The organism is Pseudomonas sp. GW456-12-1-14-TSB6 (genome assembly GCF_059424205.1).
In genome coordinates, this window is the sequence record NZ_JBWKZE010000018.1 from 16703 (window position 1) to 71383 (window position 54681).

General features: G+C 60.8%; 64 protein-coding genes and 2 tRNA genes (2 of these 66 only partly in view). 15 read left to right on the plus strand and 51 right to left on the minus strand.

Annotated features, from left to right (window positions below; genetic code table 11):
- The 4 genes from AC07Y2_RS17625 to AC07Y2_RS17640 all read left to right on the plus strand — a co-directional run.
- A tRNA-Met gene (locus AC07Y2_RS17625) sits at positions 1-63 on the plus strand; it begins 114 nt to the left of the window's first position.
- A gap of 204 nt (positions 64-267) precedes the next feature.
- Positions 268-344, plus strand: a tRNA-Met gene (locus AC07Y2_RS17630).
- 279 nt (positions 345-623) lie between these two features.
- Positions 624-3263 (plus strand): bifunctional lysylphosphatidylglycerol flippase/synthetase MprF, encoded by a 2640-nt coding sequence (gene mprF, locus AC07Y2_RS17635; protein ID WP_074691373.1) that lies wholly within the window; start codon positions 624-626, stop codon positions 3261-3263.
- Entirely contained in the window at positions 3263-4558 is a 1296-nt protein-coding gene (locus AC07Y2_RS17640; RefSeq protein WP_074691372.1) for a virulence factor family protein, read from the plus strand. Before mprF ends, AC07Y2_RS17640 begins: the two co-directional genes overlap by 1 nt.
- Before the next feature lie 106 nt (positions 4559-4664).
- On the opposite strand, the gene AC07Y2_RS17645 is transcribed toward AC07Y2_RS17640, so the two are convergent.
- From AC07Y2_RS17645 to AC07Y2_RS17655, 3 genes are read right to left on the minus strand one after another with little or no spacing between them, the layout of a single operon-like run.
- A complete protein-coding gene (locus AC07Y2_RS17645; protein WP_103386523.1) occupies positions 4665-5336 on the minus strand; it encodes a PP2C family protein-serine/threonine phosphatase in 672 nt (223 codons plus the stop codon).
- On the minus strand, positions 5333-6031 hold the full coding sequence (locus AC07Y2_RS17650; RefSeq protein WP_103386524.1) for a hypothetical protein: 699 nt from the start codon (positions 6029-6031) through the stop codon (positions 5333-5335). The genes AC07Y2_RS17645 and AC07Y2_RS17650 overlap by 4 nt, the downstream gene beginning before the upstream one ends.
- A 1-nt stretch (position 6032) precedes the next feature.
- Positions 6033-6800, minus strand: a complete 768-nt coding sequence (locus AC07Y2_RS17655) for a MarR family transcriptional regulator (RefSeq protein ID WP_103386565.1) — start codon at positions 6798-6800, stop codon at positions 6033-6035.
- Positions 6801-7301: 501 nt separating this feature from the next.
- Between AC07Y2_RS17655 and AC07Y2_RS17660 the strand changes: the two genes are divergently transcribed.
- Positions 7302-7628 (plus strand): DUF3077 domain-containing protein, encoded by a 327-nt coding sequence (locus AC07Y2_RS17660; protein WP_039771318.1) that lies wholly within the window; start codon positions 7302-7304, stop codon positions 7626-7628.
- Positions 7629-7693: 65 nt separating this feature from the next.
- Here the strand turns inward: AC07Y2_RS17660 and AC07Y2_RS17665 are convergent, their stop codons facing one another.
- On the minus strand, positions 7694-9535 hold the full coding sequence (locus AC07Y2_RS17665; protein ID WP_408980483.1) for a potassium transporter Kup: 1842 nt from the start codon (positions 9533-9535) through the stop codon (positions 7694-7696).
- Positions 9536-9882: 347 nt separating this feature from the next.
- Here AC07Y2_RS17665 and rimO point away from each other — a divergent pair, with 347 nt between their 5' ends.
- From rimO to tsaA, 6 genes are all read left to right on the plus strand, one after another.
- A complete protein-coding gene (rimO, locus tag AC07Y2_RS17670) occupies positions 9883-11220 on the plus strand; it encodes a 30S ribosomal protein S12 methylthiotransferase RimO (RefSeq protein ID WP_039771314.1) in 1338 nt (445 codons plus the stop codon).
- A gap of 111 nt (positions 11221-11331) precedes the next feature.
- Positions 11332-11805, plus strand: a complete 474-nt coding sequence (locus AC07Y2_RS17675; protein ID WP_085647830.1) for a GNAT family N-acetyltransferase — start codon at positions 11332-11334, stop codon at positions 11803-11805.
- A 191-nt stretch (positions 11806-11996) separates the two neighbouring features.
- Positions 11997-12707 (plus strand): rRNA pseudouridine synthase, encoded by a 711-nt coding sequence (locus AC07Y2_RS17680; RefSeq protein ID WP_011332751.1) that lies wholly within the window; start codon positions 11997-11999, stop codon positions 12705-12707.
- A gap of 74 nt (positions 12708-12781) precedes the next feature.
- Positions 12782-13249, plus strand: coding sequence for a YehS family protein (locus tag AC07Y2_RS17685; RefSeq protein WP_103386527.1), 468 nt, complete (start codon positions 12782-12784; stop codon positions 13247-13249).
- A 124-nt stretch (positions 13250-13373) separates the two neighbouring features.
- A complete protein-coding gene (locus AC07Y2_RS17690) occupies positions 13374-14144 on the plus strand; it encodes an SDR family oxidoreductase (RefSeq protein ID WP_085666836.1) in 771 nt (256 codons plus the stop codon).
- 113 nt (positions 14145-14257) lie between these two features.
- On the plus strand, positions 14258-14956 hold the full coding sequence (tsaA, locus tag AC07Y2_RS17695) for a tRNA (N6-threonylcarbamoyladenosine(37)-N6)-methyltransferase TrmO (RefSeq protein WP_178082863.1): 699 nt from the start codon (positions 14258-14260) through the stop codon (positions 14954-14956).
- A gap of 69 nt (positions 14957-15025) precedes the next feature.
- Here tsaA and fpr read toward each other — a convergent pair whose 3' ends face one another.
- A complete protein-coding gene (fpr, locus tag AC07Y2_RS17700) occupies positions 15026-15805 on the minus strand; it encodes a ferredoxin-NADP reductase (RefSeq protein WP_003222277.1) in 780 nt (259 codons plus the stop codon).
- A 144-nt stretch (positions 15806-15949) separates the two neighbouring features.
- Between fpr and AC07Y2_RS17705 the strand changes: the two genes are divergently transcribed.
- On the plus strand, positions 15950-16876 hold the full coding sequence (locus tag AC07Y2_RS17705; protein WP_007954941.1) for a LysR family transcriptional regulator: 927 nt from the start codon (positions 15950-15952) through the stop codon (positions 16874-16876).
- On the opposite strand, the gene AC07Y2_RS17710 is transcribed toward AC07Y2_RS17705, so the two are convergent.
- Both AC07Y2_RS17710 and erdR read right to left on the minus strand, forming a co-directional pair.
- Entirely contained in the window at positions 16873-17235 is a 363-nt protein-coding gene (locus AC07Y2_RS17710; protein WP_039771303.1) for a diacylglycerol kinase, read from the minus strand. The genes AC07Y2_RS17705 and AC07Y2_RS17710 overlap by 4 nt on opposite strands.
- A gap of 75 nt (positions 17236-17310) precedes the next feature.
- Positions 17311-17961 carry a response regulator transcription factor ErdR gene (gene erdR / locus AC07Y2_RS17715; protein WP_103386528.1) on the minus strand — a complete coding sequence of 217 codons (651 nt, stop codon included), beginning with the start codon at positions 17959-17961 and terminating at the stop codon, positions 17311-17313.
- On the opposite strand from erdR, the gene AC07Y2_RS17720 reads away from it, so the two are divergent.
- The gene (locus AC07Y2_RS17720) at positions 17954-18127 is read left to right on the plus strand and encodes a hypothetical protein (RefSeq protein WP_158248862.1); all 174 of its coding nucleotides are present in this window, start codon (positions 17954-17956) and stop codon (positions 18125-18127) included. The two genes, erdR and AC07Y2_RS17720, sit on opposite strands and share 8 nt — an antisense overlap.
- A gap of 58 nt (positions 18128-18185) precedes the next feature.
- Here the strand turns inward: AC07Y2_RS17720 and AC07Y2_RS17725 are convergent, their stop codons facing one another.
- Positions 18186-18929: a tRNA-uridine aminocarboxypropyltransferase gene (locus AC07Y2_RS17725; RefSeq protein ID WP_039771302.1), complete on the minus strand. Its 744-nt coding sequence runs from the start codon at positions 18927-18929 to the stop codon at positions 18186-18188.
- Positions 18930-19118: 189 nt separating this feature from the next.
- Between AC07Y2_RS17725 and AC07Y2_RS17730 the strand changes: the two genes are divergently transcribed.
- Positions 19119-19544: a PA3611 family quorum-sensing-regulated virulence factor gene (locus AC07Y2_RS17730; RefSeq protein ID WP_011332746.1), complete on the plus strand. Its 426-nt coding sequence runs from the start codon at positions 19119-19121 to the stop codon at positions 19542-19544.
- Here the strand turns inward: AC07Y2_RS17730 and AC07Y2_RS17735 are convergent, their stop codons facing one another.
- On the minus strand, positions 19545-19739 hold the full coding sequence (locus tag AC07Y2_RS17735) for a hypothetical protein (RefSeq protein ID WP_074691361.1): 195 nt from the start codon (positions 19737-19739) through the stop codon (positions 19545-19547).
- Between the two features lie 352 nt (positions 19740-20091).
- Between AC07Y2_RS17735 and AC07Y2_RS17740 the strand changes: the two genes are divergently transcribed.
- Positions 20092-21210 carry an LOG family protein gene (locus AC07Y2_RS17740; protein ID WP_039771300.1) on the plus strand — a complete coding sequence of 373 codons (1119 nt, stop codon included), beginning with the start codon at positions 20092-20094 and terminating at the stop codon, positions 21208-21210.
- Positions 21211-21280: 70 nt separating this feature from the next.
- On the opposite strand, the gene recX is transcribed toward AC07Y2_RS17740, so the two are convergent.
- The 42 genes from recX to AC07Y2_RS17950 form a co-directional block, all read right to left on the minus strand.
- On the minus strand, positions 21281-21751 hold the full coding sequence (gene recX / locus AC07Y2_RS17745; protein WP_039771298.1) for a recombination regulator RecX: 471 nt from the start codon (positions 21749-21751) through the stop codon (positions 21281-21283).
- 8 nt (positions 21752-21759) lie between these two features.
- Positions 21760-22818: a recombinase RecA gene (recA, locus tag AC07Y2_RS17750; protein WP_003222269.1), complete on the minus strand. Its 1059-nt coding sequence runs from the start codon at positions 22816-22818 to the stop codon at positions 21760-21762.
- 83 nt (positions 22819-22901) lie between these two features.
- A complete protein-coding gene (locus tag AC07Y2_RS17755) occupies positions 22902-23402 on the minus strand; it encodes a CinA family protein (RefSeq protein ID WP_074691357.1) in 501 nt (166 codons plus the stop codon).
- 68 nt (positions 23403-23470) lie between these two features.
- The gene (locus tag AC07Y2_RS17760) at positions 23471-24001 is read right to left on the minus strand and encodes a lysis system i-spanin subunit Rz (RefSeq protein ID WP_039771294.1); all 531 of its coding nucleotides are present in this window, start codon (positions 23999-24001) and stop codon (positions 23471-23473) included.
- A complete protein-coding gene (locus AC07Y2_RS17765; RefSeq protein ID WP_207273846.1) occupies positions 23983-24546 on the minus strand; it encodes a glycoside hydrolase family 19 protein in 564 nt (187 codons plus the stop codon). The genes AC07Y2_RS17760 and AC07Y2_RS17765 overlap by 19 nt, the downstream gene beginning before the upstream one ends.
- A 56-nt stretch (positions 24547-24602) precedes the next feature.
- The gene (locus AC07Y2_RS17770) at positions 24603-24845 is read right to left on the minus strand and encodes a hypothetical protein (RefSeq protein WP_039771290.1); all 243 of its coding nucleotides are present in this window, start codon (positions 24843-24845) and stop codon (positions 24603-24605) included.
- An 11-nt stretch (positions 24846-24856) separates the two neighbouring features.
- Positions 24857-26059 (minus strand): carbohydrate binding domain-containing protein, encoded by a 1203-nt coding sequence (locus AC07Y2_RS17775; RefSeq protein WP_103386530.1) that lies wholly within the window; start codon positions 26057-26059, stop codon positions 24857-24859.
- A gap of 18 nt (positions 26060-26077) precedes the next feature.
- Positions 26078-26524 carry a tail fiber assembly protein gene (locus tag AC07Y2_RS17780; protein WP_074691348.1) on the minus strand — a complete coding sequence of 149 codons (447 nt, stop codon included), beginning with the start codon at positions 26522-26524 and terminating at the stop codon, positions 26078-26080.
- On the minus strand, positions 26525-27421 hold the full coding sequence (locus AC07Y2_RS17785) for a gp53-like domain-containing protein (RefSeq protein ID WP_074691346.1): 897 nt from the start codon (positions 27419-27421) through the stop codon (positions 26525-26527).
- A 41-nt stretch (positions 27422-27462) separates the two neighbouring features.
- Complete coding sequence (locus tag AC07Y2_RS17790) at positions 27463-27930, minus strand: phage tail assembly chaperone (protein WP_103386531.1); 468 nt, start codon at positions 27928-27930, stop codon at positions 27463-27465.
- Positions 27930-28853: a hypothetical protein gene (locus AC07Y2_RS17795; protein WP_103386532.1), complete on the minus strand. Its 924-nt coding sequence runs from the start codon at positions 28851-28853 to the stop codon at positions 27930-27932. Before AC07Y2_RS17795 ends, AC07Y2_RS17790 begins: the two co-directional genes overlap by 1 nt.
- Positions 28854-28935: 82 nt before the next feature.
- Positions 28936-29520, minus strand: coding sequence for a tail fiber assembly protein (locus tag AC07Y2_RS17800; protein WP_103386533.1), 585 nt, complete (start codon positions 29518-29520; stop codon positions 28936-28938).
- Positions 29521-29527: 7 nt separating this feature from the next.
- Positions 29528-30565 (minus strand): phage tail protein, encoded by a 1038-nt coding sequence (locus AC07Y2_RS17805; RefSeq protein WP_103386534.1) that lies wholly within the window; start codon positions 30563-30565, stop codon positions 29528-29530.
- A gap of 127 nt (positions 30566-30692) precedes the next feature.
- Positions 30693-31208: a phage tail protein gene (locus AC07Y2_RS17810; protein WP_103386535.1), complete on the minus strand. Its 516-nt coding sequence runs from the start codon at positions 31206-31208 to the stop codon at positions 30693-30695.
- Complete coding sequence (locus tag AC07Y2_RS17815; RefSeq protein ID WP_085612321.1) at positions 31205-32356, minus strand: phage tail protein; 1152 nt, start codon at positions 32354-32356, stop codon at positions 31205-31207. Before AC07Y2_RS17815 ends, AC07Y2_RS17810 begins: the two co-directional genes overlap by 4 nt.
- A gap of 11 nt (positions 32357-32367) precedes the next feature.
- Positions 32368-32967 (minus strand): YmfQ family protein, encoded by a 600-nt coding sequence (locus AC07Y2_RS17820; RefSeq protein WP_011332730.1) that lies wholly within the window; start codon positions 32965-32967, stop codon positions 32368-32370.
- Complete coding sequence (locus tag AC07Y2_RS17825) at positions 32955-33998, minus strand: baseplate J/gp47 family protein (RefSeq protein WP_103386536.1); 1044 nt, start codon at positions 33996-33998, stop codon at positions 32955-32957. Before AC07Y2_RS17825 ends, AC07Y2_RS17820 begins: the two co-directional genes overlap by 13 nt.
- Positions 33988-34386 (minus strand): phage GP46 family protein, encoded by a 399-nt coding sequence (locus AC07Y2_RS17830; protein WP_007954906.1) that lies wholly within the window; start codon positions 34384-34386, stop codon positions 33988-33990. The genes AC07Y2_RS17825 and AC07Y2_RS17830 overlap by 11 nt, the downstream gene beginning before the upstream one ends.
- Positions 34386-34895, minus strand: a complete 510-nt coding sequence (locus tag AC07Y2_RS17835; RefSeq protein WP_011332728.1) for a phage baseplate assembly protein V — start codon at positions 34893-34895, stop codon at positions 34386-34388. Before AC07Y2_RS17835 ends, AC07Y2_RS17830 begins: the two co-directional genes overlap by 1 nt.
- A gap of 143 nt (positions 34896-35038) precedes the next feature.
- Complete coding sequence (locus AC07Y2_RS17840; RefSeq protein WP_103386537.1) at positions 35039-36076, minus strand: phage baseplate assembly protein; 1038 nt, start codon at positions 36074-36076, stop codon at positions 35039-35041.
- A gap of 3 nt (positions 36077-36079) precedes the next feature.
- Positions 36080-37315 carry a DNA circularization protein gene (locus AC07Y2_RS17845; protein ID WP_039771262.1) on the minus strand — a complete coding sequence of 412 codons (1236 nt, stop codon included), beginning with the start codon at positions 37313-37315 and terminating at the stop codon, positions 36080-36082.
- Complete coding sequence (locus AC07Y2_RS17850) at positions 37302-39197, minus strand: phage tail family protein (RefSeq protein ID WP_103386538.1); 1896 nt, start codon at positions 39195-39197, stop codon at positions 37302-37304. The genes AC07Y2_RS17845 and AC07Y2_RS17850 overlap by 14 nt, the downstream gene beginning before the upstream one ends.
- A gap of 130 nt (positions 39198-39327) precedes the next feature.
- Complete coding sequence (locus AC07Y2_RS17855; RefSeq protein ID WP_003222226.1) at positions 39328-39624, minus strand: phage tail assembly protein; 297 nt, start codon at positions 39622-39624, stop codon at positions 39328-39330.
- On the minus strand, positions 39621-39968 hold the full coding sequence (locus AC07Y2_RS17860; protein WP_007908779.1) for a phage tail tube protein: 348 nt from the start codon (positions 39966-39968) through the stop codon (positions 39621-39623). Before AC07Y2_RS17860 ends, AC07Y2_RS17855 begins: the two co-directional genes overlap by 4 nt.
- 67 nt (positions 39969-40035) lie before the next feature.
- Entirely contained in the window at positions 40036-41532 is a 1497-nt protein-coding gene (locus AC07Y2_RS17865) for a phage tail sheath subtilisin-like domain-containing protein (RefSeq protein WP_103386539.1), read from the minus strand.
- Positions 41532-41711 (minus strand): DUF2635 domain-containing protein, encoded by a 180-nt coding sequence (locus tag AC07Y2_RS17870; protein WP_039771254.1) that lies wholly within the window; start codon positions 41709-41711, stop codon positions 41532-41534. The genes AC07Y2_RS17865 and AC07Y2_RS17870 overlap by 1 nt, the downstream gene beginning before the upstream one ends.
- Positions 41708-42292 (minus strand): phage tail terminator protein, encoded by a 585-nt coding sequence (locus AC07Y2_RS17875; RefSeq protein WP_103386540.1) that lies wholly within the window; start codon positions 42290-42292, stop codon positions 41708-41710. The genes AC07Y2_RS17870 and AC07Y2_RS17875 overlap by 4 nt, the downstream gene beginning before the upstream one ends.
- Before the next feature lie 59 nt (positions 42293-42351).
- A complete protein-coding gene (locus AC07Y2_RS17880; RefSeq protein ID WP_103386541.1) occupies positions 42352-43380 on the minus strand; it encodes a phage tail protein in 1029 nt (342 codons plus the stop codon).
- A gap of 9 nt (positions 43381-43389) precedes the next feature.
- A complete protein-coding gene (locus AC07Y2_RS17885) occupies positions 43390-43602 on the minus strand; it encodes a tail protein X (RefSeq protein ID WP_085605268.1) in 213 nt (70 codons plus the stop codon).
- Positions 43595-43978, minus strand: coding sequence for a phage tail protein (locus tag AC07Y2_RS17890; protein ID WP_007954886.1), 384 nt, complete (start codon positions 43976-43978; stop codon positions 43595-43597). The genes AC07Y2_RS17885 and AC07Y2_RS17890 overlap by 8 nt, the downstream gene beginning before the upstream one ends.
- Entirely contained in the window at positions 43975-46236 is a 2262-nt protein-coding gene (locus tag AC07Y2_RS17895; protein WP_103386542.1) for a phage tail tape measure protein, read from the minus strand. Before AC07Y2_RS17895 ends, AC07Y2_RS17890 begins: the two co-directional genes overlap by 4 nt.
- Before the next feature lie 128 nt (positions 46237-46364).
- Complete coding sequence (locus AC07Y2_RS17900; protein ID WP_102686571.1) at positions 46365-46946, minus strand: phage tail assembly protein; 582 nt, start codon at positions 46944-46946, stop codon at positions 46365-46367.
- A gap of 100 nt (positions 46947-47046) precedes the next feature.
- Positions 47047-47553, minus strand: a complete 507-nt coding sequence (locus AC07Y2_RS17905) for a phage major tail tube protein (protein ID WP_064379035.1) — start codon at positions 47551-47553, stop codon at positions 47047-47049.
- A complete protein-coding gene (locus tag AC07Y2_RS17910; protein ID WP_064379034.1) occupies positions 47553-48719 on the minus strand; it encodes a phage tail sheath protein in 1167 nt (388 codons plus the stop codon). The genes AC07Y2_RS17905 and AC07Y2_RS17910 overlap by 1 nt, the downstream gene beginning before the upstream one ends.
- A gap of 2 nt (positions 48720-48721) precedes the next feature.
- Complete coding sequence (locus AC07Y2_RS17915) at positions 48722-48907, minus strand: hypothetical protein (protein WP_064593825.1); 186 nt, start codon at positions 48905-48907, stop codon at positions 48722-48724.
- A gap of 101 nt (positions 48908-49008) precedes the next feature.
- Entirely contained in the window at positions 49009-49557 is a 549-nt protein-coding gene (locus AC07Y2_RS17920) for a DUF4376 domain-containing protein (protein ID WP_103386543.1), read from the minus strand.
- Positions 49558-49582: 25 nt separating this feature from the next.
- Positions 49583-52057: a phage tail-collar fiber domain-containing protein gene (locus tag AC07Y2_RS17925; protein ID WP_103386544.1), complete on the minus strand. Its 2475-nt coding sequence runs from the start codon at positions 52055-52057 to the stop codon at positions 49583-49585.
- On the minus strand, positions 52058-52693 hold the full coding sequence (locus AC07Y2_RS17930) for a phage tail protein I (protein WP_103386545.1): 636 nt from the start codon (positions 52691-52693) through the stop codon (positions 52058-52060).
- Entirely contained in the window at positions 52690-53685 is a 996-nt protein-coding gene (locus AC07Y2_RS17935; RefSeq protein ID WP_103386546.1) for a baseplate J/gp47 family protein, read from the minus strand. The genes AC07Y2_RS17930 and AC07Y2_RS17935 overlap by 4 nt, the downstream gene beginning before the upstream one ends.
- On the minus strand, positions 53682-54014 hold the full coding sequence (locus AC07Y2_RS17940) for a hypothetical protein (RefSeq protein ID WP_007954853.1): 333 nt from the start codon (positions 54012-54014) through the stop codon (positions 53682-53684). Before AC07Y2_RS17940 ends, AC07Y2_RS17935 begins: the two co-directional genes overlap by 4 nt.
- A gap of 14 nt (positions 54015-54028) precedes the next feature.
- Positions 54029-54637, minus strand: a complete 609-nt coding sequence (locus AC07Y2_RS17945; protein WP_039771230.1) for a phage baseplate assembly protein V — start codon at positions 54635-54637, stop codon at positions 54029-54031.
- A gap of 3 nt (positions 54638-54640) precedes the next feature.
- Positions 54641-54681, minus strand: partial view of a hypothetical protein gene (locus AC07Y2_RS17950; RefSeq protein ID WP_103386547.1) — the final stretch only. Its footprint extends 481 nt past the window's final position; the window shows 41 of its 522 coding nt (coding positions 482-522); its start codon lies beyond the right edge, outside the window; it ends in the stop codon at positions 54641-54643.

Below are 54681 nucleotides of genomic sequence, written 5' to 3' on the forward strand. Positions count from 1 at the left end.
GTCTGGTAGCTCGTCGGGCTCATAACCCGAAGGTCGTCGGTTCAAATCCGGCTCCCGCAACCAAACATCAAAAAAGGCCAATCGAAAGATTGGCCTTTTTTGTGCGCGTCGGTTTTTTGAATCCAGTCGCGCCAAGCGGAAATCGTTCCGATTCCGAAACTTAGCGCTTCCCCTGCGACCGTTTGCCGCGATTGCACACTTATTTGACCCATCACGGGATTATCGGTTGACACCTCGCCGTTCGCCTGTAGAATGCCGCCACACAGACGCGGGATGGAGCAGTCTGGTAGCTCGTCGGGCTCATAACCCGAAGGTCGTCGGTTCAAATCCGGCTCCCGCAACCAAACATCAAAAAAGGCTACTCGAAAGAGTGGCCTTTTTTGTATCTGTGGAAAAAGTCCTTTCGCAACAATGATCTGTCACTGTGCAGTGAACCGTTCAGGATCTTCAGACCCGCCGAGATGCGACTATGCTTGAGTCGCGAACAAGGCATCTGCAATCCAAGACCTGCCCTCGCCGATACCCGGTGAGAGGCGTAGTATTTTGTGATTATTTTTTTCTACAGGGATTGGTTACTTGGCTGGATACCTCCATCCTGTCGCGCACAATCCAAGAGGTGATTGATGCGCGCCAACTCGTCTGATTCACAAGACACCGTCACAGCGACCCCACCGATCAAGCCTGAGCGTCTGCGCCTGCTGGATCGGATCAGCAAATACCGCCAGCCGATCGGTCTGGCGGTCACACTGCTGTTGTTCGCCATTGCGCTGATTGCCTGTCGCCATTTGCTCAGCGAACTCGATCTCGACGCCCTGCACGACTCGATTCTCGACGTGCCGAAACCGGCCCTGCTCGGCGCCCTCGGTGCGACGGTCGTCGGCTTCATTATTCTGCTCGGCTATGAATGGTCGGCCAGTCGTTACGCCCGCGTGACGCTGGCACCGAAAGTTCTGGCCCTTGGCGGCTTCACCGCGTTTGCCATCGGCAACGCCATCGGCCTGTCGATGCTGTCCGGCGGTTCGGTGCGTTACCGTTTATATGCACGGCATGGCCTGGGCGCTTCCGAAGTTGCGCACATGACCCTGTTCGCCAGCCTGTCGCTGGGCTGCGCCCTGCCGCCGCTGGCTGCTCTTGCGACCCTGAGCAACCTGCCTGCTGCATCGCAGGCACTGGGGTTGTCCGAGACCTTGTTGGGGACGATTGCCGGCGTGGTGCTGCTGCTCGGCGCGATCCTGGCCATCGGCATCTATCGCCGTCGCCTGCCGGAACAACCTTATCCGGACAACCTGCTGGTCCGGGCCGGTCGTCGCACCCTGCGCCTGCCGGGTCGTCGCCTGACGTTCCTGCAACTGGTCATCACCGCCCTCGACGTCGCCGCCGCTGCGACCGTCCTTTATCTGCTGCTGCCGGAAGCGCCGCCCTTCGGTGCGTTCCTGCTGGTTTATCTGCTGGCGCTGGCGGCGGGCGTACTCAGTCACGTTCCGGGTGGCGTGGGGGTCTTCGAAGCGATTCTGCTCGCGGCGTTCGCCGACAAGCTTGGCGCCGCGCCACTGGCCGCTGCCCTGCTCCTGTATCGCCTGATCTATGTGGTGCTGCCGTTGCTGGTGGCCTGCGTACTGTTGCTGCTCAACGAAGGCCAGCGCCTGTTTCAGTCGCAGACCATGCGTGCGGCTTCCGGTCTGGCGGCACCGATTCTCGCGGTGCTGGTGTTCCTCTCCGGCGTGGTGCTGCTGTTTTCCGGCGCGACGCCAGAGATCGACACCCGTCTGGAACACATCGGCTTTCTGATTCCTCACCGCCTGGTCGACGCCTCGCACTTTGGCGCCAGCCTGATCGGCGTGCTGTGCCTGATGCTCGCCCAGGGCTTGCGTCGCCGGTTGTCGGCGGCGTGGATGCTGACCACCATTCTGTTGCTGGTGGGCGCCCTGCTCTCGCTGCTCAAGGGTTTCGACTGGGAAGAAGCGACCCTGATGACCCTCACCGCCGCGCTGCTGGGGGTGTTCCGTCGCTCGTTCTACCGCCCGAGCCGTCTGACCGAACTGCCGTTCTCGCCGCTGTATCTGGTGGCCAGCCTGTGCGTACTCGGTGCTTCGACCTGGCTGCTGCTGTTCGCTTATCAGGACGTTCCGTACAGCCATCAACTGTGGTGGCAGTTCACCCTCGATGCCGACGCCCCGCGCGGCCTGCGATCGCTGCTCGGCGCCGCCGTGTTGCTGCTGGTGATCGCCCTGACCTGGCTGCTGCGCACCGCTCGCCCGGTGATCCACTTGCCGACACCCGATGAGCTGGAACGCGCCTCGAAGATCCTGATGGCCTCCTCGCAACCGGACGGCGGCCTGGCCCTGACCGGCGACAAGGCGCTGCTGTTTCATCCCAACGACGAAGCCTTCCTGATGTACGCCCGTCGCGGCCGCAGTCTGGTGGCCCTGTACGACCCGATCGGCCCCGGCCAGCAACGGGCCGAAATGATCTGGCAGTTCCGCGACCTGTGCGACATCCATCACGCCCGCCCGGTGTTCTATCAGGTTCGCGCCGAGAACCTGCCGTACTACATGGACATCGGCCTGACCGCGATCAAGCTGGGCGAGGAAGCCCGGGTCGATCTGCATCGCTTTGACCTGGAAGCCAAGGGCAAGGAGATGAAGGACCTGCGCTACACCTGGAACCGTGGCACCCGTGACGGCCTGTCGCTGGAGATCCATGAGCCGGGCCAGGCGCCGATGGATGAGCTCAAGGTGATTTCCGATGCCTGGCTGACCGGCAAGAACGTGCGCGAGAAAGGCTTCTCCCTTGGCCGTTTCAGCGACGATTACCTGAAGCATTTCCGCATCGCGGTGATTCGCTTCGAAGGGCGTCCGGTAGCGTTCGCCAACCTGCTCGAGACCTACAGCCACGACCTGGCCAGTCTCGACCTGATGCGCGCGCACCCGGACGCCCCCAAGCTGACCATGGAATTCATGATGGTCGGTCTGATTCAACACTATAAGAGTCACGGATACGCGCGCTTCAGCCTGGGCATGGTGCCGCTGTCGGGGTTGCAACCCCGGCGCGGGGCACCACTGACCCAGCGTCTGGGCTCGATGGTTTTCCGCCGTGGTGAGCAGTTGTACAACTTCCAAGGCTTGCGCCGCTTCAAAGACAAGTTCCAGCCTGACTGGGAACCCCGTTATATGGCCGTGCCCGCCGGACTGGATCCGCTGGTGGCGCTGGCCGACACTGCTGCCCTGATCGCGGGCGGCTTGACTGGATTGGTGAAACGCTGATGATTCAACGCTCCCTGAAGTACATCCTGGTCGCACTGCTGGTGCTGGCCGCGATTGCCGGTGGCGGTTTCTGGTACCTCAAACGCCCGGCACCGGAACCGACCCTCGAACAGCTCACCCCGGCCGATGGCGCCGCCATGACCCGGGTCATCCCTGGCACCAAGCCCAAGGCTCAGGTACTGGTGGCGGTCAACGACGACCAGAAGCTCAGTGACAAGCAACTGACCACCCTGAGCCGCAGCGCCTCGGCGCAGATCGTCCAGGTGATCCTGCCCAAGGACTGCCTGCTGCAAAGCCGTGCCCTGCAAGCCGGCCTGCGTGAACTGAACGGCCCGGCGACCCTGGTCAGCGGCATCGGCCCCGGCGCGGTGCTGGCATGGCGCTGGCTGTCCGAACAGAAGGACGACAAGGCCCAGGCCGTCTCCGTCGACCTGGCCCTGGAAAAACCCGGCTGCACCCACCTGCTGCCAAAAGCCGCCGCCCACGGCCACTGGCTGGTGGCGTGGAACGACAACCCGGACGACACCAGCGCCGGTTTCGTGCGCGACCAACCGAACGCCGAAACCAGCATCAGCGACTACGACATCAACCTGCCGCAAGTGCTGAACAACGAACTGCGCAAGATCCTCGTCGGCGGCGACAAGGCCAACGGTGGTCTGCAGATCCCAGTGGTTGAAGTCCCGGCCGGTCAGGCCAAGGACACCGTGACCCTGTTCCTGTCCGGTGACGGCGGCTGGCGCGATCTGGACCGCGACGTGGCCGGTGAAATGGCCAAGATCGGCTACCCGGTCGTCGGCATCGACACCCTGCGCTACTACTGGCAGCACAAGAGCCCGGAACAGAGCGCGCTGGACCTGACCGAACTGATGCAGCACTACCGCCAGAAATGGGGCACCAAGCGCTTCATCCTGACCGGCTACTCGTTCGGCGCCGACGTCCTCCCGGCCATCTACAACCGCCTGCCGGAAACCGAGCAGCAACGCGTCGACGCAATCATCCTGCTGGCCTTCGCCCGCACCGGAAGCTTCGAAATCGAAGTCGAAGGCTGGCTCGGCAACGCCGGCAAAGAAGCCGCCACCGGCCCGGAAATGGCCAAGCTGCCACCGGCCAAGGTCGTGTGCATCTACGGTGAAGAAGAGACGGATGAAAGCGGCTGCACCGACAAAACCGCGGTGGGCGAAGCGGTGAAGCTGCCTGGCGGCCACCACTTCGACGAGAACTACCCGGCGCTGGCCAAGCGTCTTGTGGATCTGATCGAGAAGCGCCAGAACACGGCGCAGGTGGCGGAAGAGTGATCTGAAGCGCACCAACGAAAAGCCCCCGCAGCCTTATGGTTGCGGGGGCTTTTTTACGCAAACTTGAAGCACTTCCTGCCAGTCAAACCCTGTATCGATGCCAAGACTAAAACTGAACATCTATCCATGTGATGTCATCTTCAACCTCGATACAGCTGCCATCCGGCGATTCTAACAAGCTGCTTTGCTGCGACTCGGTTAGCTCCGCCCAAAAGCCATCGGTTGCAAACACCAGTCGCTCTCTTAAACCCAACGGATGAAACACAAAGTCAGGGGTCGGTGGGCGACTCACCTTCAAGCATCGAGTCACCCGGTGCCGAGCCGGATCCTGCGCCAGCTCGAAGTGGGAACGGTCACGCCTCCAATTGGCCTTACAGTGAGGCGACGTAATCCATTCGATCGCGCCTGCCGACGTCACAACACCGCAAGAACAATCACCCTCATACGCAAGCGTGAGTTTGCCATGAGCAGCGACACCCACCACATAACAAGCGGCGCCTGTCTGGCTTGCAAACAAGACGGGATGGAGGTCGGCCAGCATAGAAACCAGTACCTGTTCAACCGCTCCGTACTCAGTGATATCGAGGCCCTGATCAAAGTGTTTTGACCAGACCGCTAAAACACTTTTCACAAAGGACTCAGCCAACTGGCCACTGCCAATCCTCGAAGTACCGTCTGTGATAACAAATACGCCGCTCTCTCCATCAAAAAGCGCTCCAGCAAAGTCATGATTGATTTTCCTGGCTCGCCCTGTTACCGATCTGGTGTGGTATTTCATGCGCTGCCCAGTTCTTTCATGCGCCCGTGAATGATTTGCCCTCTTCCTGGATTGGCCTGTACCGAACCCGAGCTTTCAATCACATAGTCGATGCCAGCGAGCCCCCTGAGTGCTCGAACCCCAGTCGTGATGAACTCCTTGAGCTCGGACTCCGCTTGCCGAACCTCTTCTAAAAGCTCTGGACGTCCATCAATCAAAATAATGATGTCTTCGACATCTTTATGGTATGGATCGCCACCGCCCCGACCGCTGAAGGCTTCCAGTTTTGTCGCAAGAAAATAGGTCGGTTCGAATATCTGGATGACGGCCCCGCTGGGCAACGTAAATTTATCAGCCCGTGCCAACCCCTCTACAAACCAGCGGTTGGCGTATCCGAGAACTTCGGGATCAGAAGGCATCACGTCAACGACGATATCGTTGAAGCGGAAACGACAGTTGACTTCATCCTCGCCGGTAATCTTGAAATTCCTGGCTGCCAACCTTTCGGTAAGCTGCTGCCAGGCGCTAATACCTGCCAGCTCGATCACCAGGTCAACGTCATCGGTGAAACGAATGTCGTCCAGCACAACAGCATCCGTTACCAGCATGGCTGTGGTGCAACCTCCGACAAAGGCAACCTCAGCGAGAAACGCCTCTCCCAAGCCTTCGGCGACAAACTCTATAAGCTCGTAGTTGTGATCAGCGTTTGATGACATGTTATTTCAGTCCCATCCCTGCTTTTAGAATGTTGACCGCGACACCGCACTCTCGTGGGCCTCCAAGGCGGATCGCATCAGCAAGCGCAAGATAGTGGTAAAGAATCCTGTCCTTCTTCACCGCTTCCGGCACTGTCTTGTAGAGCGGCTCTATCGCCTGACCACGCTCCGTTCCAAATGCGTCAGGCCAGACCGGAATCAGTCCACCAGCACTTTTGATGCTTTTGGACAGTGCCGGTGCTGCGAAACCCGTCGGGATACCGCGAACCATTGCACCGGGCTTTACAGGAAAGAAGTATTTCAGAGCGTGCTCAGTAATGCTTAGTAGCTGCCGCCGATTAACCTTCGCCAGCCCTGTCTCATAGTCATTGGTGAGCAGGCCGGACTCACGACACCTGGCGATGGAATTTGAAACCTCGCTTTTGCTTAGCCCGAGGGCAGCAGACAACGCACGCAACGAGTAACCCTCGCTCCAGCTTGCCAGGGGCGGAACAGCCACAGGCTCCGACCACCCCTCCCACCCTGCCTCATCGTTCAAGGCCGAATCGAAGTCCTGTCGACGGAATACAGTATCTTCACCGTCAGTGGAGTAGGTGACCAATGGCTGCCCCACCCGCCCACCTGCGGTCATTTGGCTGACGACATAGGGCTTCAACAGCTCCTCAACCCTGTTCGAATTCGACTCTGACTCCATTACACCAAGGAGGTTTTCCTCCTGAGCGTGAAGGCTGGCCATCTTGAATAAAAGCAAAATGTCTTGACTCTTCATGAAGCCTAAAACTCCAAGTGTCCACATTCCATAAAACGTGGACACTTGTCTCATTCAGAATATCTGATCGTCAAGCCCTTTATTCGGCCTCATTTTCTGTGGCGCCCACACAAAATCCACTGTCCCTGAAATTGCTCGTCACCTTAGTTCCGCCGACCGGTGTCGCAATATCAGATGACGTCCGCATACCTTGTAGGCAAACTCCTAATCTCGTGTTTGGGCACTTTGCCGCCCTATTGCACTGTTTTTCGACGGGATACTCTCCAGAGGTCGCTGACTATTTCAGTGATCGGGTGTGGTAACCCGGCAAGGCAAAGTGCAACAGCATTCCAAACACGGCTCAGGTGTTTTTATGCCTGCAATTCGAGTCATGGCGGCTGTGCGTGGGAGACCTTCGGGTCTGCCGGTTTCTTTGCTCCCCCGGTTTACCACCCTGCGTACAGCTGCCACCCATTCGTGTGGTAACGAATGCGGCAGCTCCTCGTTTTATGGAGCGAAACAATGAGCAAACAAAGTCCTTCATCACCTTCAGACCTGACGACCATCGGTTTCACTTCTTTCCTCTACAGCTCGGATCAGGCGTTACTCAACGTTCGCTCCGGCGTCCCCATCGTCGAAGCACTGTCCCAGGCTTCAGACCTGTTGTTCCTCGCCAAATCCTTCGCCGAGGAAGCCGCCTACGACAAGGAAAGCGACCGCCACGCCTGGGCCGCGCATTACCTGACGATAATCGGCAAGGCCTTGGTCGACGACGTGATGAAGGCCCTGATGCCGCGACCTGCGCGAACGAAGACCGAATCTGAGGCAGAACTGCCAGAAAGCATGTAACGGCACAAAAACGAAAAAGCCCCCGCCAGCCACAAGGCTGACGGGGGCTTTTTGATGACGCCGGTTTACATCTCCACCTGCGTCCCCAACTCAATCACCCTATTCAGCGGCAGATTGAAGAACCGCAGGTTCCCATTGGCATTCTTCAACATGAACGCAAACAACGCTTCACGCCAACGGGCCATGCCTTCGAGTTTCGAGGCGATGACCGTTTCGCGGCTGAGGAAGTAGGTGGTGCGCATCGGGCTGAAATCGAGGTCGTCCAGATGGCACAGTTTCAGCGCCTGCGGCACGTCCGGTTCGTCGGTGAAGCCGAAGTGCAGGATCACCCGGAAGAAGCCTTCGCCGTGGGCTTCGACTTCGAAGCGGCGAGATGGCGGGACGCGCGGGATGTCTTCGTAAACGACAGTCAGCAGCACCACTTGCTCGTGCAGCACCTGGTTGTGCAGCAGGTTGTGCAACAGCGCGTGCGGCACCGCGTCGGAACGGGCGGTGAGGAACACGGCGGTGCCCTGCACACGGTGCGGCGGCTGCACGCGGATGCTGCTGATGAAGATCGGCAGCGGCAGTGCGCCTTCGTCGAGGCGCTCGACCAGCAGTTGCTTGCCGCGCTTCCAGGTGGTCATCAGCACGAACAGCGCGATACCGGCGATCACCGGGAAGGCACCGCCCTGGACGATTTTCGGCACGTTGGCGGCGAAGTACAGACCGTCCACCAGCAGGAAGCCGATCAGCACCGGCACCGCCAGAATCGGTGGCCATTTCCACAGCAGCAACATGACTGCCGAGACCAGAATCGTGGTCATCAGCATCGTGCCAGTCACTGCCACGCCGTAGGCCGAGGCCAGGGCGCCGGAGGATTCGAAGCCGATCACCAGCAACACCACGCCGACCATCAGCGACCAGTTCACCGCACCGATGTAGATCTGGCCCTGCTCGTCGCTGGAGGTGTGCTGGATGTACATGCGCGGGATGTAACCGAGCTGGATCGCCTGACGGGTCAGGGAGAACGCGCCGGAAATCACCGCCTGGGAGGCGATCACCGTGGCCAGGGTCGACAGACCGACCAGCGGAATCAGCGCCCAGCTCGGCGCCAGCAGGTAGAACGGGTTGCGCGCGGCGTCCGGGCTCTCCAGCAACAAAGCGCCCTGACCGAAGTAGTTCAGCACCAGCGCCGGCAGCACCAGCAGAAACCACGCACGGGCAATCGGCTTGCGGCCGAAGTGGCCCATGTCGGCGTACAGCGCTTCGGCACCAGTCAGCGCCAGCACCACGGCGCCGAGGATCGCCACGCCCATGCCCGGATGTACGGTAAAGAACCGCACTGCCCACACAGGATTCATCGCGTGCAGCACTTCCGGGGTGTGGCTGATGCCGTAGACGCCAAGGGCGCCGAGGACCAGGAACCAGGTGACCATGATCGGCCCAAACAGAATGCCGATCCGCGCCGTTCCGTGCTTCTGGATCAGAAACAACCCGACCAACACCACCAGCGACAGCGGCACTACCCAGTGATCGATGCCGTCAAAGGCCAGGCCCAGACCTTCAATGGCCGAGAGCACGGAAATCGCCGGGGTGATCATGCTGTCGCCATAGAACAGCGCCGCGCCGATCAGTCCGCAGACCACCAGCAACGTGCGCAACCGCTTGCGCCCAGCCGCTGCCCGCCGGGCCAGCGCGGTGAGCGCCATGATCCCGCCTTCGCCCTGGTTGTCGGCGCGCAGCACGAACATCATGTACTTGATTGAAACGACCCAGATCAGCGACCAGAAAATCAGCGACAGAATGCCGAGCACTCCGTCGTGATTGACAGGCACGCCATAAGCGCCGGAAAACACTTCTTTGAGGGTGTACAACGGGCTCGTGCCGATGTCGCCGTAAACTACCCCGACCGCCGCGACCAGCATGCTCAGCGGCTTGGTGGCCGAACCTTCGGCGCCTGCCGCGTGACTACTTGCCTGACCCATCCAACACTCCTGATTCCCAGACCGGCTTCTTATATGAAGCACTATGCTTTGTGTGCAGCATGCGCGTTTTTACGCCCTGTAACAGACGTTTTCTTGACTGTAAAAATTCAGTAAAGCGCAACGGCGCGAAGCATAGCGCAGCACTCGTCGTATTTCCCTGCATAAAGCTGGTCAAGTGCGCTGCTCGTCGCTAGAATTGCGCACTTTTTGATCAGAGGCGCGCCTTAAGCGCCCGTCCGTCGGTTCCTGAATCAGGTAATCGATGTCACAAAACACCGAGGTTAGACATGTCCACCACTCCTGCGCCGGCCAATCCAAAGGTTGGCTTCGTTTCTCTGGGTTGCCCGAAAGCACTGGTCGACTCCGAGCGCATCCTGACCCAGCTGCGCATGGAAGGCTATGACGTGGTGTCCACCTATCAGGACGCCGACGTGGTCGTGGTCAACACCTGCGGCTTCATCGACTCGGCCAAGGCCGAATCGCTGGAAGTCATCGGTGAAGCGATCAAGGAAAACGGCAAGGTCATCGTGACCGGCTGCATGGGCGTGGAAGAAGGCAACATCCGTGACGTGCACCCGAGCGTGCTGGCCGTCACCGGTCCGCAGCAGTACGAGCAAGTGGTCAACGCGGTGCACGAAGTCGTGCCGCCGAAGCAGGATCACAACCCGCTGATCGACCTGGTGCCGCCGCAAGGCATCAAGCTGACCCCGCGTCACTACGCGTACCTGAAGATTTCCGAAGGCTGCAACCACAGCTGCAGCTTCTGCATCATCCCGTCGATGCGCGGCAAACTGGTCAGCCGTCCGGTTGGAGACGTGCTCGACGAAGCCCAGCGTCTGGTCAAATCCGGCGTGAAGGAACTGCTGGTGATTTCCCAGGACACCAGCGCCTACGGCGTTGACGTCAAATACCGCACCGGTTTCTGGAACGGCGCGCCGGTGAAAACCCGCATGACCGAACTGTGCGAAGCGCTGAGCACCCTCGGCGTCTGGGTACGTCTGCACTACGTTTACCCGTACCCGCACGTTGACGAGCTGATCCCGCTGATGGCCGCCGGCAAGATCCTGCCGTACCTGGACATCCCGTTCCAGCACGCCAGCCCGAAAGTCCTGAAATCGATGAAACGCCCGGCGTTCGAAGACAAGACTCTGGCGCGGATCAAGAACTGGCGCGAAATCTGCCCGGACCTGATCATCCGCTCGACCTTCATCGTCGGCTTCCCCGGCGAAACCGAAGAAGACTTCCAGTACCTGCTGGACTGGCTGACCGAAGCCCAGCTCGACCGCGTCGGCTGCTTCCAGTACTCGCCGGTCGAAGGCGCTCCAGCCAACGATCTGGATCTGGAAATGGTTCCGGACGACGTCAAGCAGGATCGCTGGGAACGCTTCATGGCGCACCAGCAGGCCATCAGCTCGGCGCGCCTGCAAATGCGCATCGGCCGTGAAATCGAAGTGCTGGTGGATGAAGTCGACGAGCAAGGTGCGGTCGGCCGCTGCTTCTTCGATGCCCCGGAAATCGACGGCAACGTGTTCATCGACAACGGCAGCAACCTCAAGCCGGGCGACAAAGTCTGGTGCAAGGTGACCGACGCCGACGAATACGACCTCTGGGCCGAACAGATCTAAGCGCGAAAAATACAGAAAGCCCCGCTCTCTTTTACGAGATGCGGGGCTTTTTTACGGCTAGAGTTTGTGAGGGGAAGGACTCCCTCATCCATGACAAAGAGGCTATCGGGCATGCGTCAGCATTCGGTCATCCACACGCCGAAACTCAGCGATTATCAGGAACTGACCCGGGTCTGGGAGGCCTCGGTCCGCGCGACTCATGATTTCCTGCCGGAATCCTACATCGAGCTGCTGAAGAATCTGGTGCTGACCCGCTACCTCGATGCGGTGATGCTGATCTGCACCCGGGACAGCCATCAGCGCATCACCGGGTTTGCCGGCGTCGCGGCGGGCAAGATTGAAATGCTGTTCATCGACCCGGCCCATCGCGGCCAGGGCCTTGGCAAGAAACTGCTGAAGTACGCCATGGAGCACCTGAACGCCGACGAACTGGACGTCAACGAACAGAACCCGCAGGCCCTGGGGTTTTACTTCAAGCAAGGGTTCGAGGTGATCGGCCGCTCGGAGGTCGATGGCATGGGCCAGCCGTATCCACTGCTGCATATGCGTCTGCGGCAGAATCAGCAGCGCTCGCAACACGGCTGACAAGACAGAAATCAACTGTGGGAGCGAGCCTGCTCGCGATGGCGATCTGACAGTCGACATTGATATCGAGACTAAAGGCCTCATCGCGAGCAGGCTCGCTCTCACAAAAAGCCAAGCGGTAAAAATCGTTCCGGGCTTAACCGGCCCCAGGCAGGTACAATGCCCACCCCTTTTTTGTTACGGCCCCTGTCATGACTGACCCGATTCGCCTCTCCAAACGCCTCATCGAGCTGGTCGGTTGCTCCCGCCGGGAGGCCGAGCTGTTCATCGAGGGCGGCTGGGTCACCGTGGACGGCGAAGTCATCGACGAGCCGCAGTTCAAGGTCGGCGACCAGAAAGTCGAGCTCGACAAGGACGCCAAGGCCACCGCGCCGGAGCCGGTGACCATCCTGCTCAACGTGCCGGCCGGCATGGATGTCGACAGCGCCATGCAGTCGCTGAACGCCGAAACCCTCAGCGAAGAACACCGCTACGGCAAACGTCCGCTGCGCGGACACTTCCTGCGCCTGACCGCCAGCGCCGACCTGCAACCCAAGGCCAGCGGCCTGCTGGTGTTCACCCAGGACTGGAAGGTGCTGCGCAAGCTCACCGCCGACGCGGCCAAGATCGAGCAGGAATACGTGGTCGAAGTCGAAGGCGACATGGTTGCCCACGGTCTCAATCGCCTGCAGCACGGCCTCACCCACAAGGGCAAGGAGCTGCCGCCGGTCAAGGCCAGCTGGCAGAACGAAAACCGTCTGCGCTTCGCCATGAAGAACCCGCAGCCGGGGATCATCGCCCAGTTCTGCGAAGCGGTCGGCCTGAAGGTCATCGGCATCCGCCGCATCCGCATCGGCGGCGTGTCCATCGGCAAGGTGCCGGTCGGCCAGTGGCGCTACCTGTCCGGCAAAGAGAAATTCTAAGGCTCGCAAGCCACCCTACATTTCCGGCATCGCGCCCGCGTGATGCCCACAGCGAAAAGATCAGGATTGCACACATGGTTCACAACGACGTTCTGCGCAGCGTGCGCTACATGCTCGACATCAGCGACAAGAAAGTGGTCGAGATCATCAAACTCGGCGGCCTGGACGTCACGCTGGCTGATGTCGTGATGTACCTAGACAAAAAAGAAGAAGACGAAGAAGGCTTCGTGCGCTGCCCGGACGAAGTCATCGCGCACTTCCTCGACGGTCTGGTGATCTTCAAGCGCGGCAAGGACGAAAGCCGTCCGCCGCTGCCGATCGAAGTGCCGGTGACCAACAACATCATCCTGAAAAAGCTGCGCGTGGCCTTCGAACTGAAGGAAGACGACATGCACGCAATCCTCAAGGCTGCCGAGTTCCCGGTGTCCAAGCCTGAGCTGAGCGCATTGTTCCGCAAGGTCGGCCACACCAACTACCGCCCGTGTGGCGATCAGTTGCTGCGCAATTTCCTCAAGGGGCTCACGCTCCGCGTGAGAGCGTAGAAAGCAGCTACAAGTTTCGAGCTGCAAGCTGCAAGCATTTGACTTTGCTTGCAGCTTGAAACTTGTAGCTCGAAGCTGGCCGCATGGCCTAGGGTGTACTGAACCCTAGCCCTCAGGATTCGCCATGCACCCGTATTTCTCCCTGCAAGGCCGCACCGCCCTGGTGACCGGCGGCACCCGTGGTATCGGCAAAATGATCGCCAAGGCCTTTGTCGAGGCCGGCGCCCGCGTGTACGTCTGTTCCCGTGACGCTGAAGCCTGTCATCAAACCGCTGAAGAACTCAGTGCTCTGGGCACTTGTCTGGGTATGGCGGCGAATCTGGCGACCGAAGAAGGCGTGAAAGAGCTGGCCGAGCGACTGGGCGAACAGATCACGCATCTGGACATCCTAGTGAACAACGCCGGCACGACATGGGGCGCGCCGCTGGAGAGCTACCCGGTCAAGGGCTGGGAGAAGGTCATGCAGCTCAACGTGACCTCGGTGTTCAGTTGCATCCAGCAGTTTCTGCCGTTGTTGCGTAAATCCGGGTCGGCGGCCAATCCGGCGCGGATCATCAACATCGGTTCGGTGGCGGGGATTTCTTCCTTTGGTGAACAGGCCTACGCCTACGGGCCGAGCAAGGCTGCCCTGCATCAACTGTCACGGATTCTCGCTAGGGAACTGGTGAGCCAGCACATCAACGTCAACGTCATCGCACCGGGGCGCTTCCCGAGCAAGATGACCCAGCACATCGGCAACGACCAGCAGGCGCTTGCCGAAGACACCGCGCTGATCCCGATGAAACGTTGGGGCCGCGAGGAAGAGATGGCGGCGCTGGCGATCAGCCTGGCGAGTACCGCCGGGGCCTACATGACCGGGAACATCATTCCGCTGGATGGCGGGTTCAGCCTCTGACATCGGCGGTGAAGCTATCGCTGGCAAGCCAGCGATGGCGCCAGATCTGTTAGCACCAGACTTGAAGCCTGCCGGGTTATCATGCCCGCCCTGCTCCGCTTCGAATGCACACCATGACTTACAGCGTCTCCCCCATCGGCTTCGTCCGCTCCTGCTTCAAGGAGAAGTTCGCCATCCCGCGCCAGCCGCAACTGGCCCCCGCCGCCCGTGGCGTGCTGGAACTGGTGGCGCCGTTCGATCAGGGCGACGCGGTGCAGGGGCTGGAACAGGTCAGTCATGTCTGGCTGCTGTTCCTGTTCCATCAGGCGCTGGAAGAAAAACCACGCCTCAAGGTCCGCCCTCCGCGTCTCGGTGGCAACAAGTCCATGGGCGTATTCGCCACTCGTGCCACGCATCGGCCGAACGGCATCGGCCAGTCAGTGGTGAAACTGGACAAGGTCGAGGCAAATCGCCTGTTTATCTCCGGCATCGACCTGCTGGACGGCACGCCGATTCTCGACATCAAACCCTACGTGCCGTACGCCGACATCATTACTGACGCCTCCAACAGCATCGCCAGTGCCGCGCCGCACCTGATCGACGTGCAATGGACGGACACGGCGCTGCAACAGGCGCACACCCACGCTCAGCGCCTGGCCGAGCCGCTGGTCGAGCTGATCGAGCAATGCCTGGCCCAGGATCCGCGCCCGGCCTATCAGACACCCGCGCCCGAACGCGAATACGGCGCGCAGTTCTGGGATCTGGATGTGCGCTGGCATTACCCGACGCCCGAACAGATCCGCGTCCTGGAAGTCATCCCCGCCGCAGACTGAAACACGAAAACGAAAAAGCCCGCGCTGCCTTCTCAGGCAACGCGGGCTTTTCTGTCGGCATCGTCGGGATTACTTCTCGACGAATGCGCGCTCGATCAGGTAGTCACCCGGCTCGCGCATCCGCGCCGAGATCTTCAGGCCGAAGCTGTCGAGCACTTCGCTGGTCTCGTCGAGCATGCTCGGGCTGCCGCAGATCATCGCGCGGTCGTCCTGCGGGTTGATCGGTGGCAGGCCGATGTCGCTGAACAGCTTGCCGCTGCGCATCAGGTCAGTCAGACGGCCCTGATTCTCGAACGGCTCGCGGGTCACGGTCGGGTAGTAGATCAGCTTGTCACGCAGCGCCTCACCGAAGAACTCGTTCTGCGGCAGGTGCTCGGTGATGAATTCGCGATAGGCGACTTCGTTGACGTAACGAACACCGTGAACCAGGATCACTTTCTCGAAGCGCTCGTAGGTTTCCGGGTCCTGGATCACGCTCATGAATGGCGCCAGACCGGTGCCGGTGCTCAGCAGGTACAGGTGCTTGCCCGGGTTCAGGTCGTCCAGCACCAGGGTGCCGGTCGGTTTTTTCGAGATGATGATCTCGTCGCCTTCCTTCAGGTGCTGCAGCTGGGAGGTCAGCGGACCGTCCGGCACCTTGATGCTGAAGAACTCGAGATGCTCTTCCCAGTTCGGGCTGGCGATCGAATAAGCGCGCATAAGCGGGCGGCCGTTTGGCTGTTGCAGGCCGATCATCACGAACTGACCGTTCTCGAAGCGCAGGCCCGGATCGCGGGTGCACTTGAAGCTGAACAGAGTGTCGTTCCAGTGATGAACACTGAGGACACGCTCGTGGTTCATGTTGCTCATGTACGTGGGACTCCTGGAGATTGATCTGCGCCTGCCCGGCTCGTGTTGAAGAATGCCGACGGTGCGCAATTGCATCGCATTCTAATAGCGCCGACAATATCTGTTAACTGGATTATTAAGATAAGGGTTATCGGTTATATCGATATGCGATTTACTCTTCGTCAACTGCAAGTCTTCGTCGCTGTCGCCCAGCAGGAAAGCGTGTCCCGTGCTGCGGGTCTGCTCAACCTGTCGCAATCGGCCGCCAGCACATCCATCACCGAACTGGAGCGCCAGTCCAGCTGCCAGCTGTTCGACCGCGCCGGTAAACGCCTGAGCCTCAACGCCCTCGGCAAACAGTTGCTGCCGCAAGCGGTGGCCATGCTCGATCAGGCCAAGGAAATCGAAGACCTGCTTAACGGCAAATCCGGTTTCGGCTCGCTGTCGGTGGGCGCGACCCTGACCATCGGCAATTACCTGGCGACGCTGCTGATCGGCGGTTTCATGCAGCGCCACCCGGAAAGCCAGGTGAAGCTGCACGTGCAGAACACTGCCAATATCGTGCAACAGGTGGCTCATTACGAAATTGATCTGGGTCTAATCGAGGGCGATTGCAGCCACCCGGACATCGAAGTGCAGAGTTGGGTCGAGGATGAACTGGTGGTGTTCTGCGCCCCACAGCATCCGTTGGCTAAACGCGGCAGCGCGACCATGGAGGAACTGACCCATGAAGCGTGGATTTTGCGGGAACAGGGTTCGGGGACGCGCCTGACGTTCGATCAGGCGATGCGGCATCACCGCAGCGCGCTGAACATCCGGCTCGAGCTGGAACATACCGAAGCGATCAAACGCGCGGTGGAATCAGGTCTGGGGATTGGCTGCATTTCGCGTCTGGCGCTGCGTGACGCCTTCCGCCGCGGCAGCCTGGTGCCGGTGGAGACGCCGGATCTGGATCTGGCCCGACAGTTCTATTTCATCTGGCACAAACAGAAGTATCAGACTTCCGCCATGCGCGAATTCCTCGACCTGTGCCGCGCCTTCACCGCCGGGGTGCAGCGCAGCGACGAGATCGTTCTGCCGAGCATCGCTTAAAGCAGAATCACCGCCCACACCAGGGCGATCATGCTCAGTGCCACGAATTGCGCGGCACTGCCCATGTCCTTGGCGTTCTTGGACAGCGGGTGCAACTCCAGCGAGATGCGGTCGATGGCCGCCTCCACCGCCGAATTCAACAGCTCGACGATCAGCGCCAGCAGGCACACGGCGATCAGCAGCGCCTGCTCGACCCGGCTGACATCAAGGAAAAACGTCAGCGGAATCAGCACCACGTTGAGCAGCACCAGTTGCCGGAAAGCCGCTTCGCCGGTGAAGGCGGCGCGCAAGCCGTCCAGCGAGTAACCGGAAGCGTTGAGGATGCGTTTCAGGCCCGTCTGGCCCTTGAAAGGTGACATAAAGTAGATAACCGACCGAAAGGAAGTGGGGAAGCTAGAGCAACGAAAGTCAAAAAAGCGTGAAGACGCCAGTGCTTACTGGCTCGGAATTGACTCAAGTTGTTGCAGCAGTAAAGCTGCCTGGGTCCGGGTCCGCACGTTCAACTTGCGGAAAATCGCCGTGACGTGGGCCTTGATGGTCGCTTCCGACACACTCAGCTCGTAGGCGATCTGCTTGTTCAGCAAGCCTTCGCAGACCATGGTCAACACCCGGAACTGCTGCGGTGTCAGGCTTGCAAGGCCATCGCTGGCGGCCTTGGCTTCATCCGAAACGCTGACCGCCTCGAACGCCTGGGGCGGCCAGAACACGTCGCCGTCCAGCACTTTGCGCACCGCTTCCTGAATCACGCTCAGATCGCTGGACTTGGGAATGAAGCCACTGGCCCCGAATTCCCGGGACTTGACCATCACCGAGGCTTCTTCCTGGGCCGAAACCATCACCACCGGAATCTGCGGGTACTGACCGCGCAGCATCACCAGCCCGGAAAACCCGAAAGCACCCGGCATGTTCAGGTCCAGCAGCACCAGATCCCAGTCAGACTTTTCGGTCAGGCGGGTTTCCAGCTCCGCGATGCTCGCCACCTCAACCATGCGTACGTCCGGGCCAAGGCCCATCGTCACCGCTTGGTGCAGTGCGCTACGAAAAAGAGGGTGATCATCGGCAATCAGGATGTCGTATGTGGCCATTTTTCAAATGATCCTGTTTTTGATGGCAGGCCCGCGCATTCAGGCCTTGCCAAAGCAAATCCAGATACCGCCCGGCAGCGGCATCCACAGGGGCACGTTCAACGCCAATCACGAACAAAAGCGGCGTTTCAAACCTTGGCCGCACCCCAATCGGCGCCAAGCATGACCAGCGAAGCCGGGGTGGTCAAGCCGCACGGCCACTGCTTTAGCAGTATGGGCCAGGATCAGGCCGGTACCGGCGCCGCGTTTCGGATATAGGGCAGCAATTCGGCGTGGGCCGGCGTCGACACATTGACGTCCAGTTGCTGCTTGGCCCCCAGGTAATGCTGGCTGAACACATCGAAATAGGCATCCAGCGCCGACGCCGCGTCCGAATCGCCGGCCAGTTCCAGGCACAATGCCGCCACTTCGGCGGTGCACAGGTGCTCGCTGCGGGTCGAGCGGCGCAGGCGATAGCGCGAGAGTTTGTCGGGTAACAGGCTCAGGATCGGCAAACGGTCGAAATACGGGCTCTTGCGGAATATCTTCCGGGCTTCGGTCCAGGTTGCGTCCAGCAGAATGAACAGCGGGCGCTTGCTGCTATCGAGATCCACGGTGTTGGTCACCCGCGAAGGTTCGACGTACTCGCCGGGAAACACCAGATACGGCTGCCATTGCGGGTCGTTCAGCAGCGCCAGCAGTTGCTCGTCGGGCTCGGTCCGCGACCAGATGAAGGCATGGTTGTCGCGCACGATGTCGGCGATCAACCAGCCGGTATTGCTCGGCTTGAACACTTCCTTGCCGGTCATGATCAGGCAAACGCCAGAGCGCGCATCAACCGTCGGCCGCCAGGCACACAGGCAATGGCTGATGATCACCCGGCAATCGCGGCAGCGCGGGGAACGAAAGCCACGGGCCTGGATCGGCTTGATGCCTTCGTCCTCGCGCTGATCGCGCAGGCGGGCCACGGCGTTGGGGGCATGATTCATCGCAGGCGGCACCGGCAGACAGGAAAACTCGACACGAACGACACTCGGCAGGGCAATAAAGGGCGGCAGTTTACCAGAGCGACGGGGACAAGCCTGTACCCTCCCGACCGGCTCCCCTATAATTCGCCGCCACTGAACGCACAGTCACGTGGCTGGTCGAACCACCAGTCACTGAACCAGGAGAGTTTCATGCTGCGCCTTATCGTTCCCACCGCTGCCATTCTGCTGGCTTCGTCCTTCAGCGCTCAGGCTGCATCCCTGAGTGAGCAGAATCTGAACCGAGAGCTGCGCAATGTCGCCGCACAAAGCAGCGTCGGCACGCCACGGGCGATCAACGAAGACATTCTTGATCAGGGCTACACCGTCGAAGGCACCACGCTGGTCAATCACCTGAGCGTGCAAAAGAGCCACGCCGACAAAATGCGCGCCGATCCCAAAGCCGTGTATTTCCAGCTGGGCGCTTCGGTCTGCAACAACCCGTCGTACCGCAAGCTGATGGCCAAGGGCGCGATCATGCGTTACGACTTCACCGAAGTGAAAACCAACAAGGCGATCGGCTCCGCCAGCTACCAGGAATCGGATTGCCCGAAAGCGGCTCCAGCGAAGAAGAAGTAATCATCTCGACGTGGCGCGCCGCTGTTCATCCTCGGCGCGCAGCTCGGCCAACAAGGCCTGCAAGTAACGCGAGCGGCGCTCCCCTCCCGCCAGGCGTCGGCAGCACTCCTCTTCGAGACTCACATGGTTGGTCTCGGCCGATGCTTTCAACAATCGATACAGCTGCGCATCGATCTCCAGAATGACTCTGGCCATGTGTCCCGCCTCCTTGCCACCCGCAAATCCTTGAATAGCGTGCACCTTGCGTACGCTCGTTGACGCAAAGTTGTCGTAAGGCGCCTTTAACTTAGTAAATCAGAGCATTCAGCCCTCGACGCTGCATCGGACGAGCGGTGAAAACACCTCGCAAAGCGGCAATAAGCAGTTGCCAGCAAAGACTTTGCGGCGCGATGCTCAGTGAGCGAAAAATGCATTGAGGGTCTAGATTCAACGTATTCCCGATCTTTTATTAACGGCAGGAAAGGAGCTGCCGGCTGTTTGTTTTCTTGCAGCGCGGCACTGACGCCGCACGTCAGGGCCGGAAGCTCTGTGCAGAAGGAGAAGTTGCATGCCTTACGAACCGAATGACCTGCTCAGCCGTCATTTTCAGGAAAGCGGCCACGACCTCATCAGCAAGGTCGAAGAACAACTCAACCTGGTGTCACCCAACAGCCCGAATTCCCCCATCTACCGCGACATGATCCTGACCGTGCTGCGCATGGCCCAGGAAGACCACAACCGCTGGAACGCCAAGATCACCCTGCAAGCCCTACGCGAACTGGAACAGGCCTTTCGCACGCTCGAACAGTTCAAGGGACGACGCAAGGTCACGGTGTTCGGCTCGGCTCGTACACCGGTCGAACATCCCCTTTACGCCATGGCTCGGGAACTCGGGGCATCGCTGGCTCGCTCGAACATGATGGTCATCACCGGTGCCGGCGGCGGAATCATGGCCGCCGCCCATGAAGGTGCCGGCCGCGATCACAGCCTGGGCTTCAACATCACCCTGCCCTTCGAGCAACATGCCAACCCCACGGTGGACGGTACCAACAACCTGCTGCCGTTCCATTTCTTCTTCACCCGCAAGCTGTTCTTCGTCAAGGAAGCCGACGCGCTGGTGTTGTGCCCCGGTGGGTTTGGCACCCTGGACGAAGCTTTGGAAGTGCTCACGCTGATCCAGACCGGCAAAAGTCCCCTGGTGCCGGTGGTGCTGCTGGACGCACCGGGCGGCACGTTCTGGCAAGGCGCGCTGGACTTCATCCGTCAGCAACTAGAGGAAAACCGCTACATCCTGCCGACCGACTTGAAGCTGATGCGCCTGGTCTACAACGTTGAAGAGGCGGTGGAGCAGATCAACCAGTTCTACGGCAACTTCCATTCCAGCCGCTGGCTCAAGCGCCAGTTTGTCATTCGCATGAATCACAAACTTAGCGATCAGGCCCTCGACCATATGCAGGAGGCTTTTGCCGATCTGTGCCTGAGCGATCAGTTCCATCAACACGCCTACGCTGGCGAAGAACACGACGAGGCTCAATTCAGCCACCTGACGCGCCTGGCATTTGCCTTCAATGCGCGAAATCACGGGCGTCTGCGGGAACTGGTGGACTACATCAACCTGCCGGAAAACTGGGCCCAGTCAAAACCCCAGACCGCGCAACGCACCCGCGAACCGTCGAAGGTTACGTGAAGGCAAAAAAAAACGGCCCGCTATCGAAATAGCGGGCCGTTTTTTATTTTTTGATTGAAGCTGGAGCGATTTAATCATCCATCCCTCTGCCGCTGAACAAACGGTTGATCATCTCCATCGAGAATCCCCGGTACGCCAGGAATCGACCTTGTCTGGCGCGTTCCTTGGCATCGCCGGGAAGCTGTCCGGAGAACTTCCGTTGCCACGTGTCCGTTAGCTGCTCCTGCCAGTTGATACCGCTCTCACGCAAGGCGAGTTCGATATCGGCGCGTTGCAAACCGCGTTGGCTCAGTTCTTCGCGAATCCGCAGAGGGCCGTAACCGGAGCGGGCGCGATAGGAAACAAAGCTTTCAAGATAGCGGGCTTCGGAAAGCAGCCCTTCTTCCGTCAAACGGTCGAGGGCTGTTTCGATCATCTCGGGGGGAGCGCCACGCTGACGCAGTTTGCGCGTCAGCTCGACTCGACCGTGCTCGCGGCGTGCGAGCAGGTCCATGGCGGTTCGCCGCACCGCGACGAGGGTATCGAGTACGGCGGTTGTCATCGGTGCAATCAGATGTCAGCGTCAGCCAGGTCGTCTTCGGTCTCTTTGACCGCAGAAGCCTTGGAGTCGGCGATCACGGCTGGCGACAGCAGCTTGTCACGAAGTTGCTTCTCGAGCTTGGCCGCGACTTCCGGGTTGTCCGCCAGGAACTTGGCCGAGTTGGCCTTGCCCTGACCGATCTTGGTGCCTTCGTAGGCATACCAAGCGCCGGACTTCTCGACGAAACCGTGCAGTACGCCCAGGTCGATCATCTCGCCGTTCAGGTAAATACCCTTGCCGTAGAGAATCTGGAACTCGGCCTGACGGAACGGCGAAGCCACCTTGTTCTTCACAACCTTGACGCGGGTTTCGCTGCCGACCACTTCGTCGCCTTCCTTCACCGCGCCAGTACGGCGGATGTCGAGACGAACCGAGGCGTAGAACTTCAGCGCGTTACCACCGGTGGTGGTTTCCGGGCTGCCGAACATCACGCCGATCTTCATGCGGATCTGGTTGATGAAGATCACCAGGCAGTTGGCGTTCTTGATGTTACCGGTGATTTTACGCAGCGCCTGGGACATCAGACGGGCTTGCAGGCCCACGTGCATGTCACCCATTTCGCCTTCGATTTCAGCCTTTGGCACCAGAGCGGCCACGGAGTCGACGATGATCACGTCAACGGCGTTGGAGCGCACCAGCATGTCGGTGATTTCCAGGGCCTGTTCGCCGGTGTCCGGCTGGGAAACCAGCAGGTCGTCGACGTTGACGCCCAACTTGCCGGCGTACTCAGGGTCGAGGGCGTGTTCGGCGTCGACGAAGGCGCAGGTCGCGCCGGCTTTTTGAGCCTGGGCGATCACGGACAGCGTCAGTGTGGTTTTACCGGAAGATTCAGGACCGTAGATTTCAACGATACGGCCTTTTGGCAGGCCGCCGATGCCGAGTGCGATGTCCAGACCCAGAGAGCCGGTGGAAATGGCCGGGATCGCCTGACGGTCCTGATCGCCCATACGCATTACGGCACCCTTGCCGAATTGACGTTCGATCTGACCCAGGGCCGCAGCCAAGGCTTTCTTCTTGTTGTCGTCCATTAAAGTCCTCACGTAATCAATAAGGCCTGACGGCCAACACCTGTATAAGTAGCCAGTATTATTCCACAGCGTTCACGGATCGCCTACCCCTGATTTTCGATTTCTCGTGCCGCTAGTCGCAGCAAGCCCTCTAGCGCGGCCTTCACCGTTTGTCGGCGAACTTCGTCGCGGTTGCCGGAGAAGTGCTGGACCTCACTGGAAATCTGGTCGCCCACGCCCCACGCCAGCCATACGGTGCCCACCGGTTTGTTCGGCGAACCACCGTCCGGCCCGGCCACACCGCTGACCGCCACGGCAAACCGCGCCAGGCTTTTCTCCTGGGCGCCGCGCACCATGGCCTCGACCACTTCGCGACTGACCGCACCCACGGTGCCGAACAGCTCCGTCGGTACATTCAGTTGCTGGGTTTTCTGGCGATTGGAGTAGGTCACGTAACCCGCTTCGAACCACGCCGAACTCCCAGGAATCCGGGTGATGGCTTCGGCAATCCCGCCACCGGTACAGGACTCGGCCGTAGTGACGTGGGCATTGAGCAATTGCAGACGTCGGCCAAGTTCGGCCGCCAGTTGAGTGATTTCTTTCACGGCGCGCTCCGGATCGGATGGAATGGGTACCACCGTACACGAGCCGGTTGCGCTTTCAATACACAAGCTTATTCAAAATGTGCAGGAGCCAGCGCTCTGATATAGGCCTGACAGGCCTGCAAGGCGATCAGTCCGCGGTCGCCTTCGCCGGTGATGGCGACAATTCGTCGAGCATGCGCCGGGTCAAGTCGGGCGCGTATGGCTGCATGATCCACGCCGCTGGCGCCGGAGGCGGCTGGCACACCACAGCCTTGGGCAGCGTCGCCTGCGTCGATGAGGACTGACAGGCGCAGATCAGCAGTGGCAAGGCGATCGCGCAGGCGATCCTGATCACGTTGGGCATCGTTCAGTGCTCGGTAATGGGTTTGTTCGCTGGCCGTGAGCCGTTGCTCCAGGGCCAGACGCTTGTCCTGCTCGGCCTGTTGCGCGGTGGCAGCGGCCGAAGTCAGTTGATTGAGGGTTTCGGCATGCAACCGTGCCTGCTCGGCCAGTTGGCGACCGTAGCGCCAGTCCTGAAACTGCCAGGCCAGCGCTGCCGATACTGCGGCCAGCAGCACCAGGCCGAGCAGCCGCCAGACGCTCAAACCGAAGGCTGGCATAACACCGCCCTCGCCCGCCCCCAAAGCTCCAGTCGATCCTGCAAGCCGTTCAACCCGCCGTTGATCCGTCGGGTGATGCTGTTGAACTGGTCCTGATCCGCCAGTTCGTTCAGGCCGTTCTGCGCCCAGAACCACGCGGCGGACTCGGCCGCCCATTGCGGTTGCTCCAGCAGTTCCGGCAGCGCCAGCAAGCGCTCGTCACCAAACAGCCCGAGGCTGCACTGGCGATAGTTGGTGCGGCCGGTGATCTGGATCAGCCCGCGCCCGCGATACTTCTGCCCGTCGCCATCGGCCTCGGGCGTGTTGCCCAATCGCAAGGCCAGCGTGCCTGTGTCGTATTTGCTCAGGTATTGGTTGTTGCCCAGTTCACGCACGTACTGCAATTGCCCCGATTCGTGTCCGATCTGGGCGAGAAACGCGGCAATACGCTTGGGCGTGTCGATGCGATGGCGCGCCATCGCATCGTTGAGTGCAGAAACAAAAACGCCCGCTTGGCGGCGGGCGTTGGGCATGATGGTGAGTAGATTGTCTTCAGTGATTTGCATAATGCTCGATCCTCCCTGGATGCTCCGATTGAATCACGGTTGGCGACCAAAGCTGATCAGCCATTGTTTACCTCAGTTTTCAGCGTGCTGTCCGGGGAAACCTGGATCATTCGCTTGAACAAACCCAGCATGCCCTGATTGGCCGTCGCACTCTCTAGCGGCGGATCCAGTGGCAGTACCTGTCCCCCGGAAACCAGCCACTCCTGGTACTCGAGCCAGTCACGGTTGGTCGGATCCTGTGGAATGAACGCTGAATCACCCAGGCGCAGAACGCCAGACGATGTGAGCTGATAGCTCATGGACTTGCCTCCTAGATTTCCGCGTCCGCGGTCCATTCGATCTGCAAAATCTGCCCGGGAACACTGCCGACAGGAGTCACAGTGGCAATGGCAAAGCTTCTCTCGGTCACGCTTTGCAAAACGGTTCCCGTACACGCCTTCATCAGGCCCTGATGCCAGACTTGATTGCTCGCATCTCCCGGGCAATACAGCACGATGGTAGGTTGTACGCGCTTGAGCACCTGCATATCGATGCTCATACCGTACTGACCGGTATTGGCTGCCGCAGCCTGGGTGAAGTTACCAATGCAGGTTGCGGCACCATTGTTCGAACGGATCTGCAGACGGTTAGCAAAAGACTTCTCAAAATAACGCTGGCAAAGGCTCAGTTCTTCCGCCGCCGGACGGTATTCAAACGCTGTCGCAACCGGCCCCTCCTCCAATTGCATCTGTGCCAGATCGACGGTCTGCAACACGTTGAGCGGCAGATCGAACGACAAGGTCAGGCAGTCATTCACGCCCAGCATTTTCCCGGCGATGGTTGGCACCTGAAACGTTGCGCTGTATTTCTTCCACGACGTACTCAGTTGAAAGACGTCGACAACCTTCACTACACCCTCCGAACCGCCCGTTCCGAACTGCTGAGCAATCGTGACGCGCAAAGGACGCGTCGCATCGGATCGCGCCCAGAAGCTGACCGTAGCCGTTCGCCCGGCCAGAGTTCTGACCGATTCAATGCTCTGGGCGACTTTATGCACCGTTGCTCCCGTGCCTGCGGTGGCCTGCTGCCAGCGCAGGAAATAAGCGGGTTCACCCACGACTTCCGTTTGACCGAGGGGAAAATCCTGGCGCGAAATGCTGACACCTGCGTTGCCGTTCCAGTCGCATCGAAAACGATCCGCCACATAGCCACCGATGTTCGGCCCCTGATTGGTCGTGCCGCGTTGCCAGATATTGAATCCACCATTGATCAACAGATTCTTGCGATACACCTGCACAGGAAACTGCTGCAGCGGATCAGGCTTGGCCAGTTGCCGAATGGCCTGTGCCAGTTGATCGGTCTGCTCCTCATCCGGCGTCAGACCGGCGGCCGTGATCGCATTGAGAATTTCCTGGGTCACACTGTTGCCCCAACTGGCCGGGATCAACGATCCCGGTTTTCCGGCAATCGGGTCTTCATCGACGAATTTGCCATTCTCCAGGCCTGAGCCGGGAACGCTTTTCGGGTAATCCATTTCCGTTTCCTTGATCCATTAGAGCGCCGAGGCCAACCAGCGCGGCGCCACCGGCCGATGCTCACTGAACGGGAAAAGCGACGCCTGGGGCCAATCCCGCAGAGCCCGCCGAAATGATTGCAGTTCGGCGTATTGCTCGGTAGTCAGGGTGGTGCCGCCGCCGTCCTCCAGCTCATCGCGATCACGCGCTACCAGACCATCGGTCGCGGCCAGTTGCGCCGTACGCCACTGGCGTTCGATATCGGCTGCTTCTTCGGGACTCGGCGGCGGCGGATCCACCAGAATCGGAAACCCGTTACCGTTATTGACGCCAATCACCTTTGGCGAGACGGCCAATTGCTGTAACAGGGAGATCCAGTACGCCTGAGGAATTTCGATCACATCCTCGGGAATGTCCGAGGTGTTGATACCGGGTACATAAACGGCCCGGGTAGTTGCGCTGAAAAACACATTGAACGGGTTCATTCAGTAGCCCTTTGCAAAATAATAGATACCCCAGTTTGCCGAGACGGCCCCGTTATAACTGCGGACCTTCAAACGGCATCCGGTTTTGCTTTCCGATCCCGCGTACTGAACGACCATGGCTCCGTCGCCGCCCGAATGGATGGCGACGATCGATGAAAAGGCAGTTGGGAATGCAATCGGAAAGGTCACATAGACATCGCCGTTGGCATCGGTCGTCCCTACTCCCCATTGATCGATGTTGCCGCTGGGAAAGCGCTGGTAACCGACATTGCCGTAGACGCCGGAATGGGCCGTCGCATACCGGTCGCTGACCGAGCCGCCGTACAGTCGCCACTGTCCGGTCAACTTGACCAGTTGCGCCGAATCACCGAGGCCAAGCTTGAGTGCGCCGATGGTGCCGTTGCAGGTTTCAATGGCTTCATTGCCGGTGGGACTGATCGTCAGAACGCCATTCCCGGCGTTGAGGATATGCAGGGTCCCGGCATGAGGAATATTGGCAACGGAAGGCAGGGTCGCCGTAATCGGCGTGGCGCTGGAAAAACTCGCCACGCCTCCCACGCTGGCCGCTGTCAAAGTCGTACTCGTCGGATAGGAGGCGAAACCGGAAAACTGCAGACCGCTGCGGCTCACGAAAGCGGTAGTGGCGACCGACTGACTGTTGTCGAACTGCGGCGCGGTCGCAAACAGTTTGTTGCTGCGCAATGCCGTCAGTACTTGATCGGTTCGAGTCTCGGACGGGGTGAGGCCAGCGGTCTGGATCACGGTCAGCAGCTCCTGAGTGATGCCGTTGCCCCAGCTGGCCGGGATCAAGGATCCCGGCTTGCCGGTGACCGGGTCTTCATCGACAAACTTGCCGTTCACCAGACCTGCGCTGGGAACACTATTGGGGTAGTCCACGGTTTATCTCCTTATCTGAATTCATGGGTTGTGTGAGGGCTTCAGCCAATGTCCGTGGCCAGCCATTGGGGCGCTGACGGCCGTAAAACGGAGGACGGAAATGCGCCGGCACCTGGCCAGTCGCGCAACGCCTGGCGGTATTCGAGCAACTCCAGATACTGCTGGGCCTTGAGCGTTGTTCCGCGTCCCAGTTCCTGCTCGTCGCGGTGGCGGGTGACTTGCCATTCGGTGGCTGCGAGCGCGGACTGGCGCCAGACTCGCTCTGCCGCCAGAGGCTCCTTGTCCTCGACCATTGGGGGTTGAGCGATGACAGGACTTTGCGGTTCCCGCAAAGGCTCGATAGCGCGAGCCGCCTCGGGCATCGGCGCGCCGATTTCGACGCTCACACCCTCGGGCACCTGCACCATCGCCGCGACGAAAGCAGGCGCGAACAGTTGCTCGATCGCGTAGTCACCGGTGTCGATCACTTCAACCGCGACACCGTTTTCAATACGTGCATAACGGGCCATTACTCGTACTCCCAGATTTCACAGAAGGCATTGCCGCCGGCGCCGCTCACGATTGACGCAGAAGCGTGAACCGAGCAGGAACCACTGCCGCCCGAACCTCGAACACCTGCATTGCCAACGGTGTTTGACCCACTGAAAGGGCCACCACCATCGAACGGACTCGGAGCTCCGCAACCCGACAGCAACCCCCAATTGGCGTTGCTCATTCCGAAACCTCCGGTGATACCGCGAGCACTGCAGAGATTGCCTCCAGCCAGTAATCCACCAACCCCGCCCTGAATGAATCCTGACGAAGTGCCCGTGACCACGATCCCCAGTTTCTGCCCGCCACCACCTCCCGAAACACTCATGTAGCTACCAAAGGAAGCGCCGCCGCCCGCAAGGCCCGTGGTGTTGCTGACGGCGCCCCCGGCGCCCAGCGAAACCGGTACGCCGGCGAGCATTTGCGCGGTGACGTCATACAGGCTTTCCGCATACGCGCCGGACCCGCCACCACCGCCGAGAATTTGAGTGCCTGTCGGAACAGGTTCGCATCCGCCCCCAGAACCTCCCGCCCCGACCAACCGCACGCGAATCCGTTTGGCCCTCGGGTTCGGCTTGTAAACTGTGATCCCGACCGTCTCGATCTGCCTGACCGCCAACAACCGCCCCACTGCATCGGTGATGCCGTAGCCCGCCAGCGTGGTCGGGGTGTTTTTCAGTTTGGTAAAGTCGACCAGAGCGCCAATGGCCGTTGCCAACTGATTGGTCTTGCTCTCGTCCGGCGTCAGTCCGGCGGCCTTGATGGCGTTGAGAATTTCTTGCGTGACGCTGTTGCCCCAGGCGGCGGGGATCAATGATCCGGGCGTGCCGGCAACCGGGTTTTCATCGACAAAACCGCCGTTGACCAGGCCGACGCCGGGGATGCTTTTGGGATAGTCCACGTCAACACTTCCGATGTTTTACAGGCAGCAGAATGCCGGCAGCACTTGGCCGCCTGTAAGGTTGATAAGGGATTGGATTCAGTTATGCAGCGGGCGAGATAACAAATCTTGCAGGCGCGACGGGCCAGTCGATGGTCGATGGATAACCCGGTTGCAGCTCAATCTGCGCCAACGTGACGGTGTAGCGTTTCAAGGCTTGCAGAGTGGTCAATTGGTCGCTGGTCGCCTCGCCCAACTCATAAGCGTATTGCAGAGGTGCAACACGAATGACCACGTCGCGCAGGCGCTTGTCACGTTCGACGTCGGCCTCGTAAACCAGGCCCTCGCGCTCGGCTGCGGCATCGTGCACCCAGTCATCGGTGCCCCAGACGTAATACTCGCCAGGTCGCGGTATGGCCGTCAGGTACTCGGGCAGCGGACCGAGTTCGTTCCAGTAGAGAGGAATGCCACTGTCTTTGCGATAAACCAGGCGATTGCGCAAATCGATCAATTGCAATGCTGCGCCATCACGCCAGACCCAGACATGGCCGGGCTCGGCGGCAGGCAATAATTGCGGCAATTCAAATGCATTGCCCGGTAACTGGACACCCATACCCGGCACAATCGGCAATTCGACAGGGCCGAAAATTTCTCGGGTCGTTTCGTCAAACACGTAGTAGTAAGTCATGAACACCTCATATCAATTTGATGCGGCCCGGATAGGCCATGTTTCGCGGGCGAGTTTCGGAGCCGCCCGTGTTTTCGGTAAACCCCAGACTGATGTTGGCCTGATTGAACAAGGCATCAGGCGCCGCGTTCTGTGCCGACACCAGCGGGACACCGAGCATGTCGCTTTTGAGTTCGTGCCGATGAGAGCGGAACAGGTCGACCTGCCAACTGCCAGTCGAGCGGCCGGCATCAATCCCGCGTCCCTCATCACACACCCTGATGAATTCACCTCGACCTTCCGGCCCGCGAAAGGTCAACGTGCCGTCTCCACTGGTCCAGCCGCCCTCAGCCCCAACCCTCGCAGCCTCGGTGGTCAGTGCGCCGGATTGCTGGGCGTGATCCCACAGCCACGGCCAGTCGCTGCGACTGAATACCGCTCCGTTAAGTGGACCGTATCCTCCGGGGTTGAGCAGTGCGGTTGTCTCGAAGACAGTCCGGCCCAAAGGCGTACCGTCGAATCGTCCGATCGGCCACCAACTGCCTGCGCCGTCACTTCGCAAATGCCACCAGTCACCCGAGCCCATCAGCAAAAAAAAGGGATAGCCGGCAGCCGCTAGGTGGGTGTGAAATCTGATTGTGTCGGTGCCTGAAGCACGCACTGCCAATCGCGACGTCGAGTTGTCGACCCGGCGCACGATGACGTCTCGAACCCCCAATGTGAGGTTCGCCGGCGGCAGGCTGATGGTGGTCGCACCGCTGCTCGCGTTGACCAGCAGCAGTCCGAGCTCATTTGCCGCCAGCGCTTTGGAGGCCGATACGCTGGTGACAGATGTTGCCATCGGGCTGGCCAATGCCAACAGCGATTGCAAGGCTTTGAGTAATTGCTGGTTGTCACCTTCAGCAGGAGTCAGTCCCGCTCCAGTGACAACGTTGAGGATTTCCTCTGTGACCGCATTGCCCCACACCGCCGGAATCAACGACCCGGGCGTTCCCGCCACCGGGTTTTCATCGACGAAGCGGCCATCGACCAGGCCGACGCTGGGGACACTTTTTGGGTAATCCATGGGTGCTCGTTCCTCTGTAATGACAAATGAAACGTGGCCGCGCGCAAGCTTTCGCCGCGACGCAGACGTCTCTGTTCCTGAAAATAAAAAGCCCACAATGAAGTGGGCTTGGGTGATGCGATTGCGGTTACGAGGCCGGGTTGGCGGTCAGTTCACGAATGGCCTGCAGCGCCTCATCGGCGGCAGCTCGGGCCTGATCCATCTGACCTTTGCCTGCGCAAGCACGAATCTGGGTCTTGGCCTTCAGGCGCAAGGTGCGCAGGGTCAGCAGGCTGTCGCTGAGCTGGGCGGCCTTGTCCAGAATCTGCTCGGCCGACTGCTTCGCCGAACGGCCCTTGGCAACCCACGCGGCGACGGACAGCGGTACTTCCTTTTTCGGGTAGCCGGCGTCCTGGAAGGCCTGAGCGTCAATGGCAGCCTGGGCGTATTCCAGGGCTTTGAGCGGATCGCCGGCCAAAGTCGTGCGCGCACTGTCGGCGACGGCATCGACCCCGGCGCACAGGCGTTCGGTTTCCTGCTGCTCCAGTAACGCGGCTTTGTCAGCGCTGGCAAGCCATTGCTCACCGTCCCAGTCATGGGCGGCAGAAGGTGGTACCGGACGCAAGCCGTCTTCGAATTGATGCAGTTCCTGAATGATGTTCATCGGATCAACTCCCAAGACAAATGCACATTCACGGCCGCCGTGAAATTGACTGCTATGCCGTTCGAATAATCGGTTTGAGAAAAACTTTTGATCCCCATCCCGAATAGCAATTCGTCACTGGCGGCATTCCCTGCGTTCCAGGTGTGCTCGGCTTGGTACACCTGCCACAGCGAACGCAGTTCCGAGTGATCGAAACCGGCCGTCAACGTTGAAAGCGTGGTGTCGTTGACGACGTTACTGGTGAAGATTCCCACCGATGCGCCTGCCGTTCCCCAACCGTCCCAATTATTGGACGTACTGATAGTCGGATTGAGGAAACAGTAATTCCCTCCCAGCCAGCCGCCCGGTGCAAACGACACATCAGTGATAGCCGTCGGGTGTGGGGTCGGATTCCCGACCACCAGACGCGCTGTTCGCGCATGAGGGTCAAGCGGCAGATAGACCACGCCATTGCCATTGACCACTTGAGTCCAGGACAACCGGTTACGGTTGTAGATCTGCCGGACAATCGGCACAGATCCTGGACCCGCCGTGACTACCCACGCGAGACAGATATCCAGCGGTGTCGACTGGAACCCACCCCCCGCCGCACCATTGACCGTCCCCTTCAAGCCATCAGGGCTGGCGTCATAAATCGTCCCGCGCTGCATGTAAAACGTCAGCGCACCACCCACCACCTGCGCTCGCAGAAAGTAACCCGAACTCGGCAACAGATCGGCGCTGCTCCAGGCCTGAGTGGTGAACGTTCGCGAGCGTCCCAACTGCCCCGCCACCACTTCCTGACCGATGCTGACGTAAACACCCGCCGGCACCGACACTCGCCCGCCACTGGTCGATGCGGCCGCTGGCGTAATCGGCATCCGTGCATCCGTCGTGGCAACTGTTGGCAACGGCAACGCTGCCAAAGGCAACGCCAGATCCTGATTCCAGCCCTTGGCCGAAACGCTCTGAATCGCCTGCAACAACTGATCGTATTTCTTCTCGTCCGGGGTCAGATCCCCAGCCTTGATCACATTGATGATTTCTTGCGTAACGCCGTTGCCCCAGTCAGCGGGGATCAGCGACCCCGGCGTCCCGGTCAACGGGTTTTCATCGATAAATTTCCCGTTCACCAGACCGGCGCTGGGGACACTCTTCGGATAATCCATTGCGCTATTCCCTAGTCATAGTTGATGTGCACCTTGGTATGCGCCGGTGCCGCCCGATGAATCAGGCACTCCAGCGCCGAGCCCGGATTCACGCCGAAGCGTTCGCCCCAGTAACTCGCGCCATAACGCCGGCCGAGCAGCAAGCGGCCGCCAGTGTTGAGCGTCCACATGAACTGCGCTTCCCAGGTGCCCCAATGCGCTGCGCCGAAACGCGAACGGCCCATGCGCGGGGCTTCGAGTTCGGTGATGGTGGCGTTGGGGTAACCCTGGCTTTTGGCGATTTCCAGGTAGTAGCCGACGGCCTGGCTGCCGACCGCCAGCAAGCGGCGGCGCACGGCGAGGCGACGGTCGTCGAACAGCGGCGTGGCGCCGAGGCACGGGTCGGGCAGGTTCATCACCTGTTCCCAGTCCGGTACCAGTTCGCTGACGCCGGCCGGGTCCATCTCGTTGAGCAGGTCGGCGGCGCGGGCGTCGAGGCGCGCCAGTTCGACGGCGACGCCTTGCAGCACTTCCTCAAGCTCCGGCACGCGCTCCGGATCCCACGCCGGACCGCTCGGCAGCAAGGCGCGCAGTTGCGCCTGGTATTGCGCGGCGGTTCTTATGGCAGCCATACGCAACCCCCGAAGGTGAGCAGTTCGCTGTCACCCGCGACCACGTTCGCCACCGGCGCCGACAGCACGTGATCGGTTTCACCCGCCGCGCTGCTGATCGCTTCGCGGATGTGGCTGATCAACAGATCCTCGCCCAGGTCGGCTTCGCGGTTATGCAGATCGCGCAGTTGGGTTTCGACGGCGGCGCGCACGGCGGTGGTGTCGGGGGTCAGCTTCAGTTGATAGGTCACCGGCTTCTGCACCGGCGGACGTACATGCACTTCGGCGGTCACCGGGCGCAACGGCTCAATGTAGGCCTGCACTTCGGCCAGTTGATCGGCATTCGGCACCGGTTGCGGATCGTCGTCGCGCATGATGTACACGCCGACGGTGCCAGGCCCGAGGAAGCCGCCTCGGCACCAGGCACGAGTCACGCCCGGCACTTCCAGCGCCCAGGTCTCATAGTCGCTGGCCGAACCGCCGTGGGGGATCACGCGATAGGAACGAATGACCCGCGAGCGCAACGACTCCAGGCTTTCCCGCGCCACGCCGCCGTTCAGTCCCGGCGCCAGCACCACAAAACTGTTGCCGACTACGCCGGTGATCGGCTGCACCGGCGTCAGCGCCAGCCCGGCCTCGGCATTGCCCAGGCTGCCGGCCTCCAGCGCGGCGATGCTGGTGCTGTTGACGCCATTGACGGTGGTGCGCGCGGCAGTGACTTTGAAGGTGCGGCCATCACTCGCCTGCAGCAACGTATCGGCGTCCAGCACCGCGCCCGCCGTCGCGTTGAAGCTGACGTTGCCGGTGGCGACTTGTGCCGGTTTGCGCGGCTGGTTCAGGCGCAGTGCGGCGATGCGTTCAAGGGTCGATTCATCGGCGGTGTCGGGCAGGATCTGCTCGGCAATCCAGTCGAGGTAGCCGTACAGGCCATAAGCGGCGCCGCCGAGTGTGCGGGCCAGGACTTGCGCATCGGACTGGCGCAGCGAGTCGCCGGCCAGGTCGCTTTGGGTGCGCTTGATCAGCACCGGCAGCGAAGGGGTTTCAAACGGCATAGATCACCTGCCAACTGTTATCGGGGTTGATGTCCAGGCGTTCGCCGTCGGCCAGGGTCAGGACCGTGCGCAGGTTCAGGCGCTGGGCGTCGAGGCGTTCGCTGATGATGTCGATGGCGCTGCAATGGCCGTCGTCGATCAGCCATTGCAAGGCTTCGCGGGCATAGAACTCGGCGTCCATCTGGGTCTGTCGGGTCAGCTTGACCCGGCGCAACAGCCACAGCCGCGAGCCGATGCGATCGTCGGCCACGGTCGGAAAGGTGTCGCCCCACCAGCCGAAACGCTCCTCGTCGTCGAGGGCATCGTCGTCGGCGGCGCGGCGCCAGGTGAACAGGCTGATCAGCACCGCACGGGTCAGCGCGGCGTGGAGGTTCTGACTGAAAAGCATCACTGACCTCCCGCCGGCGCGCCGGTCTGGCCACTGCCCGCCTGCACGCCAACGTGCACGTGCTTGATCTGGCTGATGCCGCCGGCCACTTGATCGCCTTTGGAAACGATCTTGCCGGTCTGGTTGATCACTGGCGTCTCGAAGTTCACGGCGGTGCTGGCGCGGATGTTGAGCGTGGCGGTTTCGATGTCGATGATCCGCCCCCGCTTGAAGTGAATTTTGTCGCCCTCGTCGGTGTAGATCGCCACCTCGCCGGCCGCCAGCGATTGCAGGCGGTAACGGCGGTCGGCGACCACCAGGGCGATGGCGTGGGAACGGTCGCCGCCGAGAAACGTGACGACGCCTTCGGCACCGGCCAGCGGGTGGCTGGTGAAGCCGTAGGGTTCGAAGTGCTCCATGTCGTCGTTCACTTCACCGGCGGTGAGGCGCATTTGCAGCGATTGCAGCTTGGATGCCGAATTGGCGAGCACGACAGTGCCGCGCGCCAGCAGGCGTGTCAGTAGGCTCATAGGGTTTCCTTGGAATGTCAGCCCACCGCCCACCTGTGGGAGCGAGCCTGCTCGCGATGGCGATCTGGCAGACACTTCTGCACTGACAGGTCTACCGCTATCGCGAGCAGGCTCGCTCCCACAAGGTAATGTCAGGCTGGTGGCTATTTCGGTGGAGTCGGATTGGCGTCGAAGGTATGCGGCGGCGCCACTTGCAGCGTGGTCACCGAGCCTTGTGCCGACAGCGAATACGTCACCTTGGAGATCAGCATGTCGCCATCGAAACCGAGTACCGGATCCTTGACCTTCACCAGCGTGTTGTGGCGCCACAGATCGCCGTTGGACTGGCGCCAGCCCTGCACCTGATACGTGGTGGTCAGCGCCCGGCCCATGCGCGTGGCGCTTTCCCACTGGGCCCGCTGCTGGGCCAGTTCGAACGTCAGTTGTGAGCCTTCGTTGATGATCGTGGTGCGCCGACGCTTGAAGCTCAGGTCGGTGGCGCTGGATTCAACCTCGCTGACCGCCGCCCCGCTCTTCTTGTCGTTGCCCTTCTGCTGGCCGATCACCCGGTATTCGGAGAACACCTGGCTGTAATCCATCGGCGCGTTGGCCGAGAGAATGTTCTTGCCCAGCTCCAGCGCATCGCTCGCGCGGCCGCCGCTGCCCGGTTTGGCCAGCACCAGCCGGCCCTCGGCGTCATCGGTGGAAAACACCCGGTACAGCGAGAGCAGACGGTCGATCGACTGAAACACGGTTTCACCCGGAACGATGGTGTGTTTGCTCAGGCGCGCGGTCTCGGGAATTTCGTTGACCACAAACTGCGAGTATTCCCCGGCCAGGGCCTGGACGATGTTCAACAGCGGCTGTTCCTGCCATTGGCCGGGGATGTTTCGCGCCGCACAATCGACCAGATCCTGGGTCTTGGAACTGCCTTCGATGCTCAGGCTGATCTGCCGCCCGTCATAGCTGATCGGGGCCTTGAACACATAACCGGTGAGCACCAGATCCTGGCCGATCCGCACTTCGCACGGGTCGCCGGCCTTGATCCGCTGATCCACGGTCTGCCCCGGCCATTGCCAGGTGATGTCGAGTTTGAAGGTGCGGAACTGACGCTCCAGGTCCGCGGTGATCTGCACGCTTTTCCAGCCGCCGTATTCCATGTTGTTGACGGTCAGCGTGACGCGGTTGTCCATCTCGCTCATGGCTCACTCCCTGGAAACTTTGACTTCGTTGGGTGGGAAGCTCGGATGAGACAGACCGTTGCGCTGAATGACCTCGGTCACACGGGTGGCGTCGCCAAACTGTTTGTAGGCCACGACCACTGCCGGAAAGGTTTCCTGAAAGGTTTTGCTGACCAGTCGCACACCGGATGAAGCCACGGCCTTGAGGTGCGCGATCAGCGCTTCCTTCACATCGGCGATGGCCTGGTAGTGCGCGGGGTCGGCCTTGTCCTGGGCCTTTTGCAGCGCTTCGTTCAACTCTTTTTGCAGCGTTTGCAGATCGTCGGTGACCGGCACTTCCTGACGCGTGACCGGCTGCTTCGATTGCTGGTCCAGCGAAGGTGTCGAGGTCAGTTTCACCGGCGTCGACGCCACCGGCATCGAGGCCACCCATTGCGCCACTTTGACGATCAGGGTGTCCTGCACCAGGTTGGCCATCGCCTGCGCGGCGGCGTTGGTGTCCTTGCCGGTGGTGATTTTCGGCGCGTCGGCCTTGCGGATGGCTTCGATCTGTTGGGACACGTCGGCAATCACGCCACGGTAGCCCTCCTTCGCGAATGCTTTCAGCTCCTTGATATCGCCGAGCAACCCCTTGAACTCCGCCGCCACTTCTTTGGGCAATTCCTTCACCGCCCTGACCAGCTCGGTGATCTGCTTGTACTGCGCGATCAGCGGCTTCAACTGCTCCTTGATCACGTCGTACACGCCGGTGAGGCTGTTGCGCAGATTGGCGATGCCGATCCGCGCCGCCTTGATCAGGGTCATCGCCTGTTCGAAGCGCGCCACCGCCGAGCCGAGTAAACCTTCGGCCTTGATCAGCAGGACTTTTTGCGTGCTGACCGTCGCCGTCGGAAACGGCAGCGGTCGGTCCGGGTAGAACTTCAGACTGAACGTCACCATCCCGCCGTCCTGGCGGGTATGGGTCATGTCGCACTCGCCGACCTTGACCTGCAAGCGCCCCAGCCACGGATGCACCAGTTCGCCGCTGCCCTGTTCCAGGGCCTGGAGCAGCTTGTCGCGCTGCTCCAGGCAATCGGCACCGATGATGAACGCCGTCAGGTCGTGGGTCTTGGCCTGCTGGCCGAGGTCCTCGAAAAACGGCAGGTCGCGTTGCGGGTATTCGTGCAACTGCCCCTTGCGACCGACCGGGGTTTTCGCCTGGTCGATCCAGAAGCCGACACCGCGAAAGGATGCCGGCAACAAACGGTCACGCCAGTTCATTGGAACCTCCCATGGACAGCGAGCGATAGCCGATGCGCGAATTGAGCGCCAGCCCCGGTTGATTGGTTTGCGGTTGATCGGTGCGCAGCCCCGCCGGTGCGTTTTCGAAGCGCACCGTCAGGCCGCCTTCGAGTTGCGTACGGTTGTTGGCGGCGCTTTGCTGGATCAGTGCGCTGGAAGATTGCGGCAACGAGCCGCCCTGCAACGCACTGCCGCCCTCGGGTTTCGAGCTGGCACCGAAAAATGCCGGCGCCAGTTCACCCTTGCCTTCGGCATTGGTCTGGCGTTGCGCTTCGGTCAGGGTTTCGACCTTGCCGGTGACCTTGGCGATCAGCCCGGCGAAGCCACCGTCGAACAGTTCCTTGATCGGTGCGATGACGGTTTGCAGCTTTTGCCACAGCTCGCCGAACCACCCGACAATCGGCCCCCAGCTCTCAATGATCTGATCCAGGGGTTTCCATTCAAACAGGCCGTGCAAAAAATCCACGACCGGCGCGGACAGCGCCAGCACAACACCCCACAGCGCCGAGAAAACCTCACCGATGGGCTGCCAGTACTGCGCAATCTGCTCCAGCGGCGACCACTCGAACAGACCGGTGAAAAAGCCTTTGACCTGTTGCACTGACGTTTGCAGTGCCGTCCAGATCGGTTCGAAGAATCCGACGACACCACCCCAGGCGCTGGTGATCATTTCCATCGGGAAAAAATCGAACAGTGCCCGCAGCGTATCCCGGGTGATTTGCACGGCCGATTGCAGCGTCGTCCACACCGGCTGAAAGTACGCAACAACACCGCCCCAAGCGCTGGTAATCATCTGCATGGGCGAGAAGTCGAACAACGACACCAGGAACTCTTTCGCCGTTTGCGCGGCGTTTCGCAGGCCGCTGAACATCGGTTCGAAGAACCGGACCACACCGCCCCATGCACTGTCGATCATCTGCATCGGCGAGAAGTCGAACAGGTTTCTGAGGAACGCCATCACCGGCACACTCAAGGCCTTGAGCAGTTCCCAGATTGCCGAAAACAGACCGGTCAACGGTCCCCAGTTTTCCAGGATCAGGCCTGCGGGCGACCACGAGAAAACCGACTTGAAGAAGTCGATCACCGGCGCGGTCACGGTCTTGACCTTGTCCCAGATTCCCGAGAAGAAACCGGTGACCGGTTCCCGCAGCGCCGCCAGTGCCTGCAGCGGCCGCCAGTCGAGCACTGAGCGCAACGTCGCCATTGCACTGGCTCCGGCATTTTTCACGCTCTCCCACAATCCGGTGAAGAACGCGGAAATCGGCGTCCAGTTGGCCACGATCAGACCGGCCGCCACGGCAATGCCCATGGCGATCAGCATGATCGGGTTGGTCTTGAGCATCATGCTCATGACGTCCATCACCTGGGTCATGCCGGTGACGGCGGTTTGCATGGCGGAAAACGCAATCGCCCCCGCCGCCAGCCCTTCGACCAGTTTCGGGTTGTCGGCCAGCAGGCTGCCGACCTGGGTCAGCATCGGCTCCAGCCCGACGACCAATGCGCCCACCGCCGGCACCAGTGCGGCGTCCACCGCAGCGGATACCTTCTCCATGGATGCGCTGAACACGTTCAGGTTCTGCGCGGCGGCTTTGGGCGTATCCGGCAGGTCGACGGTTTTCGCCGTCTCGCTGACCTCGGCAAGCTTGCCCTGAAAGGCTGCGGCGGATTTGATGCCGTCCACGAACGGCGTAATCACGCTGCCGCCCTTGAACAGACCGCTGATGTCCAGTTTGCCGAGGCCGGTCTGTTCGAGGTTTTTCTTGAAGTCATCGACCTTCACTCGCAGGGCGCCGAGTTTGGGTGACAGTTCGTCGATGCCCGTAAGCAGCACCGACGCTTTAGCTTTGGTTTCTTCTGCCATCACTGCACCTGCTGCATCGCATTGATCCGTTGCGCGTGCTCCAGCGATTCGCGAAGCACATCCAGTGGCCTGGCCATCATCTGTTCGGGGTCAACCTTCCAGAACCAGGCCAGGTCATAGGCGACCGAAATCAGGTCGGTGATGGCTCCGACGCCGCACTCATGAAAAAACTCGCAACGGCCCAGCTCAGCGCGTTGAGGTCAGCCAGGTCCAGCTGGTTGACCGACGACGGCGGAATGCCGGCGCATACGGCGATGTATTTGGCCGCCACGTCCATGTCGAGGCTGACCTCTTCGCTCTTGTCGATCTTGTACGGCAGCGCCTTGATCGCTCGCACCTCCTGCACCGTCGGACGGCGCAGGACGAGTTCGGTCAGGGGCTCGCCGTGAGCTTCGATCGCAACCTGAAGCTTCACGGCGCCGCTCATTGCCAGGTCCCCTTGATGCCTTCGAATTTCAGTTCGATGGTGGCGTCATCGCCTTTGGAGACGGGCTCTTCGACCAGGTAGGCACCGGCCAGTACGTAGACTTTGCCGTTGCTGAATTCGCAGGTGACGGTGATGTCGGTGCCTTCGATCAGCTTCTTCAGCGGGAAGTCGGCGGTGTGCAGCGCGGTCACCTTGAACGATGGCGCGATGTCGGTTTCCTTGTAGAAACCCGGTACGACGGTTTCGCGTTTGACGGCCATCAGCGGGGCTTCGCAGCCGCCGTTGATAGTCAGTTGTGCACCGTCGACCTTGACGTAGCAGGTGCCTGCAATCAGTTGACCCATGGTGTTACTCCCTTCAAATAAAAAGCCCACGCAAGGTGGGCTGAAATCACAGTGTCAGACGCGCCGATCAGGCGACGTCGTCGTACTGCAGGCGGAACTGGTTGAGCAGTGCGAACACGCGCAGACCGTTGATGTAATCCGGCGGGAACAGCACGTTCACGCGGCTCGGGTCCTGCACGTCGCGCTCGACGATCAGGTGCTCGGCGAACAGCTCGGCGTTTTCCACGTGGCCTTCGAGTTCGAGCTTGGCGTACTGGGCGATCAGCTCACCGCGAATGGTCGCCGGGGTGACGATCGGCTGGCCGGCGCCAAAACGGGTGCCGTCGGAAGCCAGTTTGTGGCGACCGTACTTGCTGGTGATCACGCTTTGCAGACGACGCACGATGAACGCCGACTGGTGCATGGTTTCGCTGTCCAGGTACGAGTTGTCAGCCTGGCCATAGGCGTTTTTCTGGTAGGTGGTGATCGAGCGCTGGATGCGCACATAGCCGCCTTCGTAGTACGCGGTGGCGATGCCGTAGTTGAGCAGCGACTGACGCTCGGTCAGGGTGAAGCGCTCGCTCGCCGGGGCCGGATCGACGCCCGGCAGGCTGCCGCTCTGGGTCGGACGGCTGGCGTCGGCGGAGATGAACACCGCCGTGCGCGCGGCCAGTGCTGCAGCTTGTACCCACACCGGTTGCGGAACGCCCGGTTCCAGCGCCTGAATGGTCATGTGCTGGTCGTTGCGTGCCTGACCGGCTGCCACCAACGTGCCGACGGTGCCGCGCTTGGCGCTGTAGACGTGACCGAACAGTTGCTTGGCCCACGACCAGCGACCGGTGCTGTCGTCCATGACCGCTTGCCAGGTGTTGAGGGTGGCCAGGTCGGACCATGGCAGTGTGATGAACTCGAACGGCTCATCACCCAGTGCAGCAACCGCTTCAACCTGGTCAGGCACACCGACGCCGCCGGTCATGGCGGTGATGGCGGTGGTCAGGCCGGCCGGGGTTTCTTCACCGTTGCTCTTGCCCAGGCGATTGAATTGCAGGCTGATGTCGTTGCCGCTCTCGCCGGTCCATTTGGCGTTCAGAGTGACGACGCCTTCGGCCGCTGCTGCGCTCACCGGCAGATCGGCGGTGGCGTTGATTTTCTGTGCCAGGGCGGTGGCCGCCTGGGCAGCGGTGGCACCGTTGACCACAGTGGCCTGGACGCGGACGCCGCCGACATACAGGTTGAGCACGCCGGCCTGAGTCGCGGTGCCGGTCAGGGTCAGCACGCCTTTGGCGATGGCGCCGGTGGCGTTGTGCAGCGGCAGGCACCAGATCTCACCGATCGGGTCGGCCTTGCGGAAGGTCTCGTACATCGAGGCGAGCATCGAGCCCTGGCCGCCAATGCTCTTGGCCAGCGCCACGCTGGAGACCAGCACCAGTTTGCCGACTTCGCTCGGAGCGATGTTGTCGTTGACCTGCGCCACGATCAGGCGACGCATGGACGAGGACGCGCTATTGGCGGCCGAGTTGTCCATTTCGGCATAGAACAGCGGTACACGAATGTCCGCAGGGATGTTACTGAATCCGATCGCCATTATTTGGCTCCCTTTTGTTTGGCTGTTGCGGTTTTGAGGGTGATATCGCCGTCGGCCAGACGCCGGCGCCACCAGGCGCTGTCCAGCACTTCACGGCCTTCCAGTGGCAGCAGGTCGCCGGCTTCCGGGTCCGGCACGGCACGGCCAGGGGCCGGCACTACGGTGATGCGGTTGCTCATGGGGTTACGTCTCCAGAGAAAGTCATTTCCACGCGCCCGTCAGGGCCCGGGCGTTTCAGGTTGGGGTCGGCCGGGTCGATCGCATCGACCCGCACGGTGGCCCCGGTAAAGGACGACAAACCGTCCAGTTCGCGTTCGTGCCAACTCTCCGCAGGCTGACTTGGCAGATTGCGGCCCAGCTGGAACTCGGCAAAAAAGCGCAGCCGGTAGAACGCGCGGCTGCTGTTGATCGAGACCGTTTCGCCGCCGTCATAAACGATGGCGCTGTAGTTGGAATCGGGTTTGAAACCCACCAGTGCACGCCACAGTTCGGCGCGCAGGTCGTGCAACAGATCCAGCGCTTTTGTGGCGTCCGTGGCATCGAGTGCCAGGATGATTTCGAAGCGGTCGCGGATCGGTTGGCTGGGGGAGTTCTGTGAAGAGCTGGCGCTGGCTACGTCCGACAGCGGCAAAACATGGGCCGAGGGCATCGGCAGATTCGGGTCGCCTTGCAATAGCGCCAGGTCGACACCTGTCGCGATATGGCCGGCAAGGCTTGGGCATTGCGCACGCAGCTGCGTGAGGATCGGGGAGATCTTCATGGGGAGCGTTCCAGGTTTTGTGAATGACCACAGAGAGGTGTGGCGGTGAGAACGGGGGATCAGTCCTTGGCTTTTGCCTCGGGATCCCGGCCGGTCGCTTCGATCAGGCAGCGATAGCTTTCCTCGCGCTTGCCGCTGGCCGTGACCTTTTCAATCGACCAGCGACCGCGCATGAAGTCCGGCCAGGTATCGTCGAGTACCAGCAGACCTTCGGCTGCCAGCAGGGGATCGCCCGGGCAGGTGACCTTCAGCTTGTATTTCTCGCGCAGCATCTTGCGCACTTCGGCCTCGCCGATGGCTTTGGCTTCTTCTTCGCTGGCCAGTTTCTGGCGAATGACCTTGTAGGGTTCGGAACCGGTGATCACCTCCCGCAGCTTGCCGAGAGCACCGTCCCAGAATGAGGTTTTGCAACCCTGATTCTGGGTGCGGGCAGTCTCTTCCAGCGTGGCGCTGATGAAGGCGTGATCGCCCGGCCGATTGTTGTGGGTCACCGACAGCCTGACGTCCGGTATCACCTGGCCCGACAGGTTTTTGAGCTGCGCCGGTTTCGCCAGTACGTAAAGGTCGTTGAACGGTTTGGCCACCGCGTCGTACTTTTTCGCCAGGCGTGTGATGAAGCCCATGTCGGTTTCGTTCGACTGGTCGACATGAGCGATCCTGATCAGCGCCAGTTCGGGATCCACGCGCGGCGAGAATCCGTGTCTCGAGACCAGCTCGCGAAACAGTCCGCCAAGGGTTGTAGGGCCATGACTGGCCGTGCGCCGTTCCTTGAATCCGGTGTCGTCCTTGCCGCTGAAAGGCGCGGCGGTCGCGACCAGCGTCAGGCGCAGCGGGAACAGCGTGGGTGTCAGTCGAGTGACCTTGAACTGGCCTTTTTCGACCAGCCCGGTCTCCAGATACCCCACCCGCAACCCGATGGTTCCGCCCAGGGTCGGCAAGCCTTCAAGGCCTTCCAGATCGAGCACCAGCGTCAGTTGATCGGACTCCATCCCGGCGGCATCGATGTGTTCCCAACTGATCAGGCGCTGGTTCAGCAGGTCCTTGTTGGCGCCGTAGATTTCAATCGCCGGCGTAAATCCCTGTGCCATGCAGCCTCCTTAATCCCAGGCCAGAACCGGTTTGATTGCGGCCGGTCTGCTGTCGAGCTCCGGCAGCGTCACCCAGACACCTGCCGGCAGGATCGGACCGTGCTCGGCCAGGGTCGGGTTGAGTGTCCAGAGGGCTTCTTCGGCGCTGTCATCGCTGCGACCGGTTTCGCGGTACAGCAACAGATTCACCGAGTCACCGGCCACGCTTCGTACCTTACGCATTGTTGAACTCCGACAATCCGATGACCCACTTGATCACCATCGCGGTGCCGTCATCGATGACCTCGCTCTGGTTTTCGTCGATGCTGTTGATCCGCCACAAACCCCAGTTGCGACCGATGCCGTCAATCAACGGCAACGGTACACGCAGTGCTTGCAGCGCACGCAATTCATCGAGCCGTTCCATCCCCACGGCGTACATCGAGGTGCCGGAGATGGTCAGGGTTTCAGGCTTCTGCCCTGTCTGATGGGATCTGGGTTTGCTGTTGAGGATCTGCAACTCGGTCCAGCCACCCTCGGATTTTCGCGACAGCGTGCTGTACGCAAAATCCCGGGACAGACCGAAGATGAAACTGCCCAGTGCCATTTGTTGTTTCATTGGGCGACTCCATCGGTCAGGGCTGCGTCGCGGCGGGTGGCGAGCGGGTTGTTGGTCAACAGCGGCAGGAACTCGCCGTGGAATTGTCCGCTCAGTTGTTGCCCGATGATCGAGCGAATCTGCTCGGCAGTGTCCGGTGCCGGACAGGTGACCTGGATCAGTGGGGAGAAGGTGACTTGCTGGTTTTGACTTTGAGTGGGAGCGTTGACCAGGTTTTTCGCGACATCTCCCGGTGCAGCGAGTTTGTCGGTGGGCGGGTCCGCGAGTTTTTCTGATAGCCATGAGCCCGCCATTCCGCCCAAGGCACTCCCGATGCCTATGCCGACACCTGGAAAAACAAACCCGCCGATCACAGCGCCAATGGCTGCCCCTGCCAGCTCGGCTTTTGCGCTTCCCACCGCTTTTTCATCACCTTCACGCAGGCCTTTCAGGCCTGTGTAAGCGGCGTGCGCCAGCACTAACGGGGCAGCGACCTTACCCACCAAAGGTGTCATCCGGGACAGCATCGGCATGATCTTGGCTCCGAAGCTCCGCACCGCAGGCATGACTTTGGCTCCGAAACTCCGCACCGCAGGCATGACCTTGGCACCGGCGCTCCGCACCGCAGGCAAGACCCTGGCAGCCGCACGCTTGATCGAAGGCATGACCTTCATCGCTGCACCACGCAGGCGATTGCCCAGGCTTTGACGAACAGCGGGCGTGCGGGGCTTGGCACTTTTCGCAGTGGTTTTAGCCTGCTTGCCCTGACCCGACTTGCGAGCCGAACGTTTCTTTTTGCGACCGCCACCGTTGTCATCGTCACCGGTGATCATATCGCCGACTTCGGACGGAAGACGTGCTGCGGCCAGGCGCAGAAGCCTCGTGGAGACCGCATCAAGCACTGCAGACACGCCGGTTTTCAGTGCCCCCGCCACGAACGGCGTGGCAGCCACCCCAAGCAATGTCAGTGCAGCGGTGACGAACGGGAAGGTTTCGGCCGCTGCGCTCAGTCCATTGACCACCGCAGTAAGCCCGATGGCAATGCCGTCTGTCACCGGGGCCAATGCATTGCCGACTGCCGTGGACAGCCGGTTTAGACTCGCATCCAGCGCATTCCAGCGTCCCTGCGATGTATTGCCATAAGCCTCAGCGGTTGCTCCCGCCGAGCCTGCATACAGGGACTTGTCAGCAACCAGCTTGAACGCCGTTTGAACATCCTCAGGCTTCTTCAACAACTCGAGGATTGCATCATTGTTGCCAAACAGCGTTTTAGTCAACGAAGCCTGTTTCTCCTCAGGCTGTTGCTTGAGTTGTTCCAGAACCAGCTTGATCGTTTCGGGTGCATCGCCACTCATCCCGTGCGCGAGCGACTCCGGGTTCAGACCTATGTCGGCCCAGGCCGAGCGCTGCGCCGATGACGCGGATTCTCCCTTGCCCAGAACCGTCGTGAAACTCTTCAGCGCCGCTCCGGCATCGGTCTTGTTAGCGCCGCTGTTGAGGAACGCCGCCGCAAGTGCAGCCACTTGTTCGGGTGTCATCCCGGCAGCCTTGGCGTCCTGACCGGCGCTTTGAACGACGGAGCCGATGTCCGCGGCTTTGACGTTCAGGCCACTGTTGCCAAGGTAGTTGGTTGCGTCTGCCAGATCCTGGCTCTGCACCTGATCAAGCTTCAAAGCGGTGCGCCAGCCCGACAACATTTCGCCAGCCGCCTTGACATCCATCTTGAAGGCCGAGGCATTGATGGCGGCATCACGGGAGAAATCCTGCAACGCCTGCGTTTTCTGCTCGCCCTTCAGACCATCACTGATACCGGACCGCAGCCCGGCGAGTTGCACTTGCAACAGATCCGCGCCGGTAGCCCCGCTGGGGGCAACCCGTTTATCACTGGCGATTTCCAGGTTCTTTTCCGAAAGAGCCTGAAGCGATTTCGTGCTCAGGTGCAGCACCTGATTCAATTCAACCAGCGCCGTCTCGTTGGCCATCGCCGATTGCAGTCTTTTCGGTGGCGGGCGCTGCTCGATTTCCGCCTTGAGTTTTGACTTCGGCTCACTATTGGCGGCTGGCGGCGCCGTGACGACCTTGAACAACGACTGCTGGCTGACCAGCAGTTCCCGCAGTTTGATCTGCTCCTGCGTGAGCAAGCGAATATCCACGCTCGCCAGCGCCATTGTCAGGTTCAAGTCCTGCAGCGGTTTGCCAAAGCCATCGGCCACCGCCAACCCGGCTGCTGCGTTGCCACTCTCATTGGCGTATGTGAGCGCAAATTTGCTCTCTGCCATGCCGCTCTACTCCTGTTTCACGCCAAGGCGAGTGATCGCTATGTCGTAGCGGCGCAACGCCTTTTCGGCGTCCCACTCCAGAATTTCCGCCTCACTTACCGGGTAAATGAGCGGCACGATATCGAGGATTACTTCGATGTCGCGTTCTGAAAGAAGGCCGCCGGCTGGTTTAAAAAATCGTCGATGCGCACCTGCAATTGCGTCCAGTCCGGCACGCTCAACAGGGCCAGATCGGGGATCATCAGGCCGGTGCAATGGGCGGTGATGAACTCGGCGCGTTCCTTGGCCGTTTTCAGTTTCTTCATCACTTTGGTGGCCCGCAGCGCCGGCATTTCCAGACTCAGCGAAGTCACGGTGCGGCCGGTGACGGCGAGCGGCAACAGCAGTTGCACCTGATCGGGATCGTCGGACTGTTCCGCGTCTTCGACCTGGTCGAGAAAGAACGACGCCGGACGGGTCGAGAATTCGTGCACGTACTGCGCGATGGTCACGTAGTCCGGGCGCTTGAGCTGGTCGAGTTCCTTGACCGACAAGCCGGTGGCCAGCAGCGCCAGTTCAAAGAACTGGTCGTCTTCATCGTCGCCTGCGCGTTCCAGCGCTTCTTTCTGGGCGGCGTAGAACAGCGGCTTGAGCTGGATCGATTCGATCTGCGAGCCGTCGTCACCGGTGATCGGCGACAGCAGGTCATGCTTGGGTGGCATCCACGACATGTATGAATTCCTTGGTAATTCTTGAGGGGGTGTTGCAGTCCCTTGTGGGAGCGGGGCTTGCCCACTCCCGCAGGGTTTTGTGATTGCCTTTGGCCGAGGCTTACGGCATCAGCACCGCACGACGGGCATCACCGAGGATGTCGACGCCGTTGAGCACGAACTTCTGGGTGCGCACGTCGATGTCGATCACCGGAACGCCGTTTTCCAGGCGGGTGTAAGTCCGGCAGGAGAGCTCCAGCGTGGTCTTGGGTTTCTCGCCCATTTTGATCGTGCCCTCATCGAGGATCTTCAGCTTGCCGCCCACGGTGTGGTAGGTGAACCAGGTGTTGCCGTCCTGATCCTGACCGGCTTCGCGCACGTTCAGCAGGATGTCTTCGCCCAGCTTCACACCCAGTGCAAGCATGATTTCCGGGCCGGTGCCCTGCAGGATCAGCTTGGCGCCGAGTGCCTTGGCGCTCTTGGCCATTTCCTCGACGATGAAGCGCCCGCCCGTCATGTTTTCCACATCGAATTCGATCTTCGGCGGGGTGAATTCCTCCACGGTCGCCGACAGCGGCAGGCCTTGCAGGGTGGCCGCGATGGCCTGGCGATTACGGTTGGTAAACATTAGAGAACGTCCTCCAGGAACTGCTCGATGATTTCATCGCGGGCGTTGAGTTGATAAACCATGTGTTCGTTCGGCGCGTAGCGGCCGTAGTCGATGACCACGTACCAGGTGCCGTTCTTGTATTTCTCGACGCTGTTGAGTTCCGGGTGCAGGTACACGCTGCCGCCGGGAATGGTTTCGTCGGCGACCAGGGTCTGCAGCCAGTCGTTGATGCGCTTGACCTCCTGATCCATGAACGACTTGGTCAGGTTCTTCGCCATGGCTTTCTGGCCGGCCTTCACCAGCTTGCGGCTGATGGCGTCCTCCAGACCGACGTAGCTGATGAACTTGCCGGTGATCGAACGGTTGCCCAGCAGCGAGAAGCCGCCAAGGATGGTGCGGGCGTAGTAGCTGACGCCGTAGCGGTTGAGCAGATCGCCTTCGGTGGAGGTGTCGAGGATGTTGTACTCAACAACGCGGGACACGTCTTCGGCGTAGGTCACCTGGTTGCCCGGGCTTTCCCACTGCTTGACCTTGGCCAGCGCGGCAATCGCCAGGCTGGATGGCGCGAGGAACACGTTTTTCTTCGCGGCTTTCGAGTACACGGCAGGCATGTTGTGCACCACCAGGCAACGATCGAAACCGAGGTCAGCGCCGCCCAGTTCCTGGCTGTACAGCACCTGATCGGCGACCGAGACGTCCTTGCCGTCCAGCACCACACGGGCCTTGATGCGCTTGCCGAACGAGGCGAACTCGCTGGCCACAGCTTTGGTGCCGGTAAAGCCCGGCGCGCCGATGATGGTCAGGTCTTCCGGGACGCTGCCCAGTGCCGCCAGACCGAGCTTGCGGCCGGTGGCCGGTTCAACACCGCCGATTACCGCGTTGACGGTGTCAGCCGGGGTCGCGCCCGCTTCGACGATCACCACGTACACCGGCACCTTGACCACTTTGAGGATCTGGTAAACGGCGTGGTACAGGGTGCCCTCTTCCGAACCTGTCGGATCGAGCAGCGCGTGGGTGGTGAAGCTGTTGATGCGAAACGGTGCGTTACGCGGAATCAGCGGATCGGCTTTCGGCGCGGTGCCGACCAGACCGATGACGTTGTCGCCCAGGCCACCCATGGCCTCGGGGGATTCGGTGGCATTGACGGTAATGCCGTTGTGCTCGAAGTTCAGAACCTCAGCCATAGTCAGTCAGCCTTCTTGGCAGCGGCCTTCACGGCCTTGGTGGTAGTTGTTTTCAGCTCCAGTCGACCGGCGCTGTGCAGCGCACTGGCCTCGACATCGAGCAGATCGAGTTCCTGGCCGACGCTCGACCAGTGCCCACCGCCGGTGGGGAATGGAACGAGCACGGTGTAGGTTTGGCGGGTTGCCATTTTTCGTTTCTCCATAAACGGGAAAGCCTCTCGTTGGGAGGGGCTTGGCGGGTGTTGAATGTGTTGGGCGGACAAGAAAATGCCCCGGGGTGCGGGGCGTTTTATTGAGGCTCGGAGGTCGGTGAAGCTGGCATGGAATCGGGCCAGCCCTCTTTGAGCATTTCATCGGAGTACGTGCCGTGCTCGATTGCTTGGAGCAACTCCAGTTCGCGATCGAAACAAGCCTGCACGTGCGCCCTGACAGCCTGCGCAATTGAGAGAATCTGTGCGGCACCGATTTCGACGAAACCGTTAAGGGTTTTAAAATTGCAGCGGTACTGCGGATCAAGTACTGCGGAGAGACCTGTGCTCGCGATCAAAGCCTGACTCTCACGAGAGGTCTCGATGCGCCATCCCTCTACGGCAATACCTGATGCTTCCCGGGCGAAACGCTCAGACGCAAACAGAGCCGCATAATCGGGTTCGATGTGAGGAAAAGGTAACTTGACCACCTCACCGTCAACCAACTTCCAGACACCGTCCCTCTCTGTTCTGGTCGCCAGAAATACTGCGTCACTGAGTTCAATCGCTTGTTCAGGAATAACGCTATGAATATCGGAGTCATACCGACCAGTCAGGTCTCCGTGTTCATCAAATGTTGCGAATTTCATAAATAGACCTCGTCACTCCGTTGTATTAGCGACCCACTGCAAAGTAGTAAAACTGTGCAGGTCCCTGACCCAGATTACGAATGGTCACGTTCGCTTTACTGATCCCTTTGATTTGCCCGATGTAGGTCGATCCGACGGGAGCGTCCACGGCCGTATTGGGGTAAGTGATAAATACTGACGGGTTGACCATTGGGTAGGCGACCGGAAACGCCTGCAAATAATTGGCTCCGGATGCGATGGCGGTCGTCATCCCCCACTGGAGGGTCAAGCCTCCGAGCCAGGTTGGGAAAATGACATAGCTGCCGCTCATGTCGCCGGAAACACTGATGGAGAAACCCCAGCGCATTTTTTTCGGGGTCACGAAGGTTTTATCGTCGGCACCTGCATCGACCTGTGCCTGGGTCGCTACCGTCGCAGTGCCTTGATTGAGTTCGGTAGCCTGCTGCGCCAGATCGGACAACGCTGCGACATCAATGCTTCCCTGATTGATCGGCGCGTTCCAGGCCTTGATGCACCACATCACTGCCAGGTTGCGTGGGCGGGTTTCTGTCGAAGTGCGTGCCACCCTCGAAGCATCGAACGACATATTGATGACACCGGTAGAGGCTGTGCCTGCGGGGAGTTGCGTCCCACCTGCCGCTGTCGCACTGAAAGCGCCGCCGACCGTGCCCGTTGCTGCAAGCTGAACACCGTTGTTCGCGGAATACTGCCCTGTGATGTTCTGAAGCGAGTCGAGTTGATAACTGCCGATTGCCCTGCCTGCATCGACACCGCGTCCGTGATCCCAACCTCGCAGGAACTCACCACGTGCTTCAGGCAACCGGAAGTTTCCGGCCCCCTCATCACCTTTGTTGTAAGTGGTGCCAAGATACGCCGCCAGATCCGGATAGGTTGCAATGCTCTGCACACTGCCATCCAGCTCAAGAAAACCAGGCGCAACGATCCCCGTCGGGAATGCCATGACGGCACCCACTGGAACGGCAGATCCGAGCCGGGAGACTTCCTTGACCAGAGCAGCTACGTCGATGTTTCCCTGATTGACCGGAGCGTTCCAGGCCTTGATGCACCACATGACGGCGATGTTGCGGGGGCGGGTTTCTGTAGCGGCACCGAAGTTATAGGTTCTTACACGACCGATACTCAGCTCCGCATTGTCACCTTCCGTGCGCAATACCCAGTCAGCCGCAGTATCCTTCAACACTACTGTCGGAATCTCTCCATTCGGGTCAACGGCCTGTCCACCTCCCGAGCCTGTCGGAAGAAAATGGTAGTGAGCCTTGAGACTGTCTGACTGAGTACTGCCAGATGCACGCCCGGCATCCACACCCCGCCCATGATCCCAACCCCGCAAGAACTCCCCACGCGCCTCAGGCAAGCGGAAATTCCCGACGCCCTCATCCCCCTTGTTGAACTTGCCACCCAGATAGGCGCTCAAGTCCGGGTAGGTCGCGCTGCTCTTGACGCTGTTGTCCAGCTCCAGAAAGCCCGGAGGTGGCGAGTCAACCGGGAACGCGACAATCGACCCCACCGGCAATGCCGAGGCCTTGGCAATCAGCGCCTCGACTTCAGCCTTGGTGTACGAATCCTTGATGCCGAAACCGGCCAGCGTGTCGGGATTCGAGCCGGCCGTCGCGCGGCCGTATTCGTCGACGCTCAGACTCTTGTAAGTCCCGGCGGCAATCCCGGTGCGCCCTGCCAGCATCTTGAATGTCAGCGCTGTTGTGCCAAGGGTAATCGGCGCATTGGTGGTCAGGTGCCACAGCGAATCGCCGTTGAGCGTCCCCTCCTCCACCATCACCGTCAGGCCCGGGGTGACCTTGGCGCTGACGTTGGCATCGTTGGCCCGAACCCAGTCGCCGTTGGCGACGATCCACAGGCCGTTGTCCTTGGCCAGGGTCTGGTTCGGCAGCAGCACGCGGTCGCCGGCGATCACCGCCACGCCGTCGATCTGCTGTGCACCGTTCAACACCACGTTGGCGGTGGCGGCGACACGTACCGATTGCTTGCCGTCGAGTTTGCCGAGTTCTTCGGCGAGGTAGCTCATGACCCACGCACGAGTGGCCTTGACCACGGTGTCGTCGATCAGCAGCGTCACCAGCGAGGCATTGCTGGTCTCGAAAATCGAGCGGATGTAGAACTCTTTGCCCGAGCCCGACGTGGCCAGCACCGGTTTGAACGACTCCGGGTATTTGACGATCGCGTAGAGAATGCCGGTGTCGGTCCACAGACCGGCTTCACGCACGTACCAGCCACCGACGTCCGGCGGGATGGTGACTTCGGCGAGCAGCCAGCTCGGGTTTTTCTCGTCCTGGAACAGCGCGTTGAGCGGTCCGCGCCAGACTTCGCGTTTCAGCGCAGTAGCCGTCGCGGCCGGGTTGTAGACCGCGCCGCCGCCGTCGCCGACGGAAATCTGCGTCAACTTGATCGGTACGCCCGCGGCCTTGCACGCCGTTTCGTAGGCAATCCCTGCGTTGGTGAGCAGGGTGTAATAGTCAGCCATTCAGGCCCCCTGAGGATAAATAGTGGATGTTTCGACGGTGTACAGCGCAGCCGCCATGAAGGCCTCGCCAGATGTCTCGAGCCCTTCGAGGAACACCGGATAGACCGTGGTCAGCTCACCGCAGAAAGTCGCGGCGCCGATGACGTGATTGCCGAAGGCGCTGAGGCCGACCGACACCGACAGCACGTCCCGCTCGCTCTTGGCGTCAGCCAGGCGCCGGTCGAGACGGGCGTCGATTTCTTCGCTGTAGGGTTGTTCGCTGAAGGCCCGCACGGAAAAGCTGTAAGGCTCGCCGGGCGGGGTCTGTTCGTACCAGGCGCGGATTTCCGGCCTGAGCTGCAAACCCTTGGCGGCGTTCTCCAGCGCCTTGCGAGTGCCGGCCTGGCGCGCGGTGGGCCAGGCCAGTTCGACGGTCAGGCGCTTTTCCTCTTCCGGTGCGTCGGTGCTCCATTCGGCAACCCCACGATCCGCCGCGAGATACGGCAGGAAGGCGACGGGGGTTGAGGCCGGGTTCATCAGTTCGGGAAACGGCGGCGCAACGCGATCAAGCAATGCGCCGAAGCCGATGTCGAGGGCCCGTTCCAGCGCCGAGCTGTTGGCCGGCAGCAGGGTCGGACGCGGTGTCTGATCGGTCATAGCGTCTGCACCTCGACCTCGACCGCCGTGCAGTACGGCGCTTGAAATGCGCTGCAGACGATGGGCGTCAGCGGTTCAAGAATCTGCAATTGCACGGCGCCGGCGCTGTGCAGCGTGTAGTCGATCCAGCTCGGGTCGACCCGGCCTTCCAGGCGATGGCAACTGTCGGCGTAGGCCTGCAAGTGTTGCTGCGCGGCGACCTTGGTCAGGCCCGAATCCGGGCCGGAATTGATCTTCGCCACCACGCGGATTTTGTAGCGCTGAATCTCGGCGGCCTGCACCGTTACCTTGTCCGTCTCGGGACAAACGTCGGGCCGTGCAAAGTGTCGACGCACGCCTTCGAGAAGAGTCGGGGACGGCGTCCCGTCGCCCTCGCGGGCAAGCACGGTAACTTGCACTTCACCCGGCGCGGTGCGACGGCCGTTACCGTCCTTGACCTGCGCGGCGAGGCCGTCCGGGTCGAAGGTGTAGGTGACGTTCACCACACCGGCCTCGGTGGATTCGACTTTCACTGTCGGCCGCTCGCCGAGGGTGAACACCTCGCGGCGATACTGCATCCGCGAACCTGCTGCCGGCGCATGGGGCGCCAGGTAATAGCGCAGCCGGGCATCGTCGTCGCTCTCGTAAATCGCCGGCACCGGCGGGAATGCCGCCGGATCGCCCGGGTCGAGCAACTGGCGCTCCAGGCCCATGTCCGCGAGCCGCGCATCAAGGTTGCTGCCGGTGGCCCACCACGCCAGCATCTGCTTGATGCGGGCGTTGTATTTGCGTTCGTGGGTTTGCAGGCGAACGCAGAACGCCTCAAGCGCCAGGGTCAGCAGCTCGCTTTCGTTTTCCAGGCTGGTCTTGAGTTTTTCCGCGCTCTGCGGCGAGCGGGCGCCGACGTACTCGACCACGAAGGTCTTGAACTCGGCGAGCAGATCCTCGAAGGCATCGACCTTGATCAAGGAGGGTTCGGCCAACTGATTCTGGCCGGGGATCAACATGCTCATGTCACGACCTCGAAAGTCTGTTGGCGGTTTTTCCAGGTACCGGCAAACCGCAGCAGCAAACCGGCGCCCTGTCGGGTGGCGACGATCACGCCGGGCTGGAAATCGCCGATGCCGTTTTGCGGGTTGTAGAACGCCTGGGCCGCGTGGCTCTGGGCGAGCAACAGGATGTCGTCGCCCAGGTTCTGCCCCAGCAGCGTGGGGATCAGCGAACCGTACAAGGGCCGTTTTTGCCGGGTGCCCAGCGGCGTGGTCAGAGCCCGGGTCGCGCGCTGCACGAATTGCAGCCAGTCGTCGACCGTGGCCCCGCTGTCTCTATCGATTCCGATCATGGGAAGCTCTTGATTCAGGGGCTGATGACGCGGCCCTGGTGATCCACCAACGGGCCGCTGAAGTGCACGCCCGAGGCGTCGATGGTCAGCCCGACCGCGCCCAGTTGCAGGTTGATCGCTTGCGGGGTCATCGCCAGCCGTGCCGGCCCGATGCTCAGCTCAAGCGACTCGCGAGAACCGTTGAAGGCGGCCGGGCCGTTTTGCCAATGCAGCGTGTGCGTGGCGTCGTCGTAGCCGCTTTCGCTGCCGTCCTGATGGACGCGACGAGTCAACGTCGGCACCGTCGAGGTCGGTGGAAAACGGTCACTGTTGAGGCCGAACAACGCCACGCTCTGCGCGCCGCTTTCGCCGCTGCCGTAGTTGAACAGCAGACACTGTTCGCCCACCGTCGGGATCCGCGACTCGCTCTGCGCACCGGCGCTGGGGTTGAAGAACTTGATGGCCGGTGTCAGCAATCCGCCATGGCTGACTCTGCAGGTGTTACTGGCGGCATCGACTTCCTGACAGATGCCGATGCGGCAATAACTTTCGGCACGCCGGTGCAGGTCTTCGATTTCCGCTTCCATCTCGGCCAGGCGTTCGATGATCGGGCCCAGCTGCATTCGCAGTAACGCGTCGAACATCGGTCAGGCCTCCAGCGTGGTGTATTGGTCGGGATCGTCGATGT

Coding starts and splice junctions, on each gene's coding strand:
- mprF (WP_074691373.1), top strand. CDS start 624: ATGCGCGCCAACTCGTCTGATTCACAAGACACCGTCACAGCGACCCCA.
- AC07Y2_RS17640 (WP_074691372.1), top strand. CDS start 3,263: ATGATTCAACGCTCCCTGAAGTACATCCTGGTCGCACTGCTGGTGCTG.
- AC07Y2_RS17645 (WP_103386523.1), bottom strand. CDS start 5,336: ATGAAATACCACACCAGATCGGTAACAGGGCGAGCCAGGAAAATCAAT.
- AC07Y2_RS17650 (WP_103386524.1), bottom strand. CDS start 6,031: ATGTCATCAAACGCTGATCACAACTACGAGCTTATAGAGTTTGTCGCC.
- AC07Y2_RS17655 (WP_103386565.1), bottom strand. CDS start 6,800: ATGAAGAGTCAAGACATTTTGCTTTTATTCAAGATGGCCAGCCTTCAC.
- AC07Y2_RS17660 (WP_039771318.1), top strand. CDS start 7,302: ATGAGCAAACAAAGTCCTTCATCACCTTCAGACCTGACGACCATCGGT.
- AC07Y2_RS17665 (WP_408980483.1), bottom strand. CDS start 9,535: ATGCTGGTCGCGGCGGTCGGGGTAGTTTACGGCGACATCGGCACGAGC.
- rimO (WP_039771314.1), top strand. CDS start 9,883: ATGTCCACCACTCCTGCGCCGGCCAATCCAAAGGTTGGCTTCGTTTCT.
- AC07Y2_RS17675 (WP_085647830.1), top strand. CDS start 11,332: ATGCGTCAGCATTCGGTCATCCACACGCCGAAACTCAGCGATTATCAG.
- AC07Y2_RS17680 (WP_011332751.1), top strand. CDS start 11,997: ATGACTGACCCGATTCGCCTCTCCAAACGCCTCATCGAGCTGGTCGGT.
- AC07Y2_RS17685 (WP_103386527.1), top strand. CDS start 12,782: ATGGTTCACAACGACGTTCTGCGCAGCGTGCGCTACATGCTCGACATC.
- AC07Y2_RS17690 (WP_085666836.1), top strand. CDS start 13,374: ATGCACCCGTATTTCTCCCTGCAAGGCCGCACCGCCCTGGTGACCGGC.
- tsaA (WP_178082863.1), top strand. CDS start 14,258: ATGACTTACAGCGTCTCCCCCATCGGCTTCGTCCGCTCCTGCTTCAAG.
- fpr (WP_003222277.1), bottom strand. CDS start 15,805: ATGAGCAACATGAACCACGAGCGTGTCCTCAGTGTTCATCACTGGAAC.
- AC07Y2_RS17705 (WP_007954941.1), top strand. CDS start 15,950: ATGCGATTTACTCTTCGTCAACTGCAAGTCTTCGTCGCTGTCGCCCAG.
- AC07Y2_RS17710 (WP_039771303.1), bottom strand. CDS start 17,235: ATGTCACCTTTCAAGGGCCAGACGGGCCTGAAACGCATCCTCAACGCT.
- erdR (WP_103386528.1), bottom strand. CDS start 17,961: ATGGCCACATACGACATCCTGATTGCCGATGATCACCCTCTTTTTCGT.
- AC07Y2_RS17725 (WP_039771302.1), bottom strand. CDS start 18,929: ATGAATCATGCCCCCAACGCCGTGGCCCGCCTGCGCGATCAGCGCGAG.
- AC07Y2_RS17730 (WP_011332746.1), top strand. CDS start 19,119: ATGCTGCGCCTTATCGTTCCCACCGCTGCCATTCTGCTGGCTTCGTCC.
- AC07Y2_RS17735 (WP_074691361.1), bottom strand. CDS start 19,739: ATGGCCAGAGTCATTCTGGAGATCGATGCGCAGCTGTATCGATTGTTG.
- AC07Y2_RS17740 (WP_039771300.1), top strand. CDS start 20,092: ATGCCTTACGAACCGAATGACCTGCTCAGCCGTCATTTTCAGGAAAGC.
- recX (WP_039771298.1), bottom strand. CDS start 21,751: ATGACAACCGCCGTACTCGATACCCTCGTCGCGGTGCGGCGAACCGCC.
- recA (WP_003222269.1), bottom strand. CDS start 22,818: ATGGACGACAACAAGAAGAAAGCCTTGGCTGCGGCCCTGGGTCAGATC.
- AC07Y2_RS17760 (WP_039771294.1), bottom strand. CDS start 24,001: ATGCCAGCCTTCGGTTTGAGCGTCTGGCGGCTGCTCGGCCTGGTGCTG.
- AC07Y2_RS17765 (WP_207273846.1), bottom strand. CDS start 24,546: ATGCAAATCACTGAAGACAATCTACTCACCATCATGCCCAACGCCCGC.
- AC07Y2_RS17770 (WP_039771290.1), bottom strand. CDS start 24,845: ATGAGCTATCAGCTCACATCGTCTGGCGTTCTGCGCCTGGGTGATTCA.
- AC07Y2_RS17775 (WP_103386530.1), bottom strand. CDS start 26,059: ATGGATTACCCGAAAAGCGTTCCCGGCTCAGGCCTGGAGAATGGCAAA.
- AC07Y2_RS17780 (WP_074691348.1), bottom strand. CDS start 26,524: ATGAACCCGTTCAATGTGTTTTTCAGCGCAACTACCCGGGCCGTTTAT.
- AC07Y2_RS17790 (WP_103386531.1), bottom strand. CDS start 27,930: ATGGCCCGTTATGCACGTATTGAAAACGGTGTCGCGGTTGAAGTGATC.
- AC07Y2_RS17800 (WP_103386533.1), bottom strand. CDS start 29,520: ATGACTTACTACTACGTGTTTGACGAAACGACCCGAGAAATTTTCGGC.
- AC07Y2_RS17805 (WP_103386534.1), bottom strand. CDS start 30,565: ATGGATTACCCAAAAAGTGTCCCCAGCGTCGGCCTGGTCGATGGCCGC.
- AC07Y2_RS17810 (WP_103386535.1), bottom strand. CDS start 31,208: ATGAACATCATTCAGGAACTGCATCAATTCGAAGACGGCTTGCGTCCG.
- AC07Y2_RS17815 (WP_085612321.1), bottom strand. CDS start 32,356: ATGGATTATCCGAAGAGTGTCCCCAGCGCCGGTCTGGTGAACGGGAAA.
- AC07Y2_RS17820 (WP_011332730.1), bottom strand. CDS start 32,967: ATGGCTGCCATAAGAACCGCCGCGCAATACCAGGCGCAACTGCGCGCC.
- AC07Y2_RS17825 (WP_103386536.1), bottom strand. CDS start 33,998: ATGCCGTTTGAAACCCCTTCGCTGCCGGTGCTGATCAAGCGCACCCAA.
- AC07Y2_RS17830 (WP_007954906.1), bottom strand. CDS start 34,386: ATGCTTTTCAGTCAGAACCTCCACGCCGCGCTGACCCGTGCGGTGCTG.
- AC07Y2_RS17835 (WP_011332728.1), bottom strand. CDS start 34,895: ATGAGCCTACTGACACGCCTGCTGGCGCGCGGCACTGTCGTGCTCGCC.
- AC07Y2_RS17840 (WP_103386537.1), bottom strand. CDS start 36,076: ATGAGCGAGATGGACAACCGCGTCACGCTGACCGTCAACAACATGGAA.
- AC07Y2_RS17845 (WP_039771262.1), bottom strand. CDS start 37,315: ATGAACTGGCGTGACCGTTTGTTGCCGGCATCCTTTCGCGGTGTCGGC.
- AC07Y2_RS17850 (WP_103386538.1), bottom strand. CDS start 39,197: ATGGCAGAAGAAACCAAAGCTAAAGCGTCGGTGCTGCTTACGGGCATC.
- AC07Y2_RS17855 (WP_003222226.1), bottom strand. CDS start 39,624: ATGAGCGGCGCCGTGAAGCTTCAGGTTGCGATCGAAGCTCACGGCGAG.
- AC07Y2_RS17860 (WP_007908779.1), bottom strand. CDS start 39,968: ATGGGTCAACTGATTGCAGGCACCTGCTACGTCAAGGTCGACGGTGCA.
- AC07Y2_RS17865 (WP_103386539.1), bottom strand. CDS start 41,532: ATGGCGATCGGATTCAGTAACATCCCTGCGGACATTCGTGTACCGCTG.
- AC07Y2_RS17870 (WP_039771254.1), bottom strand. CDS start 41,711: ATGAGCAACCGCATCACCGTAGTGCCGGCCCCTGGCCGTGCCGTGCCG.
- AC07Y2_RS17875 (WP_103386540.1), bottom strand. CDS start 42,292: ATGAAGATCTCCCCGATCCTCACGCAGCTGCGTGCGCAATGCCCAAGC.
- AC07Y2_RS17880 (WP_103386541.1), bottom strand. CDS start 43,380: ATGGCACAGGGATTTACGCCGGCGATTGAAATCTACGGCGCCAACAAG.
- AC07Y2_RS17885 (WP_085605268.1), bottom strand. CDS start 43,602: ATGCGTAAGGTACGAAGCGTGGCCGGTGACTCGGTGAATCTGTTGCTG.
- AC07Y2_RS17890 (WP_007954886.1), bottom strand. CDS start 43,978: ATGAAACAACAAATGGCACTGGGCAGTTTCATCTTCGGTCTGTCCCGG.
- AC07Y2_RS17895 (WP_103386542.1), bottom strand. CDS start 46,236: ATGGCAGAGAGCAAATTTGCGCTCACATACGCCAATGAGAGTGGCAAC.
- AC07Y2_RS17900 (WP_102686571.1), bottom strand. CDS start 46,946: ATGTCGTGGATGCCACCCAAGCATGACCTGCTGTCGCCGATCACCGGT.
- AC07Y2_RS17905 (WP_064379035.1), bottom strand. CDS start 47,553: ATGTTTACCAACCGTAATCGCCAGGCCATCGCGGCCACCCTGCAAGGC.
- AC07Y2_RS17910 (WP_064379034.1), bottom strand. CDS start 48,719: ATGGCTGAGGTTCTGAACTTCGAGCACAACGGCATTACCGTCAATGCC.
- AC07Y2_RS17915 (WP_064593825.1), bottom strand. CDS start 48,907: ATGGCAACCCGCCAAACCTACACCGTGCTCGTTCCATTCCCCACCGGC.
- AC07Y2_RS17920 (WP_103386543.1), bottom strand. CDS start 49,557: ATGAAATTCGCAACATTTGATGAACACGGAGACCTGACTGGTCGGTAT.
- AC07Y2_RS17925 (WP_103386544.1), bottom strand. CDS start 52,057: ATGGCTGACTATTACACCCTGCTCACCAACGCAGGGATTGCCTACGAA.
- AC07Y2_RS17930 (WP_103386545.1), bottom strand. CDS start 52,693: ATGACCGATCAGACACCGCGTCCGACCCTGCTGCCGGCCAACAGCTCG.
- AC07Y2_RS17935 (WP_103386546.1), bottom strand. CDS start 53,685: ATGAGCATGTTGATCCCCGGCCAGAATCAGTTGGCCGAACCCTCCTTG.
- AC07Y2_RS17940 (WP_007954853.1), bottom strand. CDS start 54,014: ATGATCGGAATCGATAGAGACAGCGGGGCCACGGTCGACGACTGGCTG.
- AC07Y2_RS17945 (WP_039771230.1), bottom strand. CDS start 54,637: ATGTTCGACGCGTTACTGCGAATGCAGCTGGGCCCGATCATCGAACGC.